Source organism: Cohnella hongkongensis, assembly GCF_042654645.1.
GTDB lineage: Bacteria > Bacillota > Bacilli > Paenibacillales > Paenibacillaceae > Cohnella > Cohnella hongkongensis.
Genome location: NZ_JBHSEP010000028.1, coordinates 1 through 57,671 on the forward strand (window position 1 = coordinate 1; position 57,671 = coordinate 57,671).

Below are 57,671 nucleotides of genomic sequence, written 5' to 3' on the forward strand. Positions count from 1 at the left end.
CTTACGCTCAATGTTCAGTTTTCAAAGAACAATCGGTGTTGCTCGCCTGCACCGTTTTCCGGCGCAAGGACTTCATCTTACCGCATCCCGCGCCTTCTTGCAACCCTCAATTTTTACCAGATTCGATAAAATTCGAGATGCTCCGACTTCGAGCGGCTTTTGGCAAACCGTCCTGGTCTCGGCGACAGGAATTAGAATATACCACGATTCGCTTATGTATCGCAACAGTCCATTTTATTCCATTCCTTAACTCTGTCCAAAGGCCTATTCCGCCGGACAACCCCGGACGCTTGAAGCGCATCCGGGATGCCGGCAGCCAGCAATGCCCTATCAAGCAAACGGAATGCAGCTTAGCGGACGGTCTCCATCGGCGAGCCGCTCGACTCAAGCTCGGTCAACCGGCTCAACCAGCCTTTGTACCTCTCCAGGGAAAACGCCGGAAAGCCAAGCAGATAATGATTGCCGAACGTCTGGCCGTCGACGGTCCAACGGATGAGCAGCATCCGCTGCTCGCTATGGGAGACTCGAATGCGCCCCAGCTCGATATTGCCGTTAACGGCGGAGACGAACGGCCCATCCAGCAGCGTCTCGCCGGAATCGGCGTCCCATATCCGGTACGCCCCCCGCTTCTCCTCCAACGTATCGTTGGAAAGCACGACCCGGACGTGCCAGTCCGACGGCTCGTCGATCATGACGCATAGATCGCGATGCACGTTTTGCAAGTAATGGAAAGCCAGTTTCTTGTTAAAATAGTAATCGACCACCGCATCGGAAAACTGCGGCCAGCCATCGATCATGTTCCACCAAATGATGCCCGTCCGGCGCCATTTTTTCAGCCGCGTCATCTCGACGAAAAACTTCTTGGCCTCGGCCTGGGAAATCTGCGACGCCAGCACGAAGTCTTCAAGCCGATCCGGCACCTCGCCGAACAGCTCCTTAATCTGATTAGCCATTAGACCAATTCGGTACCCCCACGTCCCGCTCGTGCCGATCGGATCGGAGGCGTGAGTCGCCCACTGCTCGTTGTCCTGCCAGGGCCAGAGATGGTCCGCGTCGATAAACCGCTTGATCGATTCGACGCCAGGACAACCGTGGTAGCCGATTTCGCTGACGAAGTGCATTTTGCTCTCCGTATAATATTTGCTCTTATAGTAGTCCCGCGGCCCCCACAGATGCTCCTCCGGCAGCAGCGACAGGTCCTTCTTCTCCCAGAAGCCGGGTGACAAATACGGAGAGCTGGGCAAATAGGGCCGATACGGGTCGCATTGAGAGACGACCGCAGGCAGCACCTCGCGGGAAATCCGGTTGAGCGCCGGATCGATGCCCCGATTGAGACTGAATTGGTCGATCTCGTTGTCTCCGCACCATAGCGCGAGCGAAGGGTGGTTTCTCAGCTTGCGTACGACGAAACGCGCCTCCTCGCGTATTTTTTCGTAAAACTCCTCGGTCTGCGGATACAGACCGCACGCCAGCGCGAAATCCTGCCACACCAGAAATCCTTCGCGGTCGCAGCGATCGAAGAAATCGTGATCCTCGTAGACGCTGCCCCCCCATACGCGGACGATGTTGCAGTTCATCTCCGCGAACAGATCGAGCATGCGCGGGATGCGAGCCTTATCCTTACTATGGAACATATCGGCCGGCACCCAGTTGGAGCCCTTGCAGAAGATCGGGACCCCGTTAACTTTGAACAGAAACTCTCCCGGCCGTTCCGCCGAGGTCGTCTCGCTTCTGATCAGTTCCACCGTGCGAATGCCGAACGTATCCGTCCGCTCCGCCAACACGTCGTCCCCGTGGCGCAGCTCCATGCGAACCTCGTACAAATTCGCAGCCCCGTAGCCGCGAGGCCACCATAGCTGGGGACGGTCGACCCGGAATTCCGCATTGCCCGAGGAAAAATGAACCGGACAGCTCTTCTCGAACCGAGAGGTTCCGCAAGTGCCGACGATGCGCAGCGTAAGCTCGCGGAATAGCGAGGGGTCCGCCTGCACGTGATAGAGCGCTCCGACCCATGCTCCTCTATCGTCGGCGCTTCGCGTATAGAAATACGGTTCTTTGATTTCCGTTTCCCGGTGAACGGCAAGCTCGACGTCCCTCCACAATCCCGCGGACACCGCACGGGGCATAATGTCCCAGCCGAAGCCGTGAGCCGCTTTGCGCACCCAAAGCTGCGCCCAGTTGTAGTCCATCGCCCACATCGACGGATCGTACTCGCGCTTCATCGCCTCCAGAACCGGCGATTGCAGACGGACATGCAGACGGTTCGCCCCCTCCGGCTTCAGCTTGTCGGTGACGTCGAACGTATGCGAAATCAGCATATTGTCGCTGCTTCCCAACTCCTCGCCGTTCAGCCAGTACGTCGCCAGACAGTCGACGCCGTGAAAGACCAGCTCGATCCGCCCGTCGCCCTGCCGGCGAACCGGCGTCTCGAACTCCTTCTCGTACCACCATTCGTGCAGCTCGTATTTTTTCAGTTCGCCAATACGGCTCCCTCCGTACGGATCCTCCAGCCTTCCCGCCCGCTGCATGTCCAGCTCCACGTTTCCGGGCACCTCGGCCTCCAGCAAGGTCGGTTCGCCGTCCTTCAACCGATCGGGATGGAAAATTTCGCTCTCCCGCTGCGGCAAGCCGTACAGCTTCCACTTTCCGTTAAGGCTGATTGTTCGCACTCCGTTTCTCCTCCGTTTCCTGCCGTTCCGTCCGCTCCCGCAAGAGGGAAGGCAGTATCTATAGCTTGGCTTTCCGGGCTTCCTCCGCCACGGATAAGCTCGCATAATCCCCTACGCGCTCGTTCAATTCGGCCGGTACGATGCGGCATGCAGACCGCGACAAGGACAGCCCCTCGCCGGCCAGCGCCTCCGCCATCGCAGGCTCCAGAAGCTCGCGCTGTCTGGCGTAAATGCTGCCGATCACGATTCGCTCCGGGTTCAGCAGATCGACCAGAATCGCCAGCCCCCTCCCCAGCTGCCGACCGACGAAGCGGTAAATTTCCCGAGCCAGCTCGTCGCCCGCATGGGCAGCCTCCGCGACGGCCTGCGCCGTAACGGAAGCGAGGTCCTGCTCCCGAGGGCAGAACGCGACCGCCTCCCCGCGGATCAGACGCTCGGCGGCGGCCTCCCGGGCCAGCTGGGCGATGCCTGCCCCGCTGCAATAACCTTCAAAAGAACCGGCCTTGCCGTAGCCGACCGGTCCGTCCGGCTCCAGTCGGACATGTCCGATCTCGCCGGCCATGTCGTTCGTTCCCGTATACAGCCGACCGTTCAAAATCAGGCCCGCGCCCATTCCCGTGCCGAACGTCAGAAATACGACGTTGGCAGCCCCCCGTCCGGCCCCCCATCTCCACTCGGCCAGCGCGCAGGCGTTGGCGTCGTTCTGCAGGGCGGCGGGCGCTCCGAACCGCTGCCGGAACGGCTTAAGAACGTCGATCTCGTCCCAACCCGGCAAGTTCGGCGGGGAGAGCGTCAGTCCCCGGCGGCTGTCCAGCGGGCCCCCGCAGCTTACGCCCACGGCAGCCGGAGCGGTGAAGCCGTGCTTGGCCAGCAGCCGCTCCAGCTCCTCCGTCAATCGAGCCAGAACCGCGTCCGGTCCGCCTATCGTAGGGAAAGCGACTCTGTCGATCAGCCGAATTTCCTCCCCCTTCGCCCCACTCGGCAATCCCAGACAAACCGCGCACTTCGTTCCCCCGATATCGATTCCCGCCAGAACGGTCATGATCCGAAAAACTCCTCTTCCAGGCAGATGCACAGGCCGTGATAAATCGGAAGATGCCGCTCCTGCACGTCCGGGGTCGACTGCCAGGGAACGCGGATCGCCACCTCGCACACCTCTCGCATTCTTCCGCCTTCCTCGCCAGTCAGACCTACAGTGCGCAGCCCGAGCGCCTTCGCCACCTGCATCGCCCGGATCACATTGGGCGAATTGCCCGAGGTGCTCAGTCCGATCAGCGCGTCTCCCGGCTTCCCGTAGCCGTACACCTGCTGGGCGAAGATCATCTCCGCGTCGACATCGTTGCCGTACGCCGTCAGCAGCGCCGTCTGGCTCACTAGCGAGATCGCGGGCAGAGCGCCCTGCAAGCCTTCCGCCAAGCGGGCTCCCCCCAGAGGATCGCAGCGCAGAAACCTCTCGCGCTCCTCCTGCGGCAGGCATCTTTTCTTCCTAAACCCCTTCATCAGTTCTCCGACGATATGCTCGCAGTCCGAGGCGCTGCCCCCGTTGCCGCACAGCAGCACCTTGCCTCCGGAGCGGTAAGTTTCTATTAATAATTCGAGCGCGCGGCCGATATCCGGCAGGCAAACCTCCAAATCCGGATACTTGCTCAGCATGGCCTGCCAAACCGGCCGCCCCCGCATCTTAGCGTCATCTCCTTCGCTCATGCCGCTCCGCCTCCCGTCTGTTATGTTCAGCCAATCTACCGTTCCACGCTTGAAGCGCCCGCAGCTGATAGGCCCGACGGTTGTCGCCGGTCACGCTCCAGTCCTTCTGCGACCAGTAATCGTACACCCACAGAGCGGCCAGAGGCACATCCGCCTTCTCCATCGCTTCAATTAATTCCCCGAATCTCCGTGCAGCCAACTCGTGATCGACGAGCCCGCCTTCTTCCTCCGCTTCTCCGACGCCGAACTCTCCGATAAAAAGCGGCTTTCCGAGCTTACGGGCCGTTTCCTGCATCAGGCCCAGCGTTTTATCCGTATCGAGAGGAGCGCCGAAGCGCGTATTTTCGTACAAATAGTAATGAACGGAAAGCACGTCCAACGGATCGGGATTGCTCTCCTCCAGAGCCAGCGCGAATTGCTCCTCCGTGTCCTGGTCGAAAGTCCCGCGCTCCCGTTGGTTCCATTGGCTCGGCCGCGGAATGCTGCCTCCGCTGATCACGACCCTGTGCTTGTCGTACTTCCTGACTTCTTCCGCGAACAACCGGTAAGCGGTAGCTACCATGTCCCCTGTCAGGTCGTCCTCCGCGCTCCGCTCCGTCGCCGTGCCCAGCTCGCCCGCGATCGCCGGACGATGGTCGGCCGCGTTCGGCAGGTCCTGCTCCAGGTTGTACTCGTTGCCGAATTCCCAGCCCCAGATTGCCGGAGAATCCGCGTATCGGCCTACGACGTCGGCCACGTACCGGCGCATGAACGCGATCGTTCGACTCTCCGGGTCGCCCCAGCGATTGCGGGGCTCCTTGACCAGATCGGGCACGTTCGAGTGATACCAGAACAAGGAGGGAATCAGTCCGATTCCGCGCTCCTCCGCCGCTTTGACGAAATCGTCCATGAGCTCGAAGTATCGTTCCTTGTCCTCAAGATACAGCTTGTTGTCGATTGGCCAGTACCCGCCTGCCATAAACCGGACGAACGGAATTTCATACTCGGCCAGCACGTCGAAGCCGTGCCGGTAAGAGGTGTCGGACGGATCGGCCAACGTGCGCGAGAACGCGTTGAAGTAATTGACTCCGATTCCCTTATAGGGCTTGCCATCCTTTGTGAGTACGCCGTTCTCGGCCACGCAAAGCCCCGTCGCTTGGCTGCAGCCGGAATCGGTCCGTTCGGTCCCCGCGCACCCGGACAGCATCGGCAGACATAAGATCGCCGTCGACAACAGCATTGGCGCTCGCTTCATCCCCTGTTTCTCCCCTCGTCGAGCCGGCTTGCGCCCGGCGTTATCGTTGCTACAGCTTAATGCCCGAAGACGTTAGTCCTTCCACGTAATATTTGCTGGCGAAGGCGAAGAGCAGGATGAGCGGAACCGAGGAAATGACGTACGCCGAAAACAGCAGCGGATAATTCGTCTCCGCCCCCTTCGTGCTCAGCTCCGCCGAGAAATCCCGCAGCGCCACGGCGATCGTGAAGATTTCCCGATCGGTAAGGATAATCGAAGGACCGACCAAGTCGTTCCACGCGTTCATGACCTGCATGACGGCCAGCGTCGCGAGAATCGACAGCGACACCGGGACCGCGATTCGGTAATACAGACGGAAATTCCCGCAGCCGTCCAATCTGCCGGCTTCGAACAATTCCTCCGGAATCGAGGCGAAGAAGCCTCTCAGCAGGAAAATCCCGAAGATCGGAGCGCCGAAGATGCCCGGCAGAATGAGACCCCATAAGGAGTTAACCAGCCCGAGATCCCGGATCAGAAGATACCAGGGAATCAGCCCGAGAATGCCGGGCACCATCATTAGCGCGATAACGAAATAGAACAGAACCTCTTTGCCGTAAAATCTCATCCGCGCAAACACGAATCCGCCCAGGGAGGAGAGAAACACGCCCCCGACCGTAATCAGCCCGGCGACGAACACCGTATTCCATACCGGCCGCCCGACTCGCTCCCACGCCGGCTCCAGGTTAGAAAACCATAGAGGCAGAGAAGGCGCGAACTGGTTATATTGAAATTCCAGCCCGTCCTTCGTGAATCCGAACAGCAGAATCGCTAGAGGATACACGCTCATGAACAGCAGCAATAGAATAACGAGATGCAGCAGCAGTTGCGCTTTGCTCTTGGCCATCTCTTCACCCCCGATCCGATTGAATATATTTCATGCTGACGATGGTCAGGAGAAGCGCGAACAGGAACAGCATCAGGCCGATCGCGCTGGCATAACCGAAATTGTTATAAGTAAACGCCTGCTTATACATGTGGTAACCGGGAACCATGGAGGAATAGCCCGGTCCCCCGTCCGTCAGCACCAGTTGGCGGCCAAAGTCCTGCAGCCCCCCGATCATTCCCGTCACGATGAAAAATTTGATCTGTCCCGTCACGAGCGGGATGTCGATGTAACGCACTCTTTTCCAGGAGGTCGCCCCGTCAAGCTTGGCGCTGTCGAGCACCTCCGTCGGAATGTTCATCAGTCCGGACAGATAGATCAAGGGACCGACTCCCGCCGCCCAAGGAAAACCCATGAACAGCATGGAGAACAGCACCGTGCCTCCGTCGCTGAGCCAGCCCCTCTTCCACGATTCCAGCCCCAAGTAATCCAACAGCGAATTGATAAGCCCGATGTTCGGATCGTAGATGAAGTTCCAGACGAGCAGCCCGACGACACCGGGCACGACCAGCGGAACGAGCAGGACGACCCGGTAAAAATATTTCATCTTCGGATCGCGGACGAAATAGATCAACTCCGCAACGATCAACGGCACCGTAACTCCGATGACGAGCCCCCCGAACAGCAGAATCAGCATGTTGGGAATCGAATTCAGCAACACCTCGTCGTGCGCCATTCTGGTGAAATTGGACAAACCGACGAATGACCATTCGTCGGTCGCCGCGTTCCAATCGAAGAAGGCCTGCCCTAATCCGCGAATCGGAGGATAATAGGCGAACACGAGCAATCCGCCGATGATCGGCAGCAGCAAGAGATACGCTTGCAAGCTTTCGCGCCATTGTCGACTCATCTTTATCCCCCTCCCAGTTGGATGTGTCCGTTTTTGTTCGGCCCAGGCTTGCCGCCGTCGTCTTCGCCTTCGGATTCCGTTCCCGACGGCTTAACGACGGGAATGTCGACGAAGACCCTCTTCTTGACGCCGATGATCTTGCCGACGGAAATGTTGGTGATCGCGATCCGATTGTCTACAATCGGCGTATAGGGACCTTCACGATACGAGTAATAGTCAAACGAAGCTTCGCCGTCCGCATTCGTTTTGACTCTGCTCGCCTTTAACTGACCGTAGCCTGCGGTGCGGATAAGGGTCAGCTCGTCCCCGCCCCGCGGAGTGCCGTCCGGATTCGTCACCGTAATCCGCACCTTCATCACGCTCTTGCCGTCCGCGGGCAGAGCCTCCGTCTCCAGGCTGGAGCGGATGACGACCTCCCGGTTGTTCTCCAACAGCCCAATGACGACCAGCGCTGCCGCGAAGACCAGCACGGCAAGCCAAATCCACCCTTTGCTTCTCATTCCCGTTCACCTCGGCGACGCGGAAAGGGGGCTATGCCCCCTTCCTCCCGCGCATGATTCCTTACCACTTTGACGTATCCAGCTTCTGTGAAGCGATCACTTGATCGGCTCCGGTCTGGAACGCTTTCTCGATATTGGAGAAGAAGGTGTTGTCGTCCATCTTGTTCGCAATCCAGTTCGTCACGTTGCGGCGAACGGCATCGTTGGCCTCGGAATCGAACCAGACATTCATTCCGAAGTTGATCTCCGGAAGCACTGGCGACTCGGCATCCTTGATTCCGTCAAACAACGCAAGCGTTGCCGCCCCCTTCACCGTAGGACGACCGGCCGGAATTTCGTTGACCAAATATTCGTTCACGTCCGCTTTAGTCAGATACTGAAGGAACTTGACCGCCGCCGCAGTCGAATCCGACTTCTCCACGGACGGCTTGACGATGGCGAGATTGAACATCGCCTGCGTGTTTATAGGGAAGCCCTTCTGTTTCTCGTAATCGGGAGCCAGCGGCGTGGAATCCGATCCGATAAACGGCTTGGAGAACATGCCCCAGCGGAACGTCCGCTTCGTATCGCTCAGCTCCGAGCTAAGCTCCCACATGCCGCCTTCGCGCACCGCCGCTTTGCCTTGCTGCCAGAGCGGCTTCATGTCCTGCGTCGCCCACCCTTCCGGCCAAGTCGCGGCGAACGCCTTGTACTGCCTCCATACTTCCTGAATTTCAGGTTTATCCTGGGAGACGATTCCCTTGCGAATCGCGCGTACCCATTCGTCGCCGACCATATCTCCCGGCGTCGCGGCTCCCGTATAGTTGAACTCCTCGACGAAATTGTGGGTCATGATCGGCACGGACACCTGGTTCATCTGCCAGAGCGTTGGCCCCTTGTTCTCGACGCTCGGAATGATCGGGATATAGCCGGCATCCTTGATCGTATTCAAGGAGGAGACCAGTTCCCCCCATGTATTGGGAACGGCAAGATTCAATTCCTCGAAAATATCGATATTGTAGAAAAATGCCGTGGAATCCCCCGCCGCCTGCATGATCGGAACGGTATACCTCTTGCCGTCGCTGTGCTTCTGGATAATCTCCGCATTGGTGAACGTGTCGAGCCATTTCGTATTCGCATCGACGTACGGATTAGGCTGATCGAGATAGTCGTCGATCGGCAGCAGCCATCCCTTGCCCACCATATTCTGCGGCGTATCCGTCGCCCAGGTAATTTCAGGCGCGTCGCCCGAGGCGATCTTCGTCGTCATCCAGGTCAAATACTCTTCTTGCGAGCTTGTCGGCGCTTTCAAAATTTCCACCGTTATGTGCGGGTTCTCCGCCGTAAAGTCCGCGATGATCTTGTCGAGCGCCACCCGCGGTACCGGCGTGCCTTCCGTCGGAGTCTTGTCTTCCGTCGGCGTAAACATCTGCGGCGTGATTCTTAACTTCACCGGCTTGTTGTCGTCCGGCTGCCCCGAGGCGGAAGCCGAAGACGGCGAAGATGGCGAAGGCGAACCGCCGTCGGCTGCGGAGCCTCCGTTATTGCCGGAACAGGCCGTCAGAGTAAGTGCGAAGAGCAGCAAAACCAGCAGAGCGAAGTATGAGGATTTGCCCAATCCCTTTTTCATGTAGAGACCCTCCCAGAGTTGTTAACTACAATTTGATATTATTTTCTTTTTATTAATTAGTCAAAGATTAATTTTTAGTTAATATTATGAGATAAGCGCTGGATTAAAGTCGTTCCCGATGTTAAGATGTAGTTAATTCACGCTTTCTCTTCATGGCTATTATTGTTAAAATAAGACTATAATTGTATATCCGGGGGTTTCCATGGCGAAAAAAGTCACTTTGCTCGATATATCCAAACAGCTGGGCTTGTCGACGGCGGCCGTCTCCAAAGCGCTGCGCGGTCTCGACGGCATTAGTCCGGAAACAAGAAAAGCGGTCGTGGAGACGGCCATCAAGCTGGGTTATAAAGACTTCGCGGAGAGCGCGCCTTCGGGGCCGCTCGCCTCCCCAAGCGGACGCGTGCTGTTCGTCGTCGATCCCCGGTTTATGACCGAGGCTCATACGATGGCCTCCTATTTCTTTATCGATAAGACATTGAAGGAGCTCGGCTTTCAATCGTCCCTGCAGGCTTTGTCGGTATCCGGGGAGATGACGGACGAGGCCGTCTTCCGCGACAAGGATGTCGTCGCCATGTTTCTGTTCGGGAGAATTTCCGCGAAAAGCGCAGAAAGGATGATCGGCTTGAACAAGCCGATCATCCTTCTGGATCACGAGTTTCCGTATGCGGAGATCGATTCGGTGATGGTCGATCACTACGAGGGAGCATTCCTGGCGGTGAGGCACTTCGTACAGAACGGCCATATTCGCATCGGGTACATCGGCGACAACAAGCTGTCGCCGGGATTTCTCGCCCGCTACCGCGGCTTCTGCGACGCGCTCGACTTCTGGGGGTTAGAGCGCCATCCCGAATATATGTACGACGTTCATTTCGCCGATTCGTTCGGAGACATCCACTTCAATATCATTCCGTCCAAGCTGGATTACGGGAACCTGCCGTCCGCCTTCTTCTGCGCGAACGATCCGATCGCCTTCGTCGTCAATCACGCGCTGACCGCGCAAGGCATCCGCACGCCGGACGACGTATCGATTATCGGCTTCGATAACCTGGAGTCCTGCCAATGGCAGTCCCCGCCGATCAGTTCGCTCGACTACCAGCGGGAGCAGGTTGCCATTCAAGCCGTCAACCTTATGCTGTGGCGCATGGACCACCCGGATGCGCCCCGCAACAAAATTATGGTGAAGCCCGAGCTGGTCGTACGCAAATCCGTGGCCCCCCCTTCCATCAAATAAACGCAAAAGGGCGATCTCATCCGATAGAGATCGCCCCTTTACCCGCTAACATTAGCAAATCTTTTCCTTCTGCCAGCGGATGGATTCGTCGAATTCCGAATAATGGAACCCGACGTTCTTCCAATAATGCTTCAGATCCTCGCGAGTCCAGCCCTCATACAGCTCATCCCAGGTATACGGACCGTGCGGCAGGAGCGAACGAGGCTCGATCACCGCTCCCGGCTTAAGCGCCTGATAACGGAAATCGCAGGACATCCGAATTTGTCCGGATACCTGATTGGGCATCGATTTGTGCACGGTTAAGCTATTAAAGGTCAGTACGTCGCCAGCCTCATAATCGATTGTCTGCCATTCATAGTCGAGACCGCACAAGATCGTTTCGAGCCCTCCCGCTCCCGGAGCTTCCGTTACGCCCAGCAAGCCGGCCTTATGACTGCCTTTCAGCACCGCGAGGCCGCCTAGCTGACGGGAAACGTCTCCAAGAGGAATCCAAGCCGTCCAAGTCTCGGTCTCTCCTTGAATATGCAGAAAATCCTGATGGGACGGCGTGACTTTGGCCTCTCGATGCGGCAGCATCACCCGGGCGATATTACGGGGATGCGGGAACGGCTCGTACCCGAACAGCGTGCGATACATCGAGAGCAGTTTTTCGTGATGGGCCATTGCATGAAAAGACTCCAACCCCTGAATCGCGCGATAAATATCCATCGTCACTCCTACGCCGTTCCAGCGAAGCTCCTCGTCGGAATGCCGATTAACCGCCTCCACGTCGGCTATCCCGTCGATCAGCGGATATCGGGAATCGGTCAATCCGCGGCTTTCCAAAATTTCCATGACTTCAAGCCGCAGCTTCAGCACAGTCTCCCGCGGAATCAGCCCTTTGAAGAAAAGCATGCCGTCCTTCTCCGCACGGTTTCTCAGCGATTCGGGATCGGCAAGCAAAGGCGAAGAGTCTTGGAAAGCCCCTGCGATTGGGCTTAGATTATTGTCCTTAACCGGCCGCTGTTTCACGATTCATCTCTCCTTGGAGTATCGACTTCGAAGCCATCTTATCATATAAAGGATGGGGAAGGATTTAGCGGCAGCCGGGTCGTATTTGTCTTTTATCGGCTTTTTTGCTTATCATCAGGAGGAATCGCCATGTCCGACAACGAGCGCCAGTTTAATCCTATCGTTCATTTCGCTAACCGGCTCGCCTGCCGCCCGGGGGAGACGTTCGGGCCGAGGGTAATTGACGATTATCAATGGCTTTACGTAGAAAAAGGGAAGGGCGAGATCACGATTAACGGCCGGGTGTATCCCGTGGATTCGGGCTGTCTGCTCGGATACGGCCCTGAAGTTCCGCACCGGATTTCTGCCGATGCAGACGATCCGTTCGTCCTCTTCGGCCTGCACTTCGCACCCGATGAACCGGAATACGTCGACCGGCCGCATCATCCGTCCGTTCGCAACCTCGAGCTTACTCCGGACATCGTTCAACGCTTCTCTGCACCGGACGACGTTCCGAACGCCTTGATCCCCCCATGCTCGCTTGTCGGGTCGTGGGCGCTTCCTTTTTTCGAAGAGCTGGTCAGGGAATTCAATCGTCAGGACGAGTATGCGCCGCTCGCCCTCCGTGCCGCGATGCTCCGGCTCTACGTGCGCCTGCGAAGAACAACCGTCGCTCCACTGCCGCATAACGCCATCGTCGAACAGATTCGCTCGGCGCTCGAAGCGCGAGCGGAAGAGGACTATCGCATGGAGTGGCTGGAGGAGATTACGGGCTACAGTCACGACTACGCATCGAAAACCTACAAGGGAATCGTCGGCAGATCCCCCCATGCCGATCACCAGAGAATGAGGCTGCAGGCCGCGCAGCGCTATCTGGAAACGACGGGGCTGACCGTGACGGAGATTGCGGATAAGCTTCGGTTCGGCAGCATACATTATTTCTGCAAGTGGTTCCGACGCCAGTCCGGCCTGTCCCCGAGCGCGTATCGTTCGCGAAAACGAATGATCTGACCTATTGCTATTGCGCCCTTGGATTTTGGCGGCTCTGTGGGCGATTCAATTGGGCGGCTTGCTTACGGAGGGAAAGTTGAACGTATTCGTGCAATTGGTCAAGCGAGCGCTTAAAAACAAGGGAGAAGCAACGCAGGCGATCGAGCTTCAACGCTTCAACAATACGTTGTGGATCAAGCAGATTCGCGCGGGCGTGTTCCGCCGGACACAACCGTAATTGCAAAGAAGGGCGAAGCGATAAGCTCCCGAACGTAACGAATTTACGTCGGCTTGTCGCTTCGCCCTTCAGTATCTTCTTAACGGATATCCGCCAATTCGATTTTTCTAGTTTGCACCGCCGAGCAGTCGAACCAGTTCCTCTTCGTCCTCCAGCACCGGCACGCCGAGATCGCGCGCTTTGGTCAGCTTGCTGCCGGCGCTCTCTCCGGCGATGACCAGATCCGTCTTCTTGGACACGCTGCCCGACACCTTCGCGCCGAGCGCCTCCAGCTTCTTCGCGGCTTCGTCCCGAGTCATGAGCGTCAGCGTACCGGTCAGCACCACCGTCTTGCCGAACAGCGGATGGCTCGCGTCCGCGCTCGCCGCTGCCGGAGCGGCTGCTTCCGCCTTCACGCCGAGCTCGCGCATCCGGTCGATGCTCGCCCGGTTCAGCGGATCGCGGAAGTATTGGTAGATGCTCTCCGCCACAATGCCGCCAACGTCCGGCAGGCCGACCAGTTCCTCCACTTCCGCCTCCATCAGCCGGTCCAGATCTCCGAAATGGTCCGCCAGCATTCTCGTCGTCGCCTTGCCCGTATTCGGAATCCCGAGCGCATTCAGAAACGAAGCGAGGCCGCGGGACTTCGACTTCTCCAGGGCGTCGAGCAGATTGGACGCCTTCTTCTCACCGAACCGCTGCAGGCCGACCAGCTGCTCCAGCGTCAGGCTGTACAGGTCTGCCGGCTCGCGAACGCCGAGTTCCTCGTACAGCTGCTCCGCCGTCTTGCCGCTAAACGTCTCGATATCCATACAATCGCGCGAGGCGAAGTGGGTGATCCGCCCGATGATCTGCGGCTTGCAGCCGAGCCGGTTGTTGCAGAACAGATGAGCGCCGCGCATCTCCAGCGGGGAGCCGCACCCCGGACATACGTCAGGCACGGCAATCGCTCCGCCCTCCTCGTCGTCCGCCTTGCCCAGAATTTCCGGGATGACGTCGTTGGAGCGGCGGATGAAGACGCGCGTTCCGAGGGCGTTCAGCAGATTTTTGCGTTCAATGTCGCCGATGTTGTTGAGCGTGCAGTTCTGCACCGTCACGCCGGCCAGCTCGACGGGCTCGACGCGGGCAAGCGGCGTCACCTTTCCCGTCCGTCCCAGCTCCCAGGATACCGACTCCAGAACGGTAGTCGTCTCCTCCGCCTCGAACTTGAAGGCGACGGCCCAGCGAGGAAACTTGTCCGTGTAGCCGAGCGCCTCGCGCGTCCTCATGTCGGTCAGCTTGACGACGGCTCCGTCGATCAGATAGTCAAGCTCGCCTCGGCGAGCGACGATCGATTCGAGCTCCTTGACGAGCTCTTCGACCGTCGAGAAGTAGGCGATATACGGGTTAACCGGGAACTTGTTGTCTCTCAGAAACGCCATCATCTCGCGATGGTTGGCGAAGGAGATTCCTTCCGAGTAACCGACATGGTAGAAGAAAGCGTCCAGCCTGCGGGACGCCGTCACCTTGGGATCCAGGTTGCGAAGCGCCCCCGCCGCCCCGTTCCGGGCGTTCTTCAGAGGCTCCGCCGCCGTCTCGTTGTACTTCTCCAGCACGGACAGCCTCATGAATCCCTCGCCCTGCACCTCGATCGTCCCGCCGTCGAAGCCGATCGTGAGCGGAACGGTCCGGATCGTCCGAACTTGCGGCAGAATGCCTTCTCCCACTTCCCCGTTGCCCCTCGTTGCGGCCTGCGTCAGCCCCCCGCCACTATAGGTCAGATTCAGCGACAGGCCGTCGAATTTCAGCTCGACGACATACTCGGGAGGCGGCAGCGGCTGCTCGGGATTTTTCGCGTTATAGTCGGCGATGAGCTTGTTCACGCGCGCCGTCCAAGCGTTCAAGTCCTCGATATTCTGCGCTTTGTCCAGGCTCCACAGCCGGGACAGATGCCGATGCGGCTCGAAGCCCTTCAGAATGTCGCCGCCGACTCGGCGCGTCGGGGAGTCCTGCAGCACGATGCCGCTCTCCGCTTCGAGAGCCGTCAGCTCGTCGTAGAGGGCGTCGTATTCCTTGTCGCTGATGGTCGGATTATCCTCCGTATAGTAGCGATGGCCATGCGCGTTCAACTCGTCGACGAGCCGCTGCATCCGTTCCGTATCATCCTTATGCGCCATATCCGTTAAACTCCCTTCTGATAAAATGACCGCGATCTAGACTTTCGTGACCGGCGCGAACGCCGCAAGCAGCCGCTTGACGCCGACAGGCGCCGGGAAGGCGATCTGCAGCTCGGCATCGTTGCCCGTTCCTTTCACGGAGACGACCGTACCGATCCCCCACTTGGCATGCTGGACCTTGTCTCCGGCGACGATCGCCATGCCGTCTGCGACCGGTTTGGCCGCCGAAGGCGTCTGCGAACGGACGACGGAAGCTCCGCCTCCGGACGGGGATGTCATCGGAGAGACGGTCGGACGGGCCCCGAAGCCGGAGGGCGGGTAGCCTCGGCCGCCGCTGCCCGACGCCGGGCTGCCGAAACTGCCGGAGCCGCTCCTTGATCCGCCGTAGGACGAGCCCCCTCCATATTCTCCCCCAAGCCGCGAGCCGTAGCCCCCATACGAGCCCGGGCGCGCGCCTCCTGCCGGAGCGACCGCCTCCTTCAGCTCGTTCGGAATTTCCCCGAGAAACCGGGAGGGCGGATTGGAGTTCGTCCGTCCGTACAGCAGCCTCATTCGCGCGCAGGTCATATACAGCTTTTTCTCCGCTCTCGTAATCCCTACGTAAGCGAGCCGGCGCTCCTCTTCCATCTCCTCGTTGTCCATCAGAGAACGGCTGCCCGGGAAGACGCCCTCCTCCATGCCGACGATGAAGACGATCGGGAATTCCAGCCCTTTGGCGCTGTGCATCGTCATCAGCACGACGGCGTCATCGCCGTCCTCGGAGTCGTCCATCGAATCGATGTCCGCGACGAGCGCCAGCTCCGTCAGGAAGCTGAGCAGCGACTTGTCTTCATTGCGCTTCTCGAACTCCTGCGTCACGGACAGGAATTCTTCGATGTTCTCCAGGCGAGCCTTCGACTCGAGCGTATTCTCGCGCTGCAGCTCCAGCCGGTATTCCGACAGCTCCAGCACCTTCTCGGTCAGCTCCGTCACCGACAAATAGTCGGTCATCGCGCTCAGATTGTTGATCAAGTCGCGGAAGCCGCTGAGCGCCGCCTTGGCCCGCCCCTGAATGTCCAGATGGTAGAGCCCGTCGCCGAGCAGGCCGTCTCCCTCGTTCAGAAGCCTCAGAATCGAGACGCCCTTGCGTGCCGCCTCCTCCTGAACCTTGGTCATCGTCGTATCGCCAAGCCCCCGCTTGGGCACGTTCACGATACGGAGCAGGCTGTTGTCGTCGTCGGGATTGGAGATAAGCCGCAAGTAAGAAAGAATGTCCTTGATTTCCTTGCGGTCGTAGAACTTGATGCCGCCGACGATCTGGTAGGGGATCTCCGACTTGATGAGAATTTCCTCGACGACCCGCGACTGCGCATTCGTCCGGTACAGGATGGCATGATCGCCGTACCGGCGGCCGTTCTGGCGGTTTTTGCGAATCTCTCCGGCGATGAAGTAGCCTTCCTCATGCTCCGAGTCGCCTTGATACACCGTTATTTTTTCGCCGCCGTCCTGATCCGTCCACAAATTTTTGGCCTTGCGGCCCAGGTTGTTCTTGATGACGGCATTGGCGGCGTCCAGAATGGTCGAGGTCGACCGGTAGTTCTGCTCCAGCAAAATGCTGCGCGCTTCAGGGTAGTCCTTCTCGAAGTTGAGGATGTTCGTGATATCGGCGCCCCGCCAGCGGTAGATCGACTGGTCGCTGTCGCCGACGACGCAGATGTTGTGATGCTTGTCGGCTATCATTTTGCAGAGGGTGTATTGCGCTTTGTTCGTGTCCTGGTATTCGTCCACATGAATGTATTTGAATTTGTTCTGGTAAAAGTCCAGCACTTCCGGAGCGTCCTTGAACAGCTGAATCGTCAGCAGGAGCAGATCGTCGAAGTCGAGCGAGTTGTTCGCCTTCAGTCGGCGCTGGTATTGCGCGTACACCTTGGCGACGATCGATTCGAAGTAGTCCCCTTGCCGCTGCTCGTACTGCGCCGGAGACATCAGCTCGTTCTTGGCCGCGCTGATGGCGGCTTGGACGGCCTTCGGCTCGAATCTCTTGACGTCCAGGTTGTTGTCCTTCATCACGTTGCGGATGACCGACAGCTGGTCGGTGGAATCGAGAATGCTGAAGTTGGAGCCGAAGCCGATCTTGTCGATGTCCTTGCGCAGAATGCGCACGCACATTGAGTGGAACGTGCTGACCCAGATGTCCCGTCCAGACGGACCGACAAGCTTGGATACCCGCTCCTGCATCTCTCGCGCTGCCTTGTTCGTGAACGTGATCGCGAGAATGCTCCATGGGGCCGCCAGACGCCGGGCAATAATATAGGCGATGCGGTGCGTCAGCACTCGGGTCTTGCCGCTTCCTGCGCCGGCCATAATGAGCAGAGGGCCTTCGGTCGCGACCGCGGCCTCCTTCTGCTTCGGATTGAGCCGGTCGATCGAATCGTCGAGATCGACGGAATTCGCATTATCTCTTTCGAAGAACATAATCCTTCTCCTTTACCGCTTGGTTAACCGCATGAACCGTCGCCAGCGCGGCGGCCAATTGATCGTAAATCAAGTTGCCCACGACAACGGTATCCGCCCGGCGCGCGGCCTGCGCCGCCTTGTCGGGACCGTCGATCCCTCCGCCGTAGAACAGATGGGCCTGCTTCAGCGACGCCCGAATGCGGCTCAGCAGCTCCATGTCCCCGAACGTTCCGCTGTACTCTACGTACAGCACCGGCACGTTCCAGAGCCTGTCCGCGACTTGCGCGTAGGCGACGGCCGCATCGGAGCCGATGCGAGCGTCCGCTTCCGTCAGCCTCGCGACGGTCGAGTCCGGATTAAGCACCAGATACGCTTCGCCGACAATCGATTCCCACGGCATCAGATGGCCGTAATCGCGCAGCGCGTCGACATGGTGGCCGATCAGCCACTCGGAACGCTTCGTATTGAGCACGCTAGGAATAAAATAGCCGTCGAATCCCGGCACCGCGCACGCCGGATCGGACAGCTCGAACGCGCAAGGCACCTCGTACCTGCGTATGCGGGACATGAGCTCCACCGTGTTGTCGAACGTCACCCCGCTTGAGCCCCCGACGAGAATCGCGTCCGTGCCCGAGGCGCATATCGCTTCCAGCGCATCGTCGCCGATTTCCCTATCGGGATCGAGCTTAAATACATGCTTCCAACCGCTATAAAATGACGGGCGCATAATGCCTCCGTGATTCCCGAAATTGTAAATGTTCAGACCAACGGCCCCGCTTCGGCGAGAGCTCGCCCAACTAGTTAATAGTCTACAGGAATTCTCCTGCACTTCCAAGAGGAAAAGGGAAAACAAACGTTCGCCTCTCCCCCGTAGAAAAAGCCAGCCCGCGCGGCTGACCTGGAGAACTCCTCTAGCAAAATCCGTTTATCATAATTGCACGATGCTCTTGTGAAACTTTTCCGCTTGATGGCAATGGCTCCTTACGTAGTCCCACTTCTCTACGACTGGGGGAACGCATTTGTCCCGATATTCCGATTGTCTCTTTTTAGCCTTGCCTGCCTTTCTTCCAATGGCGTTAAAGGGAGGCTTGGATACGATTTCATCCGGCTTGTGCACGCATTCGATGAACTTGTCCGCTCCATGATGCATCAACTCGTCATCCAACGCGACCAAAACCCACGCTTCCGTATTGTCGGAGGGAATGCAGCAAATGATACGGGAGTCGAATGCCTCTATGTTTAATTTTTCCCTAATGATGCCTTCGAGTACGATAACCGTATCTTCCGCTTCCGGACAAGGACGGGCGCAATCCAGCTCGGGCTCCCTGGCAATTTCGGCGTCCGCTTGAATGATCAAAACGTCGATACTCGTTCCTTCCATTAATTCATATATCGATATCCCCGTTGTTGCCGCTTCGCACCACGAAAGCACGCCTCTCCACCCGTTGCTATGCCTGACACCCGAGGGCGCTCCCAGCCCAGGAGTCTCCGAAAGATCCGGCTGAATCAGTCTATACCTGTGCTCTCCCGGCACCAACTTTGCGATAATGCTGGTCATCAACTGAAAATCGGTCGGTCCTTCGGAAACAATTCCGAACGTATAACTCTTCATAGATCCGGAACACCGCCCAGCATTCCCATAACCCATAGCTTCGATAGGCTATTGCCTGTTTCAAGCAGCTTCTCGTTCACGACAACCCGATCGATTTGGGTGTGACCGTTCAAATTGCGATCGACCGTAAACAATCGGATTCTTTCGTCGCTCAAATCCAGCCCGTCGAGAACGAGAGGATTATGGGTTGTAATGAATACCGTTTTGCCCGCTTCAATGATCCGATCGCAAAATGCCTTCGTAATCGTCCGAGCTAAACGCGGATTCAAAGCTTGGTCGAAATTGTCTATGGAAAATAGGTTGGGGGACTTGGCATGCATCGCCAACGCGAGCAGGAAAAGCACATACAGCGAGCCTTCGCTTGCATCGTACGGCGTTAATTCGCTTCTCCCCTCCCGCATGAAACGATCTGTAAATCGTATCGTTTTGGCCGTCATCGGAATGTTCGGGGACACGATATCTTTCGAAGGCTTTCCGACGCCGATCGCCTTCGCCCAGTTAAGCAAATCCAGCAAATCATACAGATCCATGGATCCGAAGGTTTCTTTTTCGATATCCAGCAGATCGTCCACCGCCTCCGGCAGCCTCCCTCCGAGCAACCCAACGGGCTCCCGTTGAAGCGGATCCGTTTGGATCCCTCTTAAAGTCGTCGTGTTCGGGGTATAGATCGCATAGTCTTTAAACATCTCGTATAAATCATTAGCGTATCCGCCAGCATAACCGCTGATTTCATCGCGCCGTATTCCTTGCAGGAAGGACAGCAGTCCCTTGTAAGCATCTATTTCTATCTCCGGGAAATTCTCTAATTTATACTTCGAGTTTCTTGAACGTCCGAACACTTTCGTTTCGTTAACGAACAACGACTCCGAGTGATACTCCCAGGCCGGCTTCGGCTTTTCAATGGGATTGTTGAGATTTACCGTATACCCCCATTGCCCCTCTTCATTTCTCCACTTCACATTAAACTCTATCGTAACCGGCAATCTTTCATGGTCCTTAAAAGAAGATTTATATAAGGATGGAGTCCCCAACCGTACGCCTTTAAAATTCAGGATGGCATCGTCGACTTTATCTGCAATTGCCGCGCTAAGAACGCCGATCGCTTCCAGCAGAGCGCTTTTCCCCGTCCCGTTGGCTCCGATAAATACATTGACTCTGCCAGGCTCCAACGTAATATTGGATAAAGATTTGAAGTTCTTTATCGTAATAGCCACATCCATAATAGCACCTCGTTTCACTTATCTGCTATTCATCCTGCCCGCATAGCCGTTCGCATATCCATATCTTTAGATTCGATCTAGATGTGCGATTCCCTCCTATCGCCGAAAAATAGAAACCAAAACCGAATTCATCCGCTCACCGAGCCGGACTGTCAATTTTAAGCCCTCGCAGCCGGCAAAAACGGAGGCGCAGAAAACAAGCCGGCGGAACGGCCGCCGGCTTGCTGCTAATCAAGTATCTGATTCAAGAGGAAGCTCTTCCCGCGGAGATCAACGCCCCAGCTTCTCCTCGAGATAAGCGCGGATCTCGTCCTTCAGGTCCGGCCGCTCGAGCGAGAAGTCGATAATCGTCTTCAAGTAGCCGAGCTTCTCTCCCGTGTCGTACCTCGTTCCCCGGAATTTGTACGCATAGACCGATTCGTCGCGCATGAGGCGATAAATTGCGTCGGTCAGCTGGATTTCTCCTCCGGCACCGACGTCCTGCGTCTCCAAAATATCGAAGATCGCCGGGGTCAAAATGTACCTTCCGATAATGGCCACATTCGACGGCGCGCATTCCGGCGCGGGCTTCTCCACGACGCCGCGCACCTTCAACACCCGGTCCCCGTCGCCTCCGGAAGGATCCGGATCGACGATGCCGTAGCGGGACACCTCTTCGTCCGGCACGTTCTTCACGGCGAGCACCGAGCCCTGTACCCGGTCGTATACGTCGATCATCTGCCTCAGACAAGGCACGTCCGATTGCACGATATCGTCGCCAAGCAGGACGGCGAACGGCTCGTTCCCGATAAACTTGCGGGCGCACCAGATGGCGTGCCCGAGCCCTCTTGGCTCTTTCTGCCGGATATAGTGAATATCGATCAATTCCGACGGCTTCTGAACCTCGGAAAGCAGATCGAGCTTGCCCTTGTTCAGCAGGTTCTGCTCCAGCTCGTACGAGCTGTCGAAATGATCCTCAATCGCGCGCTTGCCCTTGCCTGTCACGATCAGAATGTCCTCAATGCCGGCGGCGACCGCTTCCTCCACAATATATTGGATCCCGGGCTTGTCGATGATCGGGAGCATTTCCTTCGGCATCGCCTTCGTCGCCGGAAGGAACCTCGTCCCCAGCCCCGCTGCCGGGATAATCGCCTTGCGAATCTTCATCCTTCGGACATCCTCTCTACGATTACAGTGCGAGCTCGCCCGCCTTGCGAGAGGACGGCCCGGGAATGGACGGCAGACGACCGACCCCGATGCAGACGATTCCCTGCGCGTTCAGGCCCGCGGCGTCCAAGACGTTCCTTCCATCCATAATTATAGGCCGGCTCATCCAGTTTTTAAAGTCTTCCGCCTCGATCTGCTTGAACTCGCTCCACCCGGTCACGACGATCGCGGCGTCCGCGCCGCGCAAAGCCTCCTCGGCCGACCCGCAGATGACGACCGAAGGGGGGAGCACTTTGCGTGCGGCAGAGCCGGCCTCCGGATCGTACGCGGTCAGAGTAATGCCGGGATGGCGGCGATGCAGCTCCGCGACCAGGCGCAGCGACGGAGCGTCCCGCATATCGTCCGTCCCCGGCTTGCAGGACAAGCCGAGCAGCGCCACCTTGCGGCGTCCCGGATCGGACAGCGCGGCTTCCAGCTTCCGCACCATGCGGAGGGGCAGCATCGCGTTGGCGCGCACCGCGGCTTCCACCAGCGTCTGCGGAGCGCCCGCGTCGTCGGCCATGCGGACGAGCGCGTGCGTGTCCCGCGGCATGCTGGAGCCGCCGAACCCGAGTCCCGCCTCGAGAAAATACGGTCCGATCCGCGGGTCGAGTCCTAGCGACCGGGCTACGGATGGATAATCCGCCCCGACCTGCTCCGAAAAAGCGGCCATCTCGTTGGCGAACGAGATTTTAACGGCCAGGCAGGCGTTGGCGGCCAGCTTGGCCAGCTCGGCGCTTCTGCGGTCGGTCGTTAGGATCGGCCCCGGAAGCCGGCGATGCAGCTGCGTCAGCCGCTCGGCCGTCTCGGCGGAAGCCGTACCGATGACGATCCGCGCCGGCTCGAAGAAGTCCCGAACCACGCTTCCCTCCCGCATGAATTCCGGGATCGACGCAACCTCCACCGCGCAGCCTGCCGGGAGCCGCCCGCGCAGGCGCGATTCCGCCCTTTCCGCCGTGCCGACCGGCACGGTGCTGGAGATGGCGATCATCCTCTTCCGCCCGTCGTCCGACCAGGGGGCGATCCGCTCGATTGTCTTCCACAGCGCGGCGAGCGACATGTCTCCGCGCTCGTCCGCAGGCGTACCGACCGCGATGAACAGCAGCTCCGCCTCGCTCATGAGCCCTGCCGGCTCGTTCCCGAAGACGAGTCGTCCCGCGGCGACGTTCCGCAGCACCAGCGACTCCAGTCCCGGCTCGCGATACGGAACGATACCCTGCGACAGCTGCGCGACTTTCCCCGAATCCCCGTCCACGCACCGGACCGTATGCCCGAGCTCCGCAAATCCCGCGGCTATCGTCAACCCGGTTACTCCCGCTCCCACAACCGCTATTTTCATGCCTCGAGCCTCCTCTATATCAAGCGCACTTCGGCGCACCAAAGTTTCTTGAGACCGATTGTAGCATCGAAATGAAAACGAACATTGTGGTTTGTGTTAGGGGAGTGTAAAATCGCCGGCTGACCCGCAACAATTTCTATTGAAGGACCAGAACGTCGGCCAGACTCGTTTCGTCATCGGAAGGACTGCTGTTAAAGGCGTTCAGGACGTAGACCTTAACGGAATGTCCGGCTGTCCTGGCGACGTTAAAATGAGCCGTGAACGTTGCGCTCGCCGTAAGCTCCTGCTGCACAGCGACAAGGCTGACCGGTTCCGATCCGTCCATCAACTGGAAAACGACGACTTCCGGGCCGTTAGTGTGGATGCCGTTAATCGGCGTCACGGTCGCGGAGGCCGTGACCAGCGCTCCGGGCTCAAGCTGCCCGGAGACGGCGAACGCGCGCGTCGGCAGTCCCAGCAACTCGTTGATTTTCCGAACCGTCATGTCCCAGTAGAAATCCGGATCGAGCTGTCCGGACCTGTTGTACCACTTCTCGCTCGGCGCAACGAGCCGGCTCGTATCCGCAGGCTGAATCGCGTTCTCCTCGGCGAATTCGTTAAACGACCCTATAAGGACGGTTTTCGGCTTTTGCGCGATGACGCGATCCCAGGAACGCTCGTAAAATCCGCCGTTCACGCCGTCGAGCGCGCGGGAGAGGACCGGAACGCCGATATTGGGGTTGTGCCCGGGATTGACAAGCATCGCGTCCGGATGAGGAACGGCTCCGTCGGCCGCGACCCAGCCGTAATAAAGCCCGCTTTCTTCAACAGGCGGATTGCCGAACTCCGGCACCCTTCCCTGGGCATATTTGATCGTAAATTGATTCTGGTACGTTTGGTCTCCCGTCCAGTTCTCAATCGCGATTCGGTCTTCGTAGGAGCTGAAGCTGACGAGGAGAGGCTTTCCGTTTTCATAATAATAGTTGTCGCTTCCCCCGTACGTCCCGTGATTGACGTACTGCTCCAGAACGACTTGGGCTTCGTTTTCGAACGATTGAGGATCGTGGTTGAATTGGATGAAGCCGACGGCGAAAGCGTATTTGACCTTCCGGTTCGACGGATTCGCGTTCCACGCCGCCAATCTTTCCATTACCGCGACCGCTCGATTAATAATGTATTTATTGTCGGCGTCGATGGAGTTCGTCATATCGAAAATGATAAAATCGATTTTGGCGTTCGCCAGCATCTGGATGTGCTCGTCGATGACCGCCGGATCTCCGCTGTCGTACATTCCGTACACGCCGGCCGTTCTCGGGCGATAGTTAATCTCCCGGGATTCCGCGTTCAGTCCCGATTCCCACGTATTCCACGTATTCGGCTTCAAATAATCGTTATCGGAAGGAATCGCCTTCCACTTCCCGGTGCTGCCGTCAAAGGCGACCGGAGCCGCTCCGGGGTACGCCGAGCCGAATACGCGGCCCATCCCCTGCCATGTCGATCCGGCGCCGTGCTTGTACTTCCACTCGCCGGAGTATGGGTACGTCTCGGCGACGAACGACGAGCCGTCGGAAACTCTCGCCTGCCAATCGCCGCCCGTAGGACCGTTCGTATAAAAAGTAATGGCGTCGGCTTTGCCGTCGTTGTTTTTATCCGCCAGCATTTGCCGGCTTGACCCCGAGCCGTACCCGGAAATCCATAAGGAGTAGGCGTTGAATCCGCTTCCATTCGAGGTCGCGACCCACCAGCTGCCGTCTGCGTCATACATGCTGACCGCATCCGCTTTGCCGTCGCCGTCGACGTCCGCCATCATGCGGGAAGCGTTCGCCCCGAATCCGGCCAGCCATGGCGAGCCGGCCCCGAAGGCACTGCCCGTAGAGAGCGCGACTTTCCACGTATGCGTCGTCTTGTCGTAGACGATCGCATCGGCCTTGCCGTCTCCGTCCGCATCCGCGATAAAGGCGTCGTCCGCGCCCGTTCCGAATCCCGCTGCCAGCTGATAGTAAGCGCCGAACCCGTTGCCCGTAGAAGGGGAGATATACCAGGACCCGTCGCCCGGATAGAAAATAACCGAATCGGCTTTGCCGTCCCCCGTCACGTCCGCGACGAACTGCCTGGTCGACCCGACGCCGTGGCCGGCCACCCAGACGGATTCCGGCCCGAATCGTGTTCCGTCCGACTTCGCGACTTTCCACGTTCCGTCCGCTTGAAACACGACGGCATCGTCCAGCCCGTCTCCGTCCACGTCCGCCAGAAACTGGGCGGCGGAATTCGCGCCGAAGCTATCGCTCCAAAAATAATGGCCTTGATTCGCATACCAGGTCGAATACCAGATACCGATGCTGGGCTTATACGGCTCGCTTGCCGATGCGGCGGCAGCGCCGCTCCCCATCGTGACGGCAAGAGAAACGATAACCGCGGAAACTCGCTTGAACGTTAGCATATCGAATTCCTCCTCAAAAGTCATGATCGTCGGAAGAGGCGCAAGCATGTCCGAACTCGCGCTTGCGCCTCCCGTTGGTTCCCCTTTTTATTTCCCGTTAATCGCCCTGAACTCCTGAAGCATCCCCTGCATCGCTTCGTCGTAGCGGCCGTTGCTCTTCATGTCGTCCACGATCGCCTGCCATTCCTTGTCGAATTCCGCGTCCGTCTTCGCCATCATGGCGAGAGGCAGCTTCTTGACGGTCGAGCTCCAGTAGTAGCCGCCCAACGTGCTTGCCACTTCTCCTTTAGCGGGAAGCATGGAGCCGTCGCGCGCAAGCATCTTGGAGGAAATGAAGTTCTGCATATCCGAGTAGGCGTTCAGCTTGACCGGATAGCTCAATCGGTAGTTTTTCAGGTTGTACGGCGGCGTCGGCGCATAAGCGAAAGCTTTGCTCGTCCATTCGACCGGCGCGAAATAATCGAGCAGGCCGTAATAAGACGCTCCCTTTCCGTCCGCGGTCGTCGTTCCCGTACGGATGGCCTCCCACAGCGCGTCGTCTTTGAATACCTTTTTGCCGTCCTTCACTTCCCATAGTCCGGCGGATTCCGGGCCCCATGTGCCGAGCTCCATCGCTTCGTCGCTGTAGAACCAGTCCAAATATTTCAGAAGCCGCGGTATGTCCTCGAAATCCTTATTGATCATAATGTTGGCCGACCCCGCCGGATACGACGGATCGACATAGGCGGTTTTGCCGGACTTGGACGCCGGCCACGGGATCGGTCGGAAGTCGTCCTCCGGATTTGCGCGCTTGACGGCCGTTCGTGCCGCGTTGATGTCCGACGTTGTAATGATAACCGCGGCATTCCCGCCCGCGATTTTGGTTTGCATCTGATCCGCCTTATCAATCATAAAGTCCTTGTCGATAATGCCGTCCTTAATCCATTTGTTCATAACCTTGTAGAAATCTTTGACGTAAGGGTTTTCAAGAAAAGCGCTTGCCTTATCGGCAGCCTTGTCATACCAAAATCCGCTTGTCGGCGCATAGATGACCGACAAAATGTGAGGGCCGTATTCACCCGGCACGTATAACGGATACACCGGCTTTCCGTTGGCGGTCAGGTTCAAGTCTTTGATCTTGTACAACAGCGCTTCGAAATCCTCGAACGTTTCGATGGGCGGCTCGATTTGCACGTCCTCCGCGGCGACTCTTCTCGGCGCGCTGTCCAGCTCCTGCTGCAGATCGTGGACCGACTTGAACGTGTAGCCCGCCTTGCGAAGCACATCTTCCCGCACCTGAATGGCGAAGTTGTTCATCGGCCGATACAGCAGATCCGAGCTTAACTGACTTGCCAGCTCCGGGTTATCCATGTTTGGATCTCCGCCGCTCGGCAGCGCAATCAATCTCCCGTCCACCTCTAGCATTTTCCAAGCGACGTCCGAGTACCATTTTTTCATATTGACGAGCAGATCCTTGTATTCCGTCAAATCCGCGAAGGCATCCTTCGCGTAGAAGTTGCCGATATTCGGGTTGTCCGTCCAAACAACGTCCGGCACGTTGCCCGCTGCCACCATCATGTTGATGAGCTCTGCCGGCATTTTGCCGCCCGACGGCGTAATTTCCGTAATTTTAATATTGAATTTTTTCTCGACTTCAGGCGTTACGATGTCGTTCGGATTATCGGCTCCAGGCTTGACGGCCGCGTTCAGCGCGTCCAGAATCGTAATTTCCAGGAGCGGCTCCGATTCCGTTCCCGAACCGTTCGACGCATGGCCCTGCGTCGGCGACGGTTCCGCAGACCCGGTCTTGCCCCCGCCGTTCCCGCTGCAGCCCGAAAGCGCGGCGGACAGGAACAGAGCCGCGGCCAGCCCTGCAAACCCCATCTTGAAGCTTTTCAATGAAATGACCTCCTGATGTTTTTTATATATAAACAGGTTTCCCTGCCTATACTTTCTCTTTAACGGCGTTAACCTTTCACGGCGCCAATCATCATGCCCTTGACGAAGTACTTCTGCAAGAACGGATAAATGACGAGCATCGGCACGGTCGAAATGATTAACGTCGTCATTTTGATCGCTTCGGGAGTTACGGAAACGTTCGCGTTCGCCAGCCTGGCCAGCTGCTCCATGGAAGTGGCCTGATTTTCCAAAATGATTTTGTACAGCAGCGTCTGAAGCGGCGCCATGTCCGCCTTGTTGGTGAAGAGCAGGCCGTCAAACCACGAATTCCACTGCTGCACGCCGATAAACATAATAACCGTCGCGATCACCGGCATGCTTGAAGGAATAATGATGCGGGCGAACACCGTGAACTCCCCGGCGCCGTCGACTTTGGCCGACTCCTCCAGACTTCTGGGCAGCTGTTCGAAAAACACCTTCATGACCAGCATGTTAAAGATCCCCATCGCGGTCGGCAGAATATAAACAAGAAAGTTGTTATACAAGCCCAAATTCACGATTTGCACGTAAAAAGGCAGGAGACCTCCGTTGAAGTAAAGCGGAATAATGAAGAACATCAGCAGCTTCCTTCGCATAAAAAGGTTCTCTTTCGAGAACGCGTAAGCAGCCAATCCCGTCACGAGCAAATGCAGCAGAGTGCCCAGCACCGTTCGTTCCACCGAAATCCAAAACGCCTTTAAAATTCGGTTGTCGACGAAGATCGACCGGTAGTTGTCCAGCGTAAACTCGATCGGATACACGGTGATGCTGCGGGAAGCGGCGGCTGCGGCATCGCTGATCGAATACATAAACACGTAGACAATCGGATACAACGTTACGACGCACAGCGCGATAAGCGCTAAGCCGTTCAGCAGACTGAGCGGCCTGACTTTTAATCGTTTTGTCTTCATGGCCCTGTCCTCTCGTATCGACTCCGACGATTAGATGATGGAGTAATTAAAGTATTTCTTCGCGATCTTCAGTCCGAAGAAGAACAAAATGAAGGAGATGACCGACTGGCACAGCCCGACGGCGGTCGAGTACGAAAACCTGCCGAGCAATATCCCCGTTCGATACACGTACGTATCGACGACATCGGCCGTCGACATGACGAGCGGATTCATCAGATTAAAGGCGGCATCGAAACCGACGTTAACGATCGTGCCGAGGTTCAGCACGAACATTAGCGCGATGGCGGGAGCGATGCCCGGGAGCGTAATGTAAACCAGCTTCTTCCATGGGCCGGCGCCGTCGATCGATGCCGCGTTGTACAATTCCGGATCGATCGAGGAGATCGCGGCCAGGTAAATGATGGAGCCCCAGCCGACCTCCTTCAAAATCGAGACGACGATAAAGATGAGCCAGTACAGCTCAGGCGTTCTCATGAACGAAATCGGAGCCAGCCCGAAGGAGCCGATCAGCGCGTTGACGACGCCGTCTTCCGCCAGCATTCTGTAGACCAGCCCGGCGATAATGACCCAGGACAGGAAATGGGGCATATACGTGATCGTCTGCGTGATCCGCTTGAAGCTTTTGCTTCTGACGCTGTCGATCATCAGCGCCAATAGAATGGGCGCGGGAAAGGCAAAAAGCAGCGACAGAAAACCGATTCCCAGCGTGTTCTGGAGCGCGGAGCGAAACGCCGGGTCCTCCAAGAACGCGCGGAAATGCTGAAAACCGATAAATGAACTTCCGAAAAAGCCGTTTTGCGGTTTGTAATCCTGGAAGGCGATCAGAATTCCGGCCATCGGAATATAATTGAACGCGATTAAAGCCGCAGCTCCCGGAAGCAAAAACAGCAGCAGCAGTCTCTGCGACCAAATCCGGTTAAGCATACGCTTTCATAACCTCCCGATCCGTCATTCGTCATTCTCTCCTTCTCTCTTTTTTGTTATGTGATTAAACTACCACTTTCGCGGACGCTCCAATAGAGGACGATTCACCTTTTTCCGCTGCGATTCACAGGCTAAGCGACAAAAAAACCCACCCTTTTTGCAAGGCGTGGGAATTCATGATTAGAGTTGGCGATCGGGCAGCAGCGCCGGAAGCACAAGCGTTGCCTCGGTTCCCTCATTCGGAGCGCTGCGCAGGCGAATATCGTAGGGTTCGCCGAAGATCAGCTTGATTCTTCGTTTTACGTTTCGAATGCCGTATCCGCCCGAAGCGTGCTCGTATGCGCCGCTGTTCAGCTTGTCCACCGTCTCCGCATCCATCCCGACTCCGTTATCCTTCACGACGAAATAAAGCGAGCCGTCCCGGACGCCTCCCTCGATTTCCAGACGCCCGCGGCGCTCCAACGGCCTGATGCCGTGAATGACCGCATTCTCCACGACGGGCTGCAAAATCAAATTGAGAGAGTGATAGGAATAGACCGCCTCGTCCACCCTCATCGTGACGTCAAGCTCCATCTCGTAGGTGAAGCGAAGAATATCAAGGTATTGGGCGATCATATCGAGCTCGTTGGCCAAGCTGGACATCACCGCTCCTTTGTTCAGGAAATACTTGAAAAAGCGAATCAGCTTGTCCGCTACGAGGCTGACGTCGGCAACGCCCTCTTTCTTGGACCGCCACTTGATCGCCGCAAGCGTATTGTACAGCAGGTGAGGATTGATCTGCGACTGCAGCAGCTCGACCTGCAAGCTCGATTTCTGGTCTTGCAGCTCCTTCTCTTGCTCGACCAGGCGGTTGATCTTGCGGATCATTTCGTTGAAGCTTCTGTCCAAGCGGCCGATCTCGTCATTTCCTTGTAACTCGCTTAACACGATGTTGCGATCCCGCTTGACGAAGTCCATCTTGCGCTTGATCTTCTCCAGCCTTCTTGTCGTCAGCACCGAGATGGCGAAGGTCAGCAGGATGGAAACGGCGATTCCGACGATCAGCGTAATTGCGACCGCCGACTTGATCGGGGACAGCTCCCTGTAGATCTCGTCCATCGGGTATACCGCCAGCATGTTCCATCCGCTCAGCTCGGACGGGGCATAGGCGTAAATGTACTTTTTACCGTCCGTTTCGTAATCGAACACCTTGGCTCCGCCGTTCCCGCCGGTCAGCTCCAGCATCGTCCGAAGGTCCCGATCGCCGAAAGCGTACGCGGCGTCCGCCTTCTCGGAGACGACGCTTCCCTGTCCGTCCAGCAAGATTAGGCTCAGATTGGCGTTGGCATTGTCCTGCTCCATCAAGTAAGCCAGTCTCACGACCGGTATCTTAATCGACAGGACGCCAAGCTGGCGCAAATTCCGGAAATCCGTCAATACCCTGTTGATCGAAATATAGTCGGTGCCGTCCTCGTTGAACAGGCTGCGGTAATACGGCCGGGTCGAATTGGACAGCATTTCCTCCACCCAGCCTTCTCCGTCGATTTGCCCGTAATCTTTCACAAGCTGCCCGTCCTTGGGAAACGACGGATTGTTGGAGTAGATCACCACCTTGATCATATCCGTTCCCGTCCCTCTCGGGGACGGCTTTAACGTCAGATTCGGGTAAACCAGATCCTGGATCACCGGCTCGATCGTTTTGTATATCGCGTTAAGATAGGCATTGTAAATCTCTTTGCCGTCCGCCTGCCCGTAGTCTTTGCCGATCGCCTCCTGGATGGTCGTGCTGGAAAAAATCATTTCGCATTTGCGCAAAAAGACTTCCAGGTTGAAGTCGATCAGCTTGTTCGTCTGCGCCAGGTTCTGCCAAATCAAGTGCTCCTTGTTCTCTTCCAGCCTCTGAATAGAGATGTTGTAGGTCAGCAGCCCGATCGTCAGGATCACAAGCGTAACGAAAGGCGTAAAAATGAGGATCAGCTTTCTCTTCAAGCTAAGGTCTCTGAATAGCGACAGAAGTCCTGTCATCCGGCGCGCCCCTTTCGGTATCCCGTCTCTACAGACTGTCCTTATATTCTTTCGGAGTCAATCCGGTGTACTGCTTAAAGACGCTGCGGAAATACGACTCGTCGTTATAGCCGACCGCCTCCGCGAGCTCATACGTTTTCATGCCCGGATCGTCCGCGATCAGCCGCTTCGCTTCCTCCATCCTGACCTTCGTAATATGCTCCAGAATCGTCTCCCCGGTTTTCTGCTTAAAGACGTTATTCAAATAATTCGCGCTGTACATCAGCTCGTCGGCAATCGATTTCACCGTAATCTTGCCCCGGAAGTTTCGTCTGATGGACTTGATCGCTTCCTCGACCATTCTGCCGTATTGAGGGCCGTGGCTGCTCTCCATGTAAGCGATGATCGTGAAAAACGTATTTTTCAGCCACGTCTTCACGTCGGCAATCGTCTCCACCTGCATCAGCCTCTCCCACAGCAGCTGCTCCCTGCCGTAAATGGAATCCAGACGGACGTTCATGCTGTTCAGCGCGAGATGCGTATAGAGGACAACGGTAAAGCACATGTTTTTCGTTTCGCTTTCGGAGGCGAAAGCTTCGATTCGGCCAAAGAGGCCGTCTACGAATGCCTCGGCTCTTTCCCGGTCTCTGGCATGAAAAATAGCGGCGATCTCGTTCTGGGTTTCGCTATAGGGAATGCTGTAGCTGCCGGGCCCGTCCGAAATGTCCTCGCAGCGAATCATTTGGCCTTTGCCCAGCCGAAATTTGTACTCCAGCGAATGGACCGCTTGCTCGTACATCTCGGATAACCTGTCAAGGCGCCGCGCCACCGGACTGATGCCGACGGAAACGCTGATCCCGTTTTCCTTCAGCGAAGCGATTAGCGCGGCGGACACGCCGTAGGCCGTCGTCTTTAACGTCTCTTCGCCGGCATCGCCGCTGACGAGGAGCGCCCAGAGCCGTTCGCTTATGCGGGACCAGAGGAAACCGCTCCCTGCCGACTGCCTGTCCAATATTCTCGATATGCGAAGCGCATGCATCTCCTTCTCTTCGCGGCTTTTGCCGGCCATCGCTTGCTCATAATCGTCCACTTCGACCGCCAGGACGATGAGCCGCGCCCCCGGCCTGTCGAGCTTTAAGTAATCGAACTGCTGCCCGATTTCCTCGGAGTCCTTATCCATTCCCAAAAACAGGCTGCGCTTGAAGCTGTCTACGAGCAGCGGCTTGCTCGCCTCGAGCAGCTTCTTCAACTCTTCCTCCTCCTGTCGCTTCCGCAGCTCGGCCTTCCGCTGCTCGATCAGCTCGCGGAACTTGCCGACCAGCTCCTCGTCGATGATCGGTTTCAGAATATACGCATACGCTTCCAGATCGATCGCCTTCTTCGCATATTCGAACTTGCTATGGAAGCTGAACAGGATCACTTTGATTTGCGGGTAGCGTTCCCTGACCTTCTCTCCGAAGGTCAGGCCGTCCATGAACGGCATTTCGATATCCGTAATGATGAAATCCGGCCTGTCCCGTTCCAAGGCAAGGAGCGCGTCTTTGCCGTTGCTGTACTCCCCGCAGACTTCAAGCTCCAGACCCGATTCGACGATAATGTCTTTGACGTTCTCTCTCTCGATCTTAAAATCGTCTACAATGATCAGCTTGAACAAAGCTGTCGCCCCCCCTAAGCCGCGATGGTCTCCGTTACCATTATAAGCAAAGAAAAACCCCGCCGTCTGCTTCTGCGGCAGAGGCGGGGTTTGTTCCGTTTACTTCACCAATTGGCCTCGGGTGACGCCGAGCTGATTGATCGCTTTGAGCTTGCGCCATACTTCGGTTCCGGAGATTCGGCCGTCGATGGCCGCGCGGTAGAGCGTGAGCACCTCGTGCACCTTGTCGGCGTTCTCCTCGAGAAACTCGACGCGGTAGGAGCGCACGCCCAGCTCCATGAACAGGTCCAGGTATTCCGAGCCGGACTGCTCGATCGCGTTGTACACCGTGTTGCGGCAGCCCTCGTCGACGCGGACGGGGTGGGACATGCCGATCCGGTCCTGCAGCGACGCCCGCTTCTCCTCGCACGGGCGGCCGCAGTTCGTGTAGTTCGTGCCTTCGCTCATGAACGTGCAGTAGACGCAGTGCTCGGTATGGAACATCGGCATATGCTGATGGATGACGATCTCCAGACCGGACGTATCGGCCCGCCGCAGCATGTCGACCATCTGCTGAATGTTCAGGTCGTACGAAGGCGTGACCCGGTCGAGCCCCGCCTCGCGGAACAGGTTAACCGTCTTGTGGTTCGCCACGTTCAGCGAGAAGTCCCCGATCAGCATCGGATGCTGCTCGTCCGGCTTCTCCATCCGCTCCTTCATATAGTAATACAAAGCTCCCGTATTGCGAACGAGCACCGCATCCGGCTTCAGATTCAAGATGTTGCGATGGTAGCCGTTCTCTCCCGGCATATGGATACGCGGCGTCGCCAGCGCGATCCGCTTGCCCGCGTCGCGGCACGCTTGAATCGCGTCCGGAAACTGCTTGATAAACTCGAAGTCGGCATAGATGAACTCGACTTCCGTCTTCGCGACCGCCTTCACCTGCTCCAGCGTCCGGCACAGCGCGGTCAGCTTCACTTCGCTCGGCGTCGCACCGACGCCGGCCGCTTCGGAATCGAACGCGTCGGCGTACTCGTCGATCCGCCGCTTGATGTACTTCGGCGGCTGCTCCCGCATCGCCTCTAACCGCTCGACGGCTTCGCGCCGTATCCGGTTCAGCTCGCTCTTCGGCACGATGACGTCGCCCTTCAGGCCGACCTCGAGCTGGTCGAGCCGGTACAGCGTTCCGCCGAGACGGCCGAGCTGCTCGCTCAGCACCTCGTGGCCGAGCGGACGCTTCTCCGCGCGCTCCAGCGGCAGCTCCGATTCGACGGCGACGGTCGTCCCCTTGCGAACGTCGGTCCAGATCGTCCGCAGCGGCATGCCCTCCTGGCCGAACACGGAGACGGACAGCGGAAACGTGCGATAAGGCTTCTCGGTCTCGAAGCTGGCGCGCAAGCGCCTATCCAGCGCGGGATCGCTCGTCTTCCAGATCCGGTCGCCCTCGTGCACCCGATTCAAGTCGATATCGTGGCGCCCCGGCACGATCTCGATCCGCAGCCCTTCGGCCGCTTCGCCTTCCAGCTTCGCGCCCGACACCCGCACGTCGTAGACGCGTCCGCCCTCCTCCTTCTTCGTCGGATCGCCCGCATCGAACACGATGCCGTCCCCCCGCTTCAGCGGAGCCTCCAGCCTGCAGACGACCGCGTCGCGCAAAATTTTCTCCACCTTGCCCAAGTACACGCCTCGGCTCTTCGGGAACGTCCCCTCCACGAGCTGCTTGTTGTTCGTCCCCTCCAGGAAGCCGTGCGTGAAGCCGCGCGAGAAGCTCTGCTGCAGCTCCCGCACCTCCTCCTTCGAAGGCCCGGTCTCGTCCCCTTCGAAATACTTGTCGATTTCCTTATTGTACTTGCTGACCACGTTCGCGACGTATTCGGGGCTCTTCAAGCGCCCTTCGATCTTGAACGACGCGACGCCCGCCTCGATCAGCTCCGGCACGATGTCGATGGCCGCCAGGTCCTTCGGAGACAGCAAATACGCGATGTCGCCCATCGGCTGGTGCACGCCGTCGACCATCAGATCGTAGGGCAGGCGGCACGCCTGCGCGCATTCGCCGCGGTTCGCCGAACGTCCGCCCCACACTTCCGAGGTCAGGCATTGCCCCGAATAGGAAACGCACAGGGCGCCGTGCACGAACACTTCCATCGGCAGCTTCGCCTGCTCCCCGATCTTCCGAATCTGCTTCAGGTTGTTCTCCCGTCCGAGCACGACCCGCTCCATTCCGAACGGCTTCGTAAATTCGACCGCCTCGGGAGACGTGATCGTCATCTGCGTGGAGCCGTGAATCGGAAAATCGGGCGAAATCTCGCGGATCATTTTCACCAAACCCAAATCCTGAACGATGACCGCGTCCACCCCGGCGTCGATGCACGCCTCGATCAGCTTGCGCGCTTCCGGCAGCTCGTCCTCGAACACCAGAATGTTGAAGGTAAGAAACCCCTTCACGCCGTACTTGTGCAGGAACGCCATAATTTCCGGCAGCTCGTTCGTCTGGAAATTGTGCGCCCGCGCCCGCGCATTAAACTTCTCCACGCCGAAGAACACCGCGTCGGCTCCGTTGGCCACCGCAGCCCGCATGCATTCCCAGTCGCCGGCCGGGGCCAGCAATTCGGTATCTTCACGCCGCAGAGCGGCTTTGTCCTTCATGTAATCCTAACCTCCAAGCCGCTCCATGAGGGCGGCATTCGCTGTTCTCATTATTACTTGAACGGCGGATGGGGTCAAGGCGCCTCGGAGATAAATTCAAAGGAATGAAATACCTTCTCCAAACGCTTCACATCCGATTTCGGCGCATAAGCAAGATCATAGGAGGCCGTAAGCTCATAGATCTCCCCGTCCTTTTCCAGAAGATACACGATCATCTTCCCTTCGGGAGCCTGTTCGGCCGAATACTCATATTTCAGCGCCGGCCGCCCCGCTAACTCTGTCTTCCACTTCCCGGCAAGCCGAAAGTTTGAATACACTGACTCGAGATTGCGCGCATATTCCTGCATTGACATCTCCGGACTGATCCGAATGGAAAACCGGGTTCCCAGTCCCTCAAACGACACGTCGCTGGCCTCCATCGCATCCCAAGGCGTCGTCCACTTGACCGGGACTTCCAGCCGATACCCGTAGGTCTTGCTGCTTCTGACGGCTGTCGTCAGAACCTTCTCCCTATCCCACGGATCGGGAGCGATGACAGGCGATTTCTTCAGAAGATCGTCATGGAGTCTGAACCGCTTCAGAAGCAGCTCCAGCACCTCTTGAGTTTCGGCTTCGTCTGCTGTCGAGGGATAACGATGAGCGATGTGAATTTTAAACTGCCCCGCAACGGCGAAAATCTCATGTTTTCCGTACCAGGCTTCCCCATCCCGGGTGTATCTCAGCTTAACTAATTTTGCAGGTACGCCATTCCAGGTTTTGATGCTGATTTCCGGATCCATGTAGGTATGAATATTTTGCGAATCCAGGTAGACCTTCATGCGTCGATCTACCAGCTTATCCAGGCTGTCTCCAGGCATCAGCTTGTTGATCTGCACTTCAATTCGCGAGCCGTGATGATCAAAAAAAACGGGATTTCCGAGCTCCGTAGACCATTCGTCCGGCAGCCACAGTTCAAAACCATAGTCCGGAACCGCAAAATTGATTTTACCGTCGCGAATCCGGGCCAAATCCTTAATATTTTGCCCATTCGACGGATATGCAGGGCGAAAGCTGTCGATAAGCGTCGCCGATTGGTTCAAAGCCGTGACCGACTTCGACTTGACTCCGTACTTGATAACATAAAAGTAGCCATTAGCCTGAATGCCTCTATATTCGAATACAAAACCCGAACGGCTTTGGGTAATCAGTATTTGGTATACCCTTCCGGATTTCTTGACCGCAGCTTGCCGCACGATCTTGTCATCGGACATGTACTCCTTCAGAATATCGCGCTGCTCGGCAGCATTTAACGGATCTTGCGCATAAAGAGCATCGATCCTTAGGGAAGTCGTGTTCTTGGCGTCCCTGAAAGAAACCGTCGCAAGATCGGCGTTCAGTTCCAGCCGAAGCCCGACAGGCACGTTCATGGACCATTTGCGATAGCTGTCGCCGATTTTAGCGGTGTGACTGTTGCTTGCCGCAGCGACCGTCGTCGATTCCGCATGACTGCTCTCCCAGAACAATATCGCCAACAGAACAAGCATCATGCCGAATCCGGCAGAATGCCGACAAACCTTGAGCATTTTCAACTCTCCCCGGTATTTATTACCAACAACCCCAATTTACCACAAGCGAATGACACGTGAAAGTAAAAAAACAAGCCCAAGGAATCGCCCCAGGCTTGTTATGTATCCGTGCTATTGTTCTTACCAGCCGCTGATCATCTTATAATCCGCCGCCAGGAATACGAGAAGACAGACCGTGGCGAAGCCGATTGCAAACAAGTTTTTGCGAGGCCTCTGCAGTAACAGACGCACTAAACCGATTGCAATAAGAACCGTGAAAATCAGCATAAAAATGTCGAAATGCGAGTATGTGCTCTCCACAGCCTCCGTTGCCGCTTCGGCTAGAAACATAAAGGGGACCTCCTTTATCACCTGATGAACCCATCTTTATCTATGTTAGCTTCTGAGCGCCTCGGTTGCAAGTCCGAAGTTGCCGCCGTAACAAGTTTGTCACACATTCCGGCTGCGACCGTGCGGCCGGTCTAGCCGCTAGTATCCGTCAGTCGGCGCAATCGTATTCGAATTCGGTTTGGCAATGGGATCGGATATCGCGTATTTGACCATACTAGTGCAGAATCCATCATTTGGGAGGATCAATCAGAATGAAACGTTTCCTGTATACGATGCTGACGCTTACGGCGTTAGCGATGGCTGTCCCGACGCTTGCGTCCGCCCATCCCGGCGAACCTCACCGCCACGAGCATCCGCGCAAGCCGAGCATCGACTGGAGCGCGCTGCCCGCCGATCTCCAAGCTCTGAAGTCGCAGCTGGATCAGATCCGAACGGAGCAAAAAAGCTTGTTCCTGCAGATGAAATCGCAGAACGAGCAAATTCGCGAAGCCCGTAAAACGATGACGGAGGAGAAACGCAAAACGCTGCGAAAGCCGGCCAAAATGCTGGTTGAGCAGATGAGAGCGTCCAAGGAAGCGATTCGCGAAATACGCGACCGCAAGCACGACTCCTGGGACAGCTTCCAGCAGCATGCCGAGAAAAAACAGTGGAGCGCGGCTAAAACCGATCTGGAGACGATCGTGAAGCAGAAACGGCAAATTCTCGAGAAGCAGCAAAACATCGTTAAGCTGCAGAAGCAGCTGATCGCGCTGATCCGCCCTTCCGCCCAGTCCTAGGCCAACGGCCTGCAGTCGCCCGTTCCTTCCGGAACGGCGGGCCGCAGGCCTTTTTCCATGCTACGCTTCCGCAGCTCCGATCTTCACCGTATAGGAGGCCAGCGCTTCCTCGCTGTCCTTGTAACCGATGCGGACCGCCTTGGCCCGGATGCGGATCTGGCCATTGATTATCGATTATAGCATTCGCCTATGCTCTGAACTCGACTTCCTTGTTGCCTATTGTCGACCTAGCGCGAATCATTCCCGCTGCCGGTTGCGGAATTGCCGGGGCGTCAAGCCGGTATACTTCTTGAAAACTTTAATGAAGTGGCTTTGATCGTGGAAGTTCAGCCGGGAGCCGATCGCCAGCAGCGTATCGTCGGTAAAAATCAGCAGCTTCCCGGCCTCCTCGACCTTTGCCCGCTGAATGTATTCGCTGACGGTAAGGCCGGTCTCCCGCTTGAACAATTGCGACAAATAACCGGGAGCCAGCCCGGCCGCGGCGGCAAGCTGCGTCAGCGTAATCTCCTTGTATAGATGGTTGAAAATGTAGTTTTGACAAGCCGCGACGGCTTTGGAGTAGCGCCGGCTTCTCTGGCTGCGGACCCGTTCGGCGAAATCGAGCAGCGCCTCGTTGCTGACCCGGCCGACCTCTTCGACTTCCTGCAGCTCTTCGATGTGCTGAATGTACAAGTCGCTTACCGTAAACGCGGTTTCCGGGAAGAGGCCGCCGTCGATGGCCGCCCGGGTGATCAGCGTAATCAAGCAGATCGCCAAGTTTTTCTCGTTCCTCAAACGGCTTCTTTTGGACAGTACGCCCGCCCTTTCTCTAGGAATCAGATCGAAGCCGCTGGCCAGCTCTTCCTTTCGTCCTTCCTTCACGTATTGGAGCAGCCTCTTTTCCAGAATCGGATCGTGATGAAAGACGAAATTTTCGCGGCGGTCCGACAGATCGAGATCGACGTCCTGGGCGGGCACAGCCGTTCGCTCGACGCATCGCGAGGCTTGATAAACGTCCGAGATGTCCAGCTTTCTGCCGTGAAGGAGATAGTAAAGCAGCGCTCCGGCATGCAGAAGCGCCGTTTTGTTTTTGACCGTAGGCCCCATGACGACAACCCCGAGAGGGTGATCGGCCGCGCCAAGACGAAAGAGGAGACGGCTTTCCAGCTTGTTGACCGCGCCGAGCACGGGAACGGAGTACGAAAGCTCCGGCGGAGCCAGGCCGTCCGGGTCGTCCGTCTCCGGCGGACGGGCAGGCTGACCGGACGGATATTCGGCGACGAGTTCTCCGCTTCCGTCCCGGAAACGAATCGGAATATGAAAATTGTCGTACATCAGCCTGCAAATATCATCGACTTCATCTGCGGTGATACGGCGCCCCGTCATGGTCGGCCCCCTTCAAAATGATGCGGTGTATCGTTTCTAGAATCACAGCGGCTATTCATGGCGGCGGTTCATACTGTCGCTCAGCGGCGAACGATCGCCGGTTTAATGGTAAGCCATTTTGGGAATAAAATCATTAGCCGGGAGATAGCGGTCAGAGGGATATTGGCAATAACTACTCGCCATTTGCGGGGGTGATTCGATGTTAGGGAAAACGTCGACCGCCGAAGAACTTCCTTCAACCGGATCTCAATGAATGATTTCTGGTCGGCGGTAGGCCGAACGTTTGCTTCGACGATGTCAGTGGCAATCGTATTTGCCGTTCTCCGACTGCTCGAATCGGGTTCGACGAATGGACGACAGCGTCCGTTTTCGCAAAGAAACGCACGTCTGGCTGTACGACAACACCGTCAACACCAACATGGGTCGCGGCGGGATTCGCCGACATACGGAAACAGCCGTCGGCTTGGGCGATGTAACTCTTGAGATCGTGTTACGAGTCAGGCGGAAGGCACTTTTGCCTATACTCCTTGGGCGTTAGTCCAACCGTCAGCTTGAAGATTTTGCTAAAATGTCTGTAACTGTCGTAGCCTAGCCGCTGAGACAAGTCTTTGATTTTCAAGAACGGATCGGTCAGCCATTGCTTGGCCGTCTCGATTCGAAGCCGAGTGATATATTGAATAAACGTTTCTCCGGTTTTGTTTCTGAAAAACTCGCTGAAATAGGTAGGGTTCATATGCACATGGTGCGCCACCATGGCAAGCGTCAGTTCTCTATGCATGTTTTTCATGATATAATCCTGCGCAAGCGCAACGATTTTCTCCGTTTCGGTGACACTTTGTTTTCCGGCTTCCAGCACGAAATACGCGATTTTGTCGGACAGCTGGGATAAAATGCGATCGGTGTTATCCTGATGAATTTTCGGTTTATATTCGAAACCTAGCATGCCGCGCTTCAGCAGATGGGCATTGGCAAGTCGCACCGTCAATTCGACGAATACGTTCAAATTGATCGCCTCTGTCTTCGACAATGCCGAATACCATTCCTTGACGCAACTGAGTATGGTCTGTGAGGGAGATTCGAACGTATTGGCCAGTTCGAACTCGTATTGGCTGATTTTCGTCCGTATGGTCGGTTCGAGTCGCGTCTCGGCATGATACTTCTCCTTGTAAAATCGAGTAAAGACGTTGCGGACGTCATCTTCCTGCAGCGGTTTGAGCAAATAGTCGAATGCATTCGCGCGCAGGGCATGCTGGACGTAGGCAAATTCGTCATACCCCGTGACAAATACGATCGGGAGCGAATAGCCGTTGCCGATCAACGCCTCTGCAAGCTCGATGCCGTCCATCTCGGGCATTCGAATGTCGGTAAAGATCAAATCGGGCTCATCCCGCTGCACGACTTCGATCGCTTCCCGTCCATTATAAACTTCACCAATCACCTTCCATTCCGGAGCGACACGGCCAATTATTCGCTCCATCCCCTTGCATTTCAACGGCTCGTCGTCAACCAGCAAGCAAGTCGGCATATTATTCCCCCTCCTCGTTTACGTGAAATGAAGGCAATGTGTTTGCTGCGCCATCCCTCAAGGTCGGAAGCTTGATATAGACGCTCGTTCCCGCTCCCGGTATGCTGTCCAACACGATGCCGTATTCGGCCCCATGCACCATCTTGATTCGTTTGTTTACATTCAATAAGCCGACACCAACGCCGTCTTCCACAAAAGCGTTGTCCTTTTCGCGTTCAAGCAACGCGTTGATCTGCTCCAGCCGGTTCTTCGGGATGCCCTTGCCGTTGTCCGATACGACAATCAAGATATGGCCGCCGACCAACTGCCCTGTCAAAGTGAGCAGGCCGCCGCTTCGCATGCCGTAAAGCCCGTGTTGCAGCGCATTCTCCACGATCGGCTGAAGGATGAATGGCAGCGTGTAGTATTGCAGAATACGGGAATCCACCTGAACGGATACTTGAAAGGAATGGCTTAGGCTGATTTCCTGGATGCGAATGTAATAACGCACGTAACGGAATTCTTGGTCCAACAGCACGAGGGAGTCGTGGTTTTTGATATTGTACCGCAGCAATGCACCAAGTGCGCCGGCCATGTCGACGAGCTCATAATTATTTTTGACTTCCGCCAAGGCGCGGATCGATTCAAGCGTATTGTAAAGGAAATGCGGCCGGATTTGCATTTTCAAATTATCGAGCTCCGCCTTCATTTGGCGGTACCGCACTTCGAGCACTTGATGAACTAGCTCGTTGATGCGGGCGCTCATTTTGTTGAACGCCCTTCCCAGATCGCCAATTTCATCCTGATGCAACCGGTCCAAGCTTACGTTGTAATTGCCGATCTCCACTTGCTTCATCAACTCGCGAATGCTCCGCAGCTGACGCGTGATCATTCCCGAGAATCGATAGGTAAGCAGCAGCAACAGCAGCATCAAGGCGACCGCAACAAAAAACAATAATTGACGAATCGTCACGATGGAATGATTTAATTCATCGAAAGGAACAATGATCATCGTTTTCCAGTTTGTTTTTACCGATGTGTTAGTTGCAACCAAAAAGAAGCCTTTTTGCAGCTTCAGCAATCGGATACCGTCGGATTTGTATTTGTCGATATCAAGATCCGGCAGTTCAAACTGATCTTTTTCGTAAAGCAGCGAGTTGCCGCTGTCGAAAATCAACACATTCGTTTTGTTGCCGAGGCCGATGTTTGCCATCAGGTCGGCGACGCCATTGAAGTTGGCATCGATAATAATCGTCCCGAGCGGAACGCCGTTTTCCGATTTGACAAGCCGGGCAACGGAGAAAACGGGATTATTGGCGTTCAGGACGCGTCCGTCGTTGGAGTTGCCGACGAACACGGCTTGTCCGTTCGCCTCAAGCGCCAGGCGGTGCAGCTTCGACTCGCTGAACGCATACTCCGGATTAAGCTGCGCGTTATAGCGGGCAGTGAAATACAGTCGCTCGTCATTGCGATAAAGAAAGACCGCCATCAAATCGGTACGCGGATTCAGCATGACGTCGGCGAACATCTGATTGGCGACTTTGTATTCCTGATACACGACCTCGGAGTCATCTCCGTCGCCCTCCCTTCCCATAAGTGTCATGATTTCCTTATGAAAATAGGGCAGCAGCGAAATGCGTTCCAATTCGTCCATATACGTATCGAGATGACGGCTTGTTTGGGAAGCCGTCTGCGACACGTAGCTGCTAATCGAGCGCTCGGCTTCGCCTGTAAACACCACATATCCGATAATGGTGACGAGAAAAGTCGGCAGCAGCACTAGCGGTGTATAAACCATCAGCAATTTATTGCGTACGCTTAAGCGAAGAAACCATTTCATGCCGATTCACCTTGGTATCATCATAGCACATCCGTTTCGATTCAGGAAAGCGCTTTCGATTTGTGCCGGCGTCCAACTGTACAAGTGCCGAAATAAAATGACGTTTTCCGAAGCGAGTGTCATTTTTTCTTTTACCTAGCCAAGCTATACTTGGTTTGCAACTCGCTGTAATTCAATCATGACAGGGAGGTCAAACATGAATAAAAAAAGATGGATCGCCGCAGCAACCGTGAGCAGCCTGCTCGTTTTATCGGCATGCGGCACGGCATCGACAACCGAGAAGGATGATGCCGGCAAGCCGCCGGCGTCGGCAAAAGCGACGGAAAAAATAGAACTGCGGTTTGCCAGCTGGAACACGGACGACACCTCGATCGGCATTATGAACAAAGCGAAAAAGCTGTTTGAGGAAGCACATCCGAACGTGACGGTAAAAATCGAAACCGTCCCGTCCGACAATTACATGACCAAGCTTCAAACGGAAATCGCTGCCGGAAGCCCGCCCGATCTTATGCAAATTGGCGAACGCGATATGAAACGGTATATGGACAAAGGGATCGTCATCGACCTAAAGCCGTACGCCAAAGGGGAAAATCCGTTCAATCTTGATGATATTCACCATAATGTCCTCAATGTGATAGAAAGTGACGGAAAACTGCCTGTTATCGTCAAGGATGCCGCAAACTTCGGGATCTATTACAACAAGAAGCTGTTCGATCAAGCGGAAGTCGCCTATCCGACAGACGATTGGACGTGGGAGGAATTCCGCGAAATCGCCAAGAAGCTCACCATTGTCGAGAATGGAAAAACCGTGCAATACGGCGCCAAGTTGAGTTTCGTCAAGGATACGGTGGAATTATTCGCGGTTGGTAACGGCGGCGGCTACTTGTCGGCGGACGGCAAAACGACGAAGGGGTTCCTGGATGACGCCAAAACGGCGGAGGGCATCCAATTCCTCGTCGATATGTTCCGTCAGGATAAAATCGCTCCTAACCCGGCCGATATGGCGGCGTTAAAAGGGATCAATCTGATGGCGACCGGCAAGGTGGCGATGTCCTTCGACGGCGTTTGGGCGGGCGATGCGCTGCGCAAAAACCCGGACCTGGAAATTGGCGTCGTCGGATTGCCGAGATTCCAAAACGGCAAACACGTGAACTTGCTATATTCGTCCGGTTGGGGCATTTCGAGCAAGTCGAAGCATCCGGATGAAGCCTGGGATTTCCTGCGACTCTTGACTTCGCCAGACACGGAGCCCGGCAAGGAATGGGCTAAGACGGGCCTTGCCGTCACGAAAACGCTAGCGCAATCGAGCCAGCAGGATCAAGATCCGTTCCTCCATGTATTTCTCAAGGAACTTGATTATTCGATCAATAGCGGCTACTTTAACAACCCGTACTGGGGCTCGGTCGGTGACAAAATCATGAATCCGGCGATCGAACAGATGATTATCAATGGGGACGATGTGCAGAAAACTTTGGCCGATCTGACCTCCAAGCTCGATCAGGAGCTGGCTAGAGCGGCGCAATGACCATATAGGCCGACAAGCAGGGCCCTCTTACGGGGGTCTTGCTGCGGCGGCGTTTTTGTTCGCGCCAAAGGAATCTGAGCCCGGGAGGCGAATGTGATGAGGCTAGCCAAAGAACACGCGACATTTTATTTGCTCATATCCCCGTGGCTGATCGGGCTGCTTTGTTTTGTAATCGGACCGGTCGCCGCTTCTTTCGTGATCGGGTTTTATCAATGGGATCTGATATCGCCGGCAAAATTCGTCGGATTTCGCAACTATACGGATATGTTGTTTCACGACGAACTGTTCTGGCAATCGTTGCGGGTCACGATCATTTATGCCTTCTTCCGGGTTCCGCTATCGCTAGCGGCGGCCTTGCTGCTCGCTCTGCTCATGAACAAACGGCTGCCCGGCATTGGCTTGTTCCGCACGATTTATTATATGCCGACGGTAATCAGCGGGGTCGCCGTTTCGATGCTGTGGGTTTGGATGTTCAATCCCCAATTCGGGATCGTCAACGCATTGCTGGAAAAGCTCAATATTCAAGGACCTGGTTGGTTTACCGATCCAAAACTGGCGCTTCCGACACTTATCCTCATCTCGCTCTACCATGTCGGAAGCACGGCGGTTATTTTCCTCGCCGGACTCAAAAATATTCCTCCGCACTTGTACGAAGCGGCAGATCTGGACGGGGCAGGCTCTGTCAAAAAATTGTTCTTCATCACCATTCCGCAGTTAACGCCGACAATCTTGTTCAATTCGATCATGCTGCTGATCACCTCCTTTCAGGCGTTTACGGAGGCGCTGATCATCACGAATGGCGGACCGGTGAACAAAACACTGTTTTTTAACTTTTACTTGTATCAGAACGCCTTTTCCTACTCTAAGCTCGGGTATGCCAGCGCGCTGGCATGGGTTCTGATGCTGATTATTTTGTTGCTGTCGATTGTCACGCTTCGGACTTCGCGAAGGTGGGTTTATTACGAGGGAGGAGATAGCCGATGAAAATGCGGCGGCTTTGGGGAAACGGGGCATCTTTTCTCTTTTTGTTGGTTTTTTCGGTGCTCATGCTGTTTCCGCTCGTTTGGATGCTGTCCACTGCGCTGAAACCTTCCTACAACATCACGGCGGATCCGACCAAATTGCTGCCAGATCCCGCGCATTGGCGCAACTTCGTCGACTTGTTCCACAAGTATCCGATCGCTACCTACACTTGGAACACGCTGTACATCTCGGTGCTCAACATTATCGGCAAGCTGATTTCCTGCTCGCTCGTCGCTTACGGCTTCGCCAAGTACAAGGCGCCCGGCAAAGATGTGCTATTCGGCATCCTGCTTGCAACGATGATGCTGCCTTGGGCGGTAACGATGGTCCCGCTGTTTATTTTTTACAGAGAAATCGGTTGGTACAATACGTTTCTGCCGCTTTGGGTGCCGTCCTTCTTCGGCGACGCATTTTCGATTTTCCTGCTGCGGCAATTTATGATGGGCGTTCCGAACGAACTGGAGGAAGCGGCCAAAATTGACGGTGCTCATCTGTTCAAAATTTTATGGCATGTCGTGTTGCCGATTATCCAACCTGCACTTGTTGTTGTAGCGATCTTCTCGTTTTTCCACACCTGGAACGACTTTCTCGGCCCGCTGCTGTTTCTGTCCGATCCAGAGAAGGCGACACTGCAGATTGGCATCCGAAATTTGCGCACCCAGTATGACGTGGAATGGAACTACATGATGGGGCTGTCCCTCTTGTCCGTTATCCCGTGTCTGATTGTATTTTTCTTTGGCCAGCGCAAAATTGTCGACGGAATCACGATGTCCGGCTTGAAGGCGTAAGGGAGTTGCCAAGTACGAATCCATAAAACGAAAGGGTGGGAGCTTTGTTCGATCTGCAGCAAGTGCCGTTCAGCCGATACGGTTCGTATATGGCGATCTCGCAATTAAACGCCGGTGGCGACGATCCGGAGGGGGTATATTTGCGCACCGTGCACGGTGCCACAAAGTCCAGCCGCCTTTTCCGGATCGAATTGATCGCGACGGGCGGTGAGACGCTGCCGTTTTTTTTAGAGCCTGCGCCGGCTAAGCTGCGTCTTGTCGCTTCGGGAGGTGCCGCCGAGTTCGTATTCGCCGAGCCGGATGTTTTGCGAATACGCGTGCAAGGCGACGTTGGCATTCGGTTCATCATGGATCGGCCGCAGTTTTACGACAACATCCAGCCATACGGCGATGGCGGCCGCTGGGAATTGAACGGGTTCAGCCAAAGTCGCAAGTTCATGTTGACACCGCTCTCTGGCAAGCTGCATATCGACGCGCCCTGGGAAGCGATGAAATGCACTCACATCGTTGTCGAATTGTTTCCCGGCGAAGGGTTGGCGGGAGAGTTGGCGCTGGAGGAGTTCGCTACGGTCTGGAGGCCGAGAGACTATGCGATCAGCTTCGACGCCTGTTATCGGTCAGTGCAATCGGATTTTGACGAATGGATGGCAAAGACGCTGCCGGTATCGATTGGATGGGAACAATCGCGTACGCTCGCCGCCTATGTGAACTGGAGTGCCGTCGTTCGCCCGGAAGGCCATATCAAACGTCCGGCGATGCTCATGTCGAAAAACCGGATGACCAATATATGGAGTTGGGATCATTGCTTTAACGCGATGGCGCTTGCTCAGCTCCATCCGGATGCGGCATGGGAGCAATTCGTTTTTATGTTCGACTATCAGGACGATTGCGGTGCATTACCGGATAGCGTCAACGACCGGACAATCATCTGGAATTTTTGCAAGCCGCCGATTCACGGCTGGGCGCTGCAATGGATGCGCAAACGCAATGGACACGCATTCGGCGCGGAACGGCTCGCGACCGTGTACGAACCGCTGGCTCGTTGGACTGAATGGTGGTTCCGCTATCGCGACGGAGATGGCGACGGTATTCCGCAATATAACCATGGCAACGATTGCGGCTGGGACAATAGCACCGTCTTTCACGACGGCGCGCCTGTCGAAAGCCCGGATTTGTGCGCGTTCCTGATTTTGCAGATGGAGGCATTGGCGGATATCGCCGGCGAGATCGGCCGGCCTATGGCGGAAACGCAACTATGGCGGGAACGTGCCGACAAGTTGCTCGCGGACATGTTGGCGCACAGTTGGCGAAGCGATCATTTCGTTGCGCCGCGTTCTGCCGATCACCACGTCGTTCAAGACGCCGATAGCTTGCTTCCGTTTATGACGCTTGTGCTTGGCAACCGATTGCCGGAGGACGTGCGAGCGAAGTTAGTCGCCGGTTTGTGCGCCAAAGGCCGCTTTCTTACGGAGCACGGTCTCGCAACGGAAAGTATTTCAAGCGCGTTCTACAAGCCTGACGGCTATTGGCGAGGTCCGATCTGGGCGCCTCCGACGCTGATCGTTGCGGACGGCCTCGCATCGATGGGGGAAACGGAGCTCTCCCGCGATATCGCAACCAGGTTTTGCCGTTTAATCGCGCATAGCGGAATGGCGGAAAACTTTAACGCGACGACAGGAGAAGGGCTGCGAGACCGCGCGTACACATGGACATCCAGCGTGTTCCTTATTTTGGCCCATGAATATGTTAGCTAACTAATTTAGAATGACCTTCCTGGGTGTATTCCGATATTGGGTTGCCGAAAACTGCCGCCTATTGGAATGGCGCGTACTGGCATTTACCCCTGCGCAAGGAGAGGAAAAGAAAGGGGACCCGGGATGCCGAACAAGACGATGATCATCTTTGCGACTTTTTACGCTTTTATTTATATGAGTACCGGCACCTATTCCTCGTATATCGGCGTATACTTTGCGGAGGCGGGCATCGGTCATACGGAGATCGGCATCCTGTCCTCCATCGGCGCCGTCGTCGGCATGTTTGTCCAACCGATGTGGGGACTTGTGGGCGACCGCTCCCGCACGAAAAACCGCATTCTGCTTTTGTGCACCTTATCTTCGGCCCTCGTCATCTGGTTCGTGCCGATCGCCGGCACCGCCTTTGTTCCTCTGCTGATCACCATGGCGCTGTTCAGCGTGTTTTATGTCGCGATCAATCCGCTGAGCGATACGATCACTCTGGAATTGTCCTCCCGGGGTGTCGTCCGATTTTCGACGATCCGCACGTTCGGCTCGGTCGGATACGCGGTCATATCGGTCTTCACCGGCTGGCTGTTCGCCAACCGCATCGATCTCATTTTTCTCGTGACTTCGGTTATTCTGGCGGGCTGTTTTTTGTTGTCAGCCGCCATTCCCAAGGTGGCGGGACATCAGAACGGCGGTCAAAATAAAGTGCATCTTACCGCCCTGTTCCAGAACCGGAAGCTCTTACTGCTTTACGGCTTTACGCTCGCCTTGTCGTCAACGATGGGGTTTCTTTGGGCGTTTCAGGCCATCTACAGCAAGGAGCAGGGGATCAGCCTCGAGGTTATCGGGATTGGCCTGGCGATTGGATCGTTCAGCCAGTTCCCGTTTATGCTGTTTTTCCGGCGGCTTTACGATCGGTTCGGCATCCGCAATATTTTGCTGTTTTCCGGCGTCATTCATGTACTCAGGTGGTGCTTGTACTCTTATATGCTCACTCCGGTCACCTACATCTTAAGCTGGGTGCTGCATGGGGGCACGTACATTCTGTTCTATTTGTGTCTCGCCGAGTACGTCAATCAGCATGTTGTGAAAGAGCTCAAAGCGACGGGACAAATGCTTAATTCGGTCATCCAACTATGCGTCGGCAAAGTGATCGGCGGCATCCTGGGCGGATGGTATGCGGCGATAGTCGGCTTCCAGGGGGCGTTCATGTCGATGGCGATCGTCTGCGTCGTATCGACCGCCGCATTTTATGCGGTCAGCCAGTTCGTGCCCGCGTTCTCTGATCTCGACGGTCCTGCGCATTACAACAATGGGAAGCGGCCGATGGGGATGTAGGGGGGCCCCCGCCCCAATATTGTCAGGTTAAGCAAACGGCCAAAAGGCAGCATAGCAGGAATCGTCTCAGCTGAGAGATATTTTAAACGGAAGCGCAGGTCGGGTTCTTTGCGCTGCTGCTCCTCCTTCGCGTAATTCGAAGATCAACGCAACAGGCGTTGGATGAATTCGGGAGATGTTCGTGCGCGGCGAAGTCTTGACGATCAACGCGAACAAAGGCCAACTGGCGCCGCCCTACCAACCTATGCCAACCTCAAACCTTCGCTTGCCCACCAGCCTACGCCAGCCTCCAAACCTTCGCTAGCCCACCAGCCTACGCCAGCCTCCAAACCTTCGCTAGCCCACCAGCCTACGCCAGCCTCCTAACCCGCGCTAGCCCACCAGCCTACGCCAACCTCCAAACCTTCGCTAACCCACCAGCCTACGCCAGCCTCCTAACGTAACGGTTGCCAGCGCCGCTAATTGTGCCATTTTCGCAGTACGGAGATTTTAACGGTTGCAGCAGCCGCTATTTCAGTTGAAAACGCGCCGTTTCCCTCGATAACCCCCAAATAAGCGCAACGGCAACCGTTAGCTTTTTCTTTTTCGGGAAAACGAACGATTAAGCGCCACTGTAACCGTTAGACGTAGCCGGCAGGATGTCCGCCGTCGATCGTATACGACAACGACTTATCCTGGCAACATTGCCCCTGCCCTGCCCCGCCGTTTCGCCGTCCTCGTGAGGACACCTCTTCTGTGTGGTAGTGAAAGCTCGACGCTCCCGCTTGACCAAACGAAGCGATGTCTTCAATCTCAAACTCACGATGTACTTGGCGTTAACCCGATTTTGGCTCTGAGGAAGTAGAGTTATAAGGCTAAATAAAATTTGTACAATAAATATAAAATAAATACCATATCATCGTCAAAGAAATCGTTACAATGAGCTGAAAGCGGTATGAAAGCGATTACCCAAGCGGTTAACAAGGAGGAGATAGAAATGGCAAGAGACGTTGCATCCCTGATCTCGCGAATGACGCTGGAGGAGAAGGCCGGGCTCTGCTCCGGGCTGGACTTCTGGCGGACCAAAGCGGTGGAACGGCTCGGCATTCCGTCGGTCATGGTCACGGACGGGCCGCACGGATTGCGCAAGCAGAAGGAAGGAAGCGACCATGTCGGCCTGTTCGACAGCGTGCCCGCCACTTGCTTCCCGTCTGCGGCAGGCTTGGCCTGCTCCTGGGACCGCGCGCTGATCGAGAAGGTAGGCGTGGCGCTCGGAGAAGAATGCCAGGCCGAAGAGGTCGCCGTACTGCTCGGCCCCGGAGCGAATATCAAGCGTTCGCCCTTGTGCGGGAGAAACTTCGAGTACTTTTCCGAGGATCCGTACCTTTCTTCGGAGATGGCGGCGGGTCATATTAAAGGCGTGCAAAGCCAGGGAGTCGGCACTTCGCTGAAGCATTTCGCCGTCAACAATCAGGAGCATCGCAGAATGACGATCGACGCGGTCGTGGACGAGCGGACACTGAGAGAAATCTACCTGGCGAGCTTCGAAGGAGCGGTAAAGCAGGCTCAGCCCTGGACGGTCATGTCGGCTTACAACCAGGTGAACGGCGCTTTCGCTTCGGAGAACGGCTATCTGCTGACCGATATTTTGAAGAACGAATGGGGACACGAGGGCTTTGTCGTCTCCGACTGGGGCGCGGTGAACGAACGGGTTGCAGGGCTGTCCGCGGGCCTGGAGCTGGAAATGCCTTCGAGCCACGGAATCGGGGACCGCAAACTCGTCGAGGCCGTCAAACGGGGGGAACTGTCGGAGGAAGCGCTGAATCAAGCGGTGGAACGAATCCTGAACGTCATTTTCAGAGCGGTCGACAACCGGAAGAACGGCGCCTCGTACGACCGGGAGGCCCACCATCGGCTGGCTCGGGAAGTGGCGCGGGAAAGCATGGTGCTGCTCAAAAACGAAGACGGCATCCTGCCGTTGAAAAAAGAAGGAAACGTTGCGGTCATCGGAGCGTTCGCCGAGCAGCCGAGATACCAGGGCGGCGGGAGCTCCCACGTTAGCCCGACCAGGCTGGACAGCATTCTGGAGGAAATCCGCCGCTCCGCCGGAGACGCAGCTTCGGTTTCCTATGCGAAGGGCTATTCGCCGGATACCGACGAGATCGATGACGCGCTGCTTCGGGAAGCGGCGGAGACGGCCGCGCGGTCCGACGTCGCGCTCCTGTTCGTCGGCTTGCCGGACCGTTACGAATCGGAGGCGTACGACCGGACCCATCTGTCGATCCCGGACAACCATCTGAAGCTGATCGACGAAGTCGCCAAGGCACAGAGCCGTCTCGTCGTCGTATTGAGCAACGGATCGCCGGTCGAGATGCCGTGGCTGGGCCAAGCCAAAGCCGTGCTCGAAGCGTATTTGGGCGGGCAGGCGCTGGGCGGCGCGATCGCCGATCTTCTGTTCGGGGACGCCAACCCTTGCGGCAAGCTCGCAGAGACGTTCCCGGTCCGGTTATGCGACAATCCCTCCTATTTGAACTTCCCCGGAGAAGGCGACCGGGTCGAATACAGGGAAGGGCTGTTCGTCGGCTATCGTTACTACGATAAGAAGGAGCTGGCCCCCCTGTTCCCGTTCGGATTCGGGCTCAGCTATACGACGTTCGAATATACGGAGCTTGCGGTCGATAAAAAAGAGCTTGGAGATCAAGAGACGCTGACCGTCCGCGTCAAGGTTAAGAATACGGGCGCACGCGCCGGCAAAGAGATCGTTCAACTCTACGTCAGTGACGTGGAGAGCAGCGTCATCCGTCCGGACAAGGAGCTGAAGGGCTTCGAGAAGGTCGAGCTTCGTCCCGGCGAGGAAAAAACGGTCTCCTTCGTCCTGGACAAACGCGCCTTCGCCTTCTACCATACGGGGCTGAAGGATTGGTACGCAGAAACGGGCGACTTCCGCATTCTGGTCGGCAAATCGTCCGCCGAGATCGTCCTGCAGGAAACGGTGCGCGTCCGGTCGTCGGTAACGGCTCGCAGCATAGTCACTCGCAACTCGACGCTGGGCGACCTGCTGGCGGACCCGCAAAGAGCGGAAACGATTCGCGAATGGGTGAAACACGGCGGGGAAAGCGGCGGCTTTTTCGGTATGCTGCTCAACAACGAGTCTGAAATGATGGCGGCGATGATGCGCTATATGCCGCTGAGGGCGCTGGTCGTCTTCAGCCAGGGGGCTCTGAGCGACGACAAGCTGGATGAAATGATCGCGGAGCTGAATAAGTAATTCCACGCACCGGCCAAACGGCGATGCTGCGGGGATGAATCCGATCAGCGAAAAGGGAGCAGGCCCTCGGCCTGCTCCCTCTCCATGCTCCCTATGTTCCTTACCCTGCGCGGCTCAGGCCTTCGACATGGCCGCTTCCGTACGGGCGCGATCCCGTTCCAGTACCGGACCGAGATACTTGCCCGTGTACGATTTCTCGACCTTGGCCACTTCCTCCGGCGTGCCGGTGGCGATAATCGTGCCGCCTCCGCTGCCGCCCTCGGGCCCGAGGTCGACCAGATAGTCCGCCGTCTTGATGACGTCGAGGTTGTGCTCGATGACGAGCACGCTCTCGCCGGAATCGACGAGACGGTGCAGCACCTGCAGCAGCCGGTCGATATCGTCGACGTGAAGCCCGGTCGTCGGCTCGTCGAGGATGTACAGCGTCTTGCCCGTGCTGCGGCGGTACAGCTCGGCCGCAAGCTTGACGCGCTGCGCCTCGCCGCCCGACAGCGTCGTCGCCGGCTGACCGAGATCCATATAGCCGAGCCCGACGTCCATCAGCGTCTGCAGCTTGCGGTGGATGCGAGGAAGATTAACGAAAAATTCCGTCGCGTCCTCGATCGTCATCTCCAGCACCTCGGCGATGTTCTTGCCCTTGTACTTCACTTCCAGCGTCTCGCGGTTATACCTCTTGCCTTTGCAAATCTCGCACGGCACGTAAACGTCCGGCAGGAAGTGCATCTCGATCTTGATAATCCCGTCGCCCTTGCACGCCTCGCAGCGTCCGCCCTTGACGTTAAAGCTGAAGCGGCCTTTCTTGTAGCCTCTTACCTTGGCCTCGTTCGTCATCGCGAACACGTCGCGGATGTCGTCGAACACGCCGGTATAGGTCGCCGGATTGGATCTCGGGGTCCGTCCGATCGGAGATTGGTCGATGTCGATGACTTTGTCCAGATGCTCCAGTCCGAGAAATTCCTTGTACTGACCCGGACGCGTCTTCGCCTTGTTCAAGTCGCGCGCCAGCGTCTTGTACAGAATCTCGTTCACGAGCGTCGACTTGCCGGAGCCCGATACCCCGGTCACCGCCGTGAACACGCCGAGCGGGAACTTGGCGTTCAGGTTTTTCAGGTTGTTCTCCTTCGCTCCCTTGATCTCGATCCACTTGCCGTTCGGCTGACGGCGGTTCAGCGGCACGGGGATGAACTTGCGGCCGCTCAGGTACGCGCCGGTCAGCGAGCTTTCGTTGTCCATCACTTCCGACGGCGCGCCCTCGGCGATGACCCGTCCCCCGTGCTTGCCCGCTCCCGGTCCGATGTCGATAATCCAGTCGGCGGCCATCATCGTATCTTCGTCATGCTCGACGACGATCAGCGTATTGCCGAGATCCCGCATATGGTTCAGCGTCTGGATGAGCCGGTCGTTGTCCCGCTGATGCAGGCCGATGCTCGGTTCGTCCAAAATGTACAGCACGCCCATCAGGCTGGAGCCGATCTGCGTCGCAAGCCGGATCCGCTGCGCTTCGCCTCCCGACAGCGTGCCGGCCGCACGGGAAAGCGTCAAATATTCGAGACCGACGTTGACCAGGAAGCCGAGCCGGTTGTTGATCTCCTTGAGGATCAGGTTGGCGATCGACAGCTCCTTCTCGGTCAGCTCGAGGCCGGAGAAGAAGCGCTGCGCTTCGCCGATGGACAGCGAGGTGACGTGAGCGATGTTCTGCCCTCCGACCGTGACCGCAAGCACTTCCTTCTTCAGGCGATGCCCGCGGCACTTGCCGCACGGCTTGGCGGACATGTACACTTCGATGAACTCGCGGATGCCTTCCGAGCCGGTCTCCCGGTATCTGCGCTCCAGGTTGTGCACGATGCCTTCGAACGGCACCTGCGCGTCCCGCGTATGGCCGAATTCGTTCTCGTAGCGGAAGCGGACGCGCTCCCCGCCCGTTCCGTACAAAATGATCTGCATATGCTTGTCTTGCAGCTGCTCGACCGGCACGTCGGTCGGAATGCCGTAGTGCGCGCACACCGCGTTCAGAAATTGCGGATAGTAGTTGGACGTGCTGCCCGCCCACGCCTCGAAAGCGCCGTCCTCGATGCTCTTGGAGCGATCGGGAACGAGCAGATCGGGATCGACGATCATCTTGACGCCGAGACCGTCGCACTCCGGACACGCGCCGAACGGCGAGTTGAAGGAGAACATGCGCGGAGCCAGCTCATCCATCGAGAAGCCGCACTCCGGACAGGCGAGATTGGAGTTGAACATCAGCTCTTCCTTGTCGATAATATCGACCAGCACCTGACCTCCGGACAGCTTCAGCGCCATCTCCAGCGAATCGGCGAGCCGCGTCTGCACGTCCTCCTTGACGACGATCCGGTCGACGACGACCTCGATCGAATGCTTCTTGTTCTTCTCCAGCTCGATCTTCTCGGAGAGATCGCGGATCTCTCCGTTAACGCGAACGCGTACGAAGCCCTGCTTCTGAATGTCGGCCAGCAGCTTCGTATGCTCGCCCTTGCGTCCCGATACGACGGGCGCCAGAATCTGCAGCCTCGTACGCTCGGGATATTCCATAATGCGGTCGACCATCTGCTCGACCGTCTGGGACGTAATCTCGATGCCGTGATCCGGGCAATGAGGCTTCCCTACCCTGGCGTACATGAGACGCAAGTAGTCGTATATCTCCGTGACCGTGCCTACGGTCGAACGGGGATTGCGGCTCGTCGTCTTCTGGTCGATGGAGATCGCCGGAGACAGGCCGTCGATGGAATCGACGTCGGGTTTGTCCATCTGTCCGAGAAACTGGCGGGCATAGGCGGACAAAGACTCGACGTATCTGCGCTGACCTTCGGCGTAGATCGTGTCGAAGGCGAGCGAGGACTTGCCCGAGCCGGACAGTCCGGTCAGCACGACGAACTTGTCGCGCGGAATCGTAACGTCGATATTCTTCAGGTTATGGGCGCGGGCGCCCTTGATGACGATCTTCTCGTTAGCCAAAACGAAAAAGCCCCTTTCGCGACAAGGCGGGGGCTGCTCTTCCAGCTTGGCCGTCCGCAGTCGCACTCCGAATAGGAATGTACGTTCCCGTCCATTATACCGGACTGCGGGCGGCCTTGCAAATAGATTTGAGAGGATGTTCAAAAGTCAGCTTTTGATGACGAAGGAAAGCAGGAAGCGGACTCGACATCGAATCTTGAATTCAGGCTGCTTCTCCTACATCGTCGCCTTCAGCTCGAGCAAAGCGTCGCGGAGCTCCGCGGCGCGTTCGAACTGCAAGCTCTTCGCCGCTTCCTTCATCTCGAATTCCAGCCGTTCGATAACGGAGGCGCGGTCCTTCTTCGACAGCTTGCTCAGATCCTCGGCGCCGGCCAAATAGGAGCGCTTCGACTCCACCGCTTTCGTCGCTTCGATCAGATCCCGGACCTTCTTCACGACCGTCTGCGGCGTAATGCCGTGCTGCTCGTTGTAGGCCAGCTGAATCTTGCGGCGCCGTTCGGTCTCGCCGATCGCCCGCTCCATCGATTCGGTGATCTGGTCGCCGTACATGATGACTCGGCCCTCCGCATTCCTCGCGGCGCGTCCGATCGTCTGGATGAGCGAGCGCTCCGAGCGCAGGAAGCCTTCCTTGTCGGCGTCCAGAATCGCGACCAGGCTGACCTCCGGCAAATCGAGCCCCTCCCGCAGCAGGTTGATGCCGACGACGACGTCGAACGTACCGAGCCGCAGGTCGCGCAAAATCGCCATCCGCTCCAGCGTCTTGACGTCGGAGTGCAAATAGTTGACCTTGATGCCGACCTCCTTCAAATAGTCGGTCAAGTCCTCCGCCATCTTCTTGGTCAGCGTCGTCACGAGCACTCGCTCGTCCTTGGCGATCCGGTCGCGGATCTCTCCGAGCAGGTCGTCGATCTGGCCCTTGGTCGGGCGCACCTCGATGACGGGGTCGACGAGGCCCGTCGGACGGATGATCTGCTGGACGACGGTCGGGCAATGCTCCAGCTCGTAAGGTCCCGGCGTCGCGGAGACGTAGATCAGCTGCTTCGCCTTCTGTTCGAACTCTTCGAAGCGGAGCGGCCGGTTGTCCTTGGCCGACGGCAGGCGGAAGCCATGATCGACGAGCACCGTCTTGCGCGCCTGGTCGCCGTTGTACATCGCCCGGATCTGCGGCAGCGTGACGTGAGACTCGTCGATGACGACGATGAAGTCGTCCGGGAAGAAGTCCATCAGCGTATACGGAGTGGCGCCCCGTTCGCGGAACGTCATCGGTCCGGAATAGTTCTCGATGCCGGAGCAGAAGCCCATCTCGGCCATCATTTCCAGATCGTAGCGCGTGCGCTGCTCCAGCCGCTGCGCCTCGAGCAGCTTGCCCTGCTCCCTCAGCTCGGCCAGCCGCTCTTCCAGCTCGCGCTCGATGTTCACCAGAGCGCGCTTCATTTTCTCCTCCCCGGTTACGAAGTGGGAGCCCGGGAAAATGACGACGTGCTCCCGCTCGCCCGTAATCTCGCCCGTCAGCACGTCGATCTCCGTAATCCGCTCGATCTCGTCCCCGAACATCTCGACGCGGATGGCCGAATCTCCCCTGGAAACGGGGAAAATCTCGATAACGTCGCCGCGCACGCGGAACGTGCCGCGAACGAAATTCAGGTCGTTGCGCTCGTACTGGATGTCGATCAGCTTACGCAAAATGGCGTTGCGGGGCTTCTCCATGCCCACTCTCAGGCTGAGGCGGAGATCCCGGTACTCCTCCGGAGAGCCGAGGCCGTAAATGCAGGACACGCTGGCCACGATAATGACGTCTCTCCGCTCGAACAGCGCAGCCGTGGAGGAGTGCCGCATTTTGTCGATCTCGTCGTTGATGCTCGAGTCCTTCTCGATATACGTGTCGGTGGACGGAATATACGCCTCGGGCTGGTAATAATCATAGTAGCTGACGAAGTATTCCACCGCGTTTTCCGGGAAAAATTCCTTGAACTCGCTGCACAGCTGCATCGCCAGCGTCTTGTTGTGCGCAATGACGAGCGTCGGACGGTTCACCTTGGCGATCGTCTGGGCGATCGTATACGTCTTCCCCGTACCCGTCGCCCCGAGAAGCGTCTGGTGCCTCTTGCCCTCCAATATGCCCTCCGCCAGCCGGCCGATCGCTGTCGGCTGGTCGCCGGAAGGCGCATAATCGGATACCAGCTTAAACGGTTTGTTCGACAATCCCGTTTGTGCCATCTGCTCCCTGCCCCTTTCGCATCCGCGGCCCTGCCCGACGGGAGTCCCGTTCGCGGGGCCATTCGGATCGTTCTTGTTCCGTTCCGCTACAGAATGTGTGTTCCCATCCATTATATCGGTTTGCCCGCGCAGCGTCAAAAG

Annotated in this window: 41 protein-coding genes; 11 read left to right on the plus strand and 30 right to left on the minus strand. The window is 56.8% G+C overall.

Annotation, left to right across the window (positions count from 1 at the left end; all coding sequences use genetic code 11):
* A partial coding sequence (locus ACFO3S_RS25350) for a hypothetical protein (RefSeq protein WP_378101823.1) occupies window positions 1-250 on the plus strand: 250 nt, incomplete at its 5' end.
* Between the two features lie 100 nt (window positions 251-350).
* Here the strand turns inward: ACFO3S_RS25350 and ACFO3S_RS25355 are convergent.
* The 8 genes from ACFO3S_RS25355 to ACFO3S_RS25390 all read right to left on the minus strand — a co-directional run bounded on the left by ACFO3S_RS25355 (window position 351) and on the right by ACFO3S_RS25390 (window position 9,488).
* Complete coding sequence (locus tag ACFO3S_RS25355; RefSeq protein ID WP_378101825.1) at window positions 351-2,669, minus strand: glycoside hydrolase family 2 protein; 2,319 nt, start codon at window positions 2,667-2,669, stop codon at window positions 351-353.
* A gap of 58 nt (window positions 2,670-2,727) precedes the next feature.
* Window positions 2,728-3,711 carry an ROK family protein gene (locus ACFO3S_RS25360; protein ID WP_378101828.1) on the minus strand — a complete coding sequence of 328 codons (984 nt, stop codon included), beginning with the start codon at window positions 3,709-3,711 and terminating at the stop codon, window positions 2,728-2,730.
* Window positions 3,708-4,373 (minus strand): D-sedoheptulose-7-phosphate isomerase, encoded by a 666-nt coding sequence (locus tag ACFO3S_RS25365; RefSeq protein WP_378101831.1) that lies wholly within the window; start codon window positions 4,371-4,373, stop codon window positions 3,708-3,710. The genes ACFO3S_RS25360 and ACFO3S_RS25365 overlap by 4 nt, the downstream gene beginning before the upstream one ends.
* A complete protein-coding gene (locus ACFO3S_RS25370) occupies window positions 4,357-5,607 on the minus strand; it encodes a cellulase family glycosylhydrolase (protein ID WP_378101834.1) in 1,251 nt (416 codons plus the stop codon). Before ACFO3S_RS25370 ends, ACFO3S_RS25365 begins: the two co-directional genes overlap by 17 nt.
* 49 nt (window positions 5,608-5,656) lie before the next feature.
* Entirely contained in the window at window positions 5,657-6,490 is an 834-nt protein-coding gene (locus ACFO3S_RS25375) for a carbohydrate ABC transporter permease (protein WP_378101837.1), read from the minus strand.
* Between the two features lie 4 nt (window positions 6,491-6,494).
* Entirely contained in the window at window positions 6,495-7,379 is an 885-nt protein-coding gene (locus ACFO3S_RS25380; protein WP_378101840.1) for a carbohydrate ABC transporter permease, read from the minus strand.
* Window positions 7,380-7,381: 2 nt separating this feature from the next.
* Window positions 7,382-7,879 carry a hypothetical protein gene (locus ACFO3S_RS25385; protein WP_378101842.1) on the minus strand — a complete coding sequence of 166 codons (498 nt, stop codon included), beginning with the start codon at window positions 7,877-7,879 and terminating at the stop codon, window positions 7,382-7,384.
* 61 nt (window positions 7,880-7,940) lie between these two features.
* The gene (locus ACFO3S_RS25390; RefSeq protein WP_378101843.1) at window positions 7,941-9,488 is read right to left on the minus strand and encodes an ABC transporter substrate-binding protein; all 1,548 of its coding nucleotides are present in this window, start codon (window positions 9,486-9,488) and stop codon (window positions 7,941-7,943) included.
* 202 nt (window positions 9,489-9,690) lie between these two features.
* Between ACFO3S_RS25390 and ACFO3S_RS25395 the strand changes: the two genes are divergently transcribed.
* On the plus strand, window positions 9,691-10,719 hold the full coding sequence (locus tag ACFO3S_RS25395) for a LacI family DNA-binding transcriptional regulator (RefSeq protein WP_378101845.1): 1,029 nt from the start codon (window positions 9,691-9,693) through the stop codon (window positions 10,717-10,719).
* Between the two features lie 51 nt (window positions 10,720-10,770).
* Here the strand turns inward: ACFO3S_RS25395 and ACFO3S_RS25400 are convergent, their stop codons facing one another.
* Window positions 10,771-11,730 (minus strand): phytanoyl-CoA dioxygenase family protein, encoded by a 960-nt coding sequence (locus tag ACFO3S_RS25400; protein ID WP_378101847.1) that lies wholly within the window; start codon window positions 11,728-11,730, stop codon window positions 10,771-10,773.
* A 129-nt stretch (window positions 11,731-11,859) separates the two neighbouring features.
* Here ACFO3S_RS25400 and ACFO3S_RS25405 point away from each other — a divergent pair, with 129 nt between their 5' ends.
* Window positions 11,860-12,720: an AraC family transcriptional regulator gene (locus tag ACFO3S_RS25405; protein WP_378101849.1), complete on the plus strand. Its 861-nt coding sequence runs from the start codon at window positions 11,860-11,862 to the stop codon at window positions 12,718-12,720.
* Window positions 12,721-12,796: 76 nt separating this feature from the next.
* Window positions 12,797-12,937 carry a hypothetical protein gene (locus tag ACFO3S_RS25410; RefSeq protein ID WP_378101851.1) on the plus strand — a complete coding sequence of 47 codons (141 nt, stop codon included), beginning with the start codon at window positions 12,797-12,799 and terminating at the stop codon, window positions 12,935-12,937.
* Window positions 12,938-13,044: 107 nt separating this feature from the next.
* Here ACFO3S_RS25410 and ligA read toward each other — a convergent pair whose 3' ends face one another.
* The 16 genes from ligA to ACFO3S_RS25490 form a co-directional block, all read right to left on the minus strand.
* Window positions 13,045-15,072 (minus strand): NAD-dependent DNA ligase LigA, encoded by a 2,028-nt coding sequence (gene ligA / locus ACFO3S_RS25415; protein WP_378101854.1) that lies wholly within the window; start codon window positions 15,070-15,072, stop codon window positions 13,045-13,047.
* A gap of 36 nt (window positions 15,073-15,108) precedes the next feature.
* Window positions 15,109-17,526 (minus strand): DNA helicase PcrA, encoded by a 2,418-nt coding sequence (gene pcrA, locus ACFO3S_RS25420; RefSeq protein ID WP_378101857.1) that lies wholly within the window; start codon window positions 17,524-17,526, stop codon window positions 15,109-15,111.
* Window positions 17,507-18,235: a heptaprenylglyceryl phosphate synthase gene (pcrB, locus tag ACFO3S_RS25425; protein WP_378101860.1), complete on the minus strand. Its 729-nt coding sequence runs from the start codon at window positions 18,233-18,235 to the stop codon at window positions 17,507-17,509. The genes pcrA and pcrB overlap by 20 nt, the downstream gene beginning before the upstream one ends.
* A gap of 201 nt (window positions 18,236-18,436) precedes the next feature.
* A complete protein-coding gene (locus ACFO3S_RS25430; protein WP_378101863.1) occupies window positions 18,437-19,120 on the minus strand; it encodes a hypothetical protein in 684 nt (227 codons plus the stop codon).
* Window positions 19,117-20,340 carry an AAA family ATPase gene (locus tag ACFO3S_RS25435; protein WP_378101866.1) on the minus strand — a complete coding sequence of 408 codons (1,224 nt, stop codon included), beginning with the start codon at window positions 20,338-20,340 and terminating at the stop codon, window positions 19,117-19,119. Before ACFO3S_RS25435 ends, ACFO3S_RS25430 begins: the two co-directional genes overlap by 4 nt.
* Before the next feature lie 270 nt (window positions 20,341-20,610).
* Entirely contained in the window at window positions 20,611-21,486 is an 876-nt protein-coding gene (gene galU / locus ACFO3S_RS25440) for a UTP--glucose-1-phosphate uridylyltransferase GalU (RefSeq protein WP_378101869.1), read from the minus strand.
* A 22-nt stretch (window positions 21,487-21,508) separates the two neighbouring features.
* Window positions 21,509-22,864: a UDP-glucose dehydrogenase family protein gene (locus tag ACFO3S_RS25445; protein WP_378101871.1), complete on the minus strand. Its 1,356-nt coding sequence runs from the start codon at window positions 22,862-22,864 to the stop codon at window positions 21,509-21,511.
* A gap of 136 nt (window positions 22,865-23,000) precedes the next feature.
* Window positions 23,001-25,283 carry an FG-GAP-like repeat-containing protein gene (locus ACFO3S_RS25450; RefSeq protein ID WP_378101872.1) on the minus strand — a complete coding sequence of 761 codons (2,283 nt, stop codon included), beginning with the start codon at window positions 25,281-25,283 and terminating at the stop codon, window positions 23,001-23,003.
* 87 nt (window positions 25,284-25,370) lie between these two features.
* A complete protein-coding gene (locus ACFO3S_RS25455; protein ID WP_378101875.1) occupies window positions 25,371-27,161 on the minus strand; it encodes a type 2 periplasmic-binding domain-containing protein in 1,791 nt (596 codons plus the stop codon).
* 68 nt (window positions 27,162-27,229) lie between these two features.
* Complete coding sequence (locus tag ACFO3S_RS25460; RefSeq protein ID WP_378101878.1) at window positions 27,230-28,111, minus strand: carbohydrate ABC transporter permease; 882 nt, start codon at window positions 28,109-28,111, stop codon at window positions 27,230-27,232.
* 30 nt (window positions 28,112-28,141) lie between these two features.
* Window positions 28,142-29,035 (minus strand): ABC transporter permease, encoded by an 894-nt coding sequence (locus ACFO3S_RS25465; RefSeq protein ID WP_378101880.1) that lies wholly within the window; start codon window positions 29,033-29,035, stop codon window positions 28,142-28,144.
* 180 nt (window positions 29,036-29,215) lie between these two features.
* Window positions 29,216-31,003 (minus strand): sensor histidine kinase, encoded by a 1,788-nt coding sequence (locus ACFO3S_RS25470; RefSeq protein WP_378101883.1) that lies wholly within the window; start codon window positions 31,001-31,003, stop codon window positions 29,216-29,218.
* Between the two features lie 64 nt (window positions 31,004-31,067).
* Window positions 31,068-32,672: a response regulator gene (locus ACFO3S_RS25475; RefSeq protein ID WP_378101885.1), complete on the minus strand. Its 1,605-nt coding sequence runs from the start codon at window positions 32,670-32,672 to the stop codon at window positions 31,068-31,070.
* A gap of 99 nt (window positions 32,673-32,771) precedes the next feature.
* Window positions 32,772-35,297, minus strand: coding sequence for a U32 family peptidase (locus tag ACFO3S_RS25480; RefSeq protein WP_378101888.1), 2,526 nt, complete (start codon window positions 35,295-35,297; stop codon window positions 32,772-32,774).
* A gap of 74 nt (window positions 35,298-35,371) precedes the next feature.
* Window positions 35,372-36,859, minus strand: coding sequence for a hypothetical protein (locus tag ACFO3S_RS25485; RefSeq protein ID WP_378101890.1), 1,488 nt, complete (start codon window positions 36,857-36,859; stop codon window positions 35,372-35,374).
* A 123-nt stretch (window positions 36,860-36,982) separates the two neighbouring features.
* The gene (locus ACFO3S_RS25490) at window positions 36,983-37,192 is read right to left on the minus strand and encodes a hypothetical protein (RefSeq protein ID WP_378101893.1); all 210 of its coding nucleotides are present in this window, start codon (window positions 37,190-37,192) and stop codon (window positions 36,983-36,985) included.
* Window positions 37,193-37,443: 251 nt separating this feature from the next.
* Between ACFO3S_RS25490 and ACFO3S_RS25495 the strand changes: the two genes are divergently transcribed.
* On the plus strand, window positions 37,444-37,968 hold the full coding sequence (locus ACFO3S_RS25495) for a hypothetical protein (RefSeq protein WP_378101895.1): 525 nt from the start codon (window positions 37,444-37,446) through the stop codon (window positions 37,966-37,968).
* A gap of 237 nt (window positions 37,969-38,205) precedes the next feature.
* On the opposite strand, the gene ACFO3S_RS25500 is transcribed toward ACFO3S_RS25495, so the two are convergent.
* The 3 genes from ACFO3S_RS25500 to ACFO3S_RS25510 all read right to left on the minus strand — a co-directional run bounded on the left by ACFO3S_RS25500 (window position 38,206) and on the right by ACFO3S_RS25510 (window position 42,677).
* Window positions 38,206-39,333, minus strand: coding sequence for a helix-turn-helix domain-containing protein (locus tag ACFO3S_RS25500; RefSeq protein ID WP_378101898.1), 1,128 nt, complete (start codon window positions 39,331-39,333; stop codon window positions 38,206-38,208).
* A gap of 490 nt (window positions 39,334-39,823) precedes the next feature.
* Entirely contained in the window at window positions 39,824-40,858 is a 1,035-nt protein-coding gene (locus ACFO3S_RS25505) for a response regulator transcription factor (RefSeq protein WP_378101900.1), read from the minus strand.
* A gap of 1 nt (window position 40,859) precedes the next feature.
* Window positions 40,860-42,677, minus strand: coding sequence for a cache domain-containing sensor histidine kinase (locus ACFO3S_RS25510; RefSeq protein ID WP_378101902.1), 1,818 nt, complete (start codon window positions 42,675-42,677; stop codon window positions 40,860-40,862).
* Window positions 42,678-42,873: 196 nt separating this feature from the next.
* Between ACFO3S_RS25510 and ACFO3S_RS25515 the strand changes: the two genes are divergently transcribed.
* The 6 genes from ACFO3S_RS25515 to ACFO3S_RS25540 all read left to right on the plus strand — a co-directional run bounded on the left by ACFO3S_RS25515 (window position 42,874) and on the right by ACFO3S_RS25540 (window position 52,340).
* Window positions 42,874-44,202 (plus strand): ABC transporter substrate-binding protein, encoded by a 1,329-nt coding sequence (locus ACFO3S_RS25515; RefSeq protein ID WP_378101904.1) that lies wholly within the window; start codon window positions 42,874-42,876, stop codon window positions 44,200-44,202.
* A 96-nt stretch (window positions 44,203-44,298) separates the two neighbouring features.
* The gene (locus tag ACFO3S_RS25520) at window positions 44,299-45,186 is read left to right on the plus strand and encodes a carbohydrate ABC transporter permease (RefSeq protein ID WP_378101906.1); all 888 of its coding nucleotides are present in this window, start codon (window positions 44,299-44,301) and stop codon (window positions 45,184-45,186) included.
* Window positions 45,183-46,013, plus strand: coding sequence for a carbohydrate ABC transporter permease (locus ACFO3S_RS25525; protein ID WP_378101908.1), 831 nt, complete (start codon window positions 45,183-45,185; stop codon window positions 46,011-46,013). The genes ACFO3S_RS25520 and ACFO3S_RS25525 overlap by 4 nt, the downstream gene beginning before the upstream one ends.
* A gap of 35 nt (window positions 46,014-46,048) precedes the next feature.
* Window positions 46,049-47,767: an amylo-alpha-1,6-glucosidase gene (locus tag ACFO3S_RS25530; RefSeq protein WP_378101911.1), complete on the plus strand. Its 1,719-nt coding sequence runs from the start codon at window positions 46,049-46,051 to the stop codon at window positions 47,765-47,767.
* A gap of 123 nt (window positions 47,768-47,890) precedes the next feature.
* Complete coding sequence (locus ACFO3S_RS25535; protein WP_378101913.1) at window positions 47,891-49,093, plus strand: MFS transporter; 1,203 nt, start codon at window positions 47,891-47,893, stop codon at window positions 49,091-49,093.
* A gap of 976 nt (window positions 49,094-50,069) precedes the next feature.
* Window positions 50,070-52,340: a glycoside hydrolase family 3 C-terminal domain-containing protein gene (locus ACFO3S_RS25540; RefSeq protein ID WP_378101915.1), complete on the plus strand. Its 2,271-nt coding sequence runs from the start codon at window positions 50,070-50,072 to the stop codon at window positions 52,338-52,340.
* A 114-nt stretch (window positions 52,341-52,454) separates the two neighbouring features.
* Here the strand turns inward: ACFO3S_RS25540 and uvrA are convergent, their stop codons facing one another.
* Both uvrA and uvrB read right to left on the minus strand, forming a co-directional pair.
* On the minus strand, window positions 52,455-55,313 hold the full coding sequence (gene uvrA / locus ACFO3S_RS25545) for an excinuclease ABC subunit UvrA (RefSeq protein WP_378101918.1): 2,859 nt from the start codon (window positions 55,311-55,313) through the stop codon (window positions 52,455-52,457).
* A 216-nt stretch (window positions 55,314-55,529) separates the two neighbouring features.
* Window positions 55,530-57,530 (minus strand): excinuclease ABC subunit UvrB, encoded by a 2,001-nt coding sequence (gene uvrB, locus ACFO3S_RS25550; RefSeq protein WP_378101921.1) that lies wholly within the window; start codon window positions 57,528-57,530, stop codon window positions 55,530-55,532.
* Window positions 57,531-57,671 lie beyond the last annotated feature (141 nt).

Bases quoted from the DNA above. Each gene is read 5' to 3' on its own strand.
- ACFO3S_RS25360 (WP_378101828.1), bottom strand. From the start codon at position 3,711: ATGACCGTTCTGGCGGGAATCGATATCGGGGGAACGAAGTGCGCGGTT.
- ACFO3S_RS25365 (WP_378101831.1), bottom strand. From the start codon at position 4,373: ATGAGCGAAGGAGATGACGCTAAGATGCGGGGGCGGCCGGTTTGGCAG.
- ACFO3S_RS25370 (WP_378101834.1), bottom strand. From the start codon at position 5,607: ATGAAGCGAGCGCCAATGCTGTTGTCGACGGCGATCTTATGTCTGCCG.
- ACFO3S_RS25375 (WP_378101837.1), bottom strand. From the start codon at position 6,490: ATGGCCAAGAGCAAAGCGCAACTGCTGCTGCATCTCGTTATTCTATTG.
- ACFO3S_RS25380 (WP_378101840.1), bottom strand. From the start codon at position 7,379: ATGAGTCGACAATGGCGCGAAAGCTTGCAAGCGTATCTCTTGCTGCTG.
- ACFO3S_RS25385 (WP_378101842.1), bottom strand. From the start codon at position 7,879: ATGAGAAGCAAAGGGTGGATTTGGCTTGCCGTGCTGGTCTTCGCGGCA.
- ACFO3S_RS25390 (WP_378101843.1), bottom strand. From the start codon at position 9,488: ATGAAAAAGGGATTGGGCAAATCCTCATACTTCGCTCTGCTGGTTTTG.
- ACFO3S_RS25395 (WP_378101845.1), top strand. From the start codon at position 9,691: ATGGCGAAAAAAGTCACTTTGCTCGATATATCCAAACAGCTGGGCTTG.
- ACFO3S_RS25405 (WP_378101849.1), top strand. From the start codon at position 11,860: ATGTCCGACAACGAGCGCCAGTTTAATCCTATCGTTCATTTCGCTAAC.
- ligA (WP_378101854.1), bottom strand. From the start codon at position 15,072: ATGGCGCATAAGGATGATACGGAACGGATGCAGCGGCTCGTCGACGAG.
- pcrA (WP_378101857.1), bottom strand. From the start codon at position 17,526: ATGTTCTTCGAAAGAGATAATGCGAATTCCGTCGATCTCGACGATTCG.
- pcrB (WP_378101860.1), bottom strand. From the start codon at position 18,235: ATGCGCCCGTCATTTTATAGCGGTTGGAAGCATGTATTTAAGCTCGAT.
- ACFO3S_RS25430 (WP_378101863.1), bottom strand. From the start codon at position 19,120: ATGAAGAGTTATACGTTCGGAATTGTTTCCGAAGGACCGACCGATTTT.
- ACFO3S_RS25435 (WP_378101866.1), bottom strand. From the start codon at position 20,340: ATGGATGTGGCTATTACGATAAAGAACTTCAAATCTTTATCCAATATT.
- galU (WP_378101869.1), bottom strand. From the start codon at position 21,486: ATGAAGATTCGCAAGGCGATTATCCCGGCAGCGGGGCTGGGGACGAGG.
- ACFO3S_RS25445 (WP_378101871.1), bottom strand. From the start codon at position 22,864: ATGAAAATAGCGGTTGTGGGAGCGGGAGTAACCGGGTTGACGATAGCC.
- ACFO3S_RS25450 (WP_378101872.1), bottom strand. From the start codon at position 25,283: ATGCTAACGTTCAAGCGAGTTTCCGCGGTTATCGTTTCTCTTGCCGTC.
- ACFO3S_RS25460 (WP_378101878.1), bottom strand. From the start codon at position 28,111: ATGAAGACAAAACGATTAAAAGTCAGGCCGCTCAGTCTGCTGAACGGC.
- ACFO3S_RS25465 (WP_378101880.1), bottom strand. From the start codon at position 29,035: ATGCTTAACCGGATTTGGTCGCAGAGACTGCTGCTGCTGTTTTTGCTT.
- ACFO3S_RS25480 (WP_378101888.1), bottom strand. From the start codon at position 35,297: ATGAAGGACAAAGCCGCTCTGCGGCGTGAAGATACCGAATTGCTGGCC.
- ACFO3S_RS25485 (WP_378101890.1), bottom strand. From the start codon at position 36,859: ATGCTCAAGGTTTGTCGGCATTCTGCCGGATTCGGCATGATGCTTGTT.
- ACFO3S_RS25490 (WP_378101893.1), bottom strand. From the start codon at position 37,192: ATGTTTCTAGCCGAAGCGGCAACGGAGGCTGTGGAGAGCACATACTCG.
- ACFO3S_RS25495 (WP_378101895.1), top strand. From the start codon at position 37,444: ATGAAACGTTTCCTGTATACGATGCTGACGCTTACGGCGTTAGCGATG.
- ACFO3S_RS25500 (WP_378101898.1), bottom strand. From the start codon at position 39,333: ATGACGGGGCGCCGTATCACCGCAGATGAAGTCGATGATATTTGCAGG.
- ACFO3S_RS25505 (WP_378101900.1), bottom strand. From the start codon at position 40,858: ATGCCGACTTGCTTGCTGGTTGACGACGAGCCGTTGAAATGCAAGGGG.
- ACFO3S_RS25510 (WP_378101902.1), bottom strand. From the start codon at position 42,677: ATGAAATGGTTTCTTCGCTTAAGCGTACGCAATAAATTGCTGATGGTT.
- ACFO3S_RS25515 (WP_378101904.1), top strand. From the start codon at position 42,874: ATGAATAAAAAAAGATGGATCGCCGCAGCAACCGTGAGCAGCCTGCTC.
- ACFO3S_RS25520 (WP_378101906.1), top strand. From the start codon at position 44,299: ATGAGGCTAGCCAAAGAACACGCGACATTTTATTTGCTCATATCCCCG.
- ACFO3S_RS25525 (WP_378101908.1), top strand. From the start codon at position 45,183: ATGAAAATGCGGCGGCTTTGGGGAAACGGGGCATCTTTTCTCTTTTTG.
- ACFO3S_RS25535 (WP_378101913.1), top strand. From the start codon at position 47,891: ATGCCGAACAAGACGATGATCATCTTTGCGACTTTTTACGCTTTTATT.
- ACFO3S_RS25540 (WP_378101915.1), top strand. From the start codon at position 50,070: ATGGCAAGAGACGTTGCATCCCTGATCTCGCGAATGACGCTGGAGGAG.
- uvrB (WP_378101921.1), bottom strand. From the start codon at position 57,530: ATGGCACAAACGGGATTGTCGAACAAACCGTTTAAGCTGGTATCCGAT.